Below are 55,355 nucleotides of genomic sequence, written 5' to 3'. Positions count from 1 at the left end.
GCGGCGGCGAGCGCCCGGCGGATGTCGGCGCGGATCATGTCCATCGCCGGGCAGCCGGTGTAGGTGGGGGTGATGGTCACGGCCACCCGGCCGGTGGCCGGGTCCTCGTCGACCGCCCGCAGGATGCCGAGTTCGTCGATGGTGATCACCCGGATCTCCGGGTCCAGCACCGCCGCCACGGCCTCCCTCGGACTCACCACGGCCGCCCGCCGTTCCTGCCTGCGGGGCTCCGCTTCGCCGCGCTCCTCGCGCTCACCACTTCGCCCCCGGGTGGGCGCGGTGCAGCACCTGCATCTCGGTGAGCAGGTACGACAGGTGCTCGGTGTGCAGGCCGTCCCGTCCGCCGGCCGGCGCCCAGCCGTCCGCCGGCCGGGACAGCGTGGCCTCGGCGAGCACCGGGTCCACGGCGGCGTCGAACGCCGCGCGCAGGGTGCTCGGGTCGACCGGCGCGCCCGGGAACGGCGCGAACAGCTCGTGGACGTACGGCCAGACCTGGTCGACGGCGGCCTGCATCCGGCGGTGCGACTCGGCGGTGCCGTCGCCGAGCCGCCGTACCCAGAGCGAGGCGTGGTCGAGGTGGTACGCGGACTCCTTGCGCGCCTTGGCCCCGATCGCGGCGAGCCGCTCGTCGGCGCAGCCGGCCAGCGCGGCGTACAGCGGGAGCTGGTACGCCGACAGGAAGAACAGCTTCGCCACGGTCACCGCGAAGTCGCCGTTGGGCAGCTCGACCAGCAGGCAGTTGCGGAACTCCCGGTCGTCGCGCAGGTACGCCAGCGCGTCCTCGTCCCGGCCGGCGCTCTCCAGCTCACCCGCGTACGTGAGCAGCAGCCGGGCCGCGCCGAGCTGGTCGAGGGCGACGTTGGCCAGCGCGATGTCCTCCTCCATCTCGGGGGCGTGGGTGGTCCACTCCCCGAGCCGCTGCGCGGCGACCAGCGCGTCGTCGCCGAGGGCGAGGGCGAAGTCGAAGGGGCCGTTCACAGGTGGGCCACCCCGTCCGGGACCTCGTAGAAGGTGGGGTGGCGGTAGACCTTGTCGGCCGCCGGGTCGAAGAAGGCATCCTTCTCGTCCGGGCTGGACGCGCTGATCGCGCCGGCCGGCACCACCCAGATGGAGACGCCCTCCTGGCGGCGGGTGTACAGGTCCCGGGCGTTGTGCAGGGCCAGTTCGGCGTCGGGGGCGTGCAGGCTGCCGACGTGGGTGTGCGCCAGCCCGCGCCGGGCCCGCACGAACACCTCCCAGAGCGGGGACTGCTCGGTCATGCGGCTACCTTCTCCTTCTTCTCCGCCTGTTTGGCGGCGTACGCCGTGGCAGCCTCGCGCACCCAGGCACCGTCGGCGTGGGCGCGCCGGCGGTGCTCCATCCGCTGCCGGTTGCACGGCCCCTGGCCCTTGATCACCCGCATCAGCTCGTCGTAGTCGGGCTGGGTGTAGTCGTACGCCTGCCGCTCGTCGTTCCAGCGCAGGGCGGGGTCGGGCAGGGTGAGGCCGAGGATCTCGGCCTGCTGCACACACATGTCGACGAAGCGCTGCCGCAGCTCGTCGTTGGAGAACCGCTTGATCTTCCACGCCATCGACTGGGCGGAGTGGGTGGAGTCGCCGTCCGGCGGGCCGAACATGGCCAGCGACGGGTACCACCAGCGGTCGACCGCGTCCTGCGCCATCGCCTTCTGGTCGGGGGTGCCGTGGGCCAGGATGTGCAGGATCTCGTAGCCCTGCCGCTGGTGGAACGACTCCTCCTTGCAGACCCGGATCATCGCGCGGGCGTACGGCCCGTAGGAGCAGCGACACAGCGGGACCTGGTTGACGATCGCCGCGCCGTCCACCAGCCAGCCGACCACGCCCACGTCCGCCCAGGTCAGGGTCGGGTAGTTGAAGATCGAGCTGTACTTCTGCCGGCCGTCGAGGAGGAGCCGCACCAGCTCGTCCCGGCTGATGCCGAGGGTCTCCGCGGCGGCGTACAGGTAGAGGCCGTGCCCGGCCTCGTCCTGCACCTTGGCCAGCAGGATCGCCTTGCGCTTGAGCGAGGGCGCCCGGCTGATCCAGTTTCCCTCCGGCTGCATCCCGATGATCTCGGAGTGCGCGTGCTGGGCGATCTGCCGGATCAGCGTCTTCCGGTACGCCTCGGGCATCCAGTCACGGGGCTCGATCTTCTGGTCGGCGTCGATCACGTCGGCGAAGTACGCCTCCAGGTCGGTGTCCGGGCCGGGGGCGCCACCGCGCCGCCGGGCCGCTGCCTCCCGCAGCGCCGCCTCCGCCGCCTCCACCTCGCCGAGCAGGCTGCCGCCGGGCGCGTCGTCCGGGGCGGGGAAGTCGTTGCCATACATGACAGCAAGTGTTACAGCTCGCAACTTCTGACACCAGAGGGTGTCATAGGTTTCCGAAGACACCTTCCGTCACGAACAGTCACTTTCGGTGTTGGCACAGGTCGAATCGAGGCTATGACATGGGTCACTAAACAAAGGTGAAAGCCACCAAGAACGGCAAAGCGGGCCATTATCCCGCCTTCATAGCAACCTGACCGGCGTCGGATCCTGGCGTCAGGGCCGTCCGGACGTAGACTTTGCCGGTCACACCGATCGGCTGCCGACGATTGCCAGCGCCAGACGGAGGCCGCTTCCCCCGGCCTCGGCGATCACGCCGACCCTTTCGTGAAAACGACCGGGCCCCCCGGCCCTGACATCTGGAGCTCATCCACTCATGCGACCTCGCGTGGCCATGGTGCTCGCCGTCGTGGCGGTCCTCCTCGGCAGCGCCATGCTGGTTCCCGCCGCTTACGCCCAGTTCTCCGACGACGACACCGGCGGATCAGGCGGGGGCGCGCAGAGCGTGGCGGCCCCCGAGCCGACCGCCCCACCGCCGCCGACCCTGGCCGCCGGCCCGGTCTCGATGAACTTCTCCGGCGAGTTCTTCTCCTGGGCCCTGATGGACCGGACCACCGGCACCATCTCCGGCTCGAAGAACCTGGCCTCGACCAACTCCACCGAGTCGATGATCAAGTCCTGGTTCGCCGCCGACTATCTGCGGCAACTCGGCGACAAGCCGCTGTCCGCCGAGCGAAGGAAGCAGATCACCACGGCGATCCGGGACAGCAACGACGACGCGGCCAACGCGCTGTACGCGGCAGTCGGCAAAGCCGCGACCGTCAAGCGGATGATCAGCACCTGTGGACTGACCGACACCAAGTCCGGCAACGTGCCCGGCTACGTCGGATGGTGGAGCTTCACCCGGATGTCACCCCGGGACGCGGTCCGGCTCGGCGACTGCGTCGCCGACGGCACGGCCGCCGGCCCCAAGTGGACGTCGTACCTGCTGGACGAGATGAGCAAGGTTCGCGGCAGCATCAAGGAGCAGCAGCTGAAGTCCGGCGGCGGCAAGTGGGGCATCGTCGACGGCCTGCCGGCCGAGATCAAGGCGCAGGGCCCGGTCAGTATCAAGAACGGCTGGACGCCGTTGAACTACGACGGGAACTGGCACGTCAACTGCCTTGCGGTAACCAAGAAGTGGAGCCTCGCCGTCATGCTGCGCTACCCACAGAAGAGCGGTCTGTCCTACGGCGCGAAGGTCTGCGCCAGCGTGGCGACCCAACTGGTCACCCCGCAGCCGGGCGCCGCGCTCAAGGTGCCGCAGCAGCCGGTCGGGAAGCTCTGATGGCGGGAAACCGCCGGGCCCACGGCGGGGATGCCTCACCGCTGCGGCTGATCGTGATCGCCGTCGTCCTGATCGGGCTGGTGCTGGTGTCGCTGCGGCTGATGCCCGGCTCCCCGCTGGCCTCGGCCGCCGCCGCCAAGTGGGGTGACCCGTCCGCCCCGGTCGACCGCGCGGCTACCGCCCCGCCGGACCGCAGCTCGCGTCCCAGCCCCACGGCCAGCCCGTCGCCGTCTCTGGAGCCGCTGCCGTTCGCCGACAAGCAGATCGACCTCGACATCGAGGGCTGGTACGCCTGGAGCGTGCTGGACACCCGGACCGGGAAGATCATCGGTTCGGCGAACATGGACGAGACCAACACCACCGCGTCGCTGATCAAGGCCTGGATCGTCGCCGACTACCTGCGCCTGGCCGACAAGTCCGGGCAGACGCCGAGCGACGCGAAGCTCGCCGACGCCACCAGGATCATCCGGGACAGCGACAACACCCGCGCCGAGCAGTTCTACAACTCCGTCGGCCGGTCCGCGTCGATCAAGCGGCTGATCTCCATCTGCAAGACCACCGACAGCAGCGTCGCCGCCGACGGGGGCTGGAGCCGGACCGCCCTCTCCCCCCGGGACACCGCGCGACTCGGCGCGTGCATCTCCGACGGTCGCGCGGCCGGCCCGGAGTGGACGAAGTGGCTGGTCAACGAGATGCGGCTCGTCCGGGGGGCCGGTGACTTCGGCATCCGCAAGGCGTTCCCGGAGGCGGAACGGAAGAAGATCGCCATCAAGAACGGCTGGATCGATCGGACCAAGGAGCAGGAGATGCACATCAACTGCCTGGCCATCGGCGACAACTGGACGATGGGCGTGATGGTCCGCTATCCGATCAACATGGGCTACGAGTACGGCATGAAGAACTGCCAGAAGATCACCGAGGCGGTACTGCGCTCGACCACCTGACGGCGGGCCCCCAAGGCCGGCCCGATCCGAGCCGGCCGCGCATGCGGGCCGCGCCGTCAGCCGGCGAAGAACTCCGGGCCGCCCTCAGGCAGGGGCGGGGCCTCGCCGATCTCGGCCGCCCGGCGGGCGAACTCCCGCAGCCCGGCCACCTGCCGCTCGCCGAGTGAGAAGTCCAGCGCCCGGAAGTACGTCGCCAGGGTGTCCGCGTCGAACGGCTCCCACCGGGCGGCGGCCTCGGCGACCTGGTCCAGCTCCGCCAGGCAGAGGTCACGCGAGCGCAGGAACGCCTCGTGCACCTCCTTCACCAGGCCGGGGTGGGCGGCGGCGAAGTCCCGGCGTACCGCCCAGACGGCGAAGACCATCGGCAGCCCGGTCCACTCCCGCCAGGCCTGGCCGAGGTCGGTGACCTCCAGGCCACGCCGGGGCGCCTCGTAGAGCGCCCGCAGCGCCACGTCGCCGATCAGCACCCCGGCGTCCGCCTCCAGCAACATCTGGGTCAGGTCGGGCGGGCAGCGGAAGTACTCGGGGTTCACCCCGTACCGCTCGCCGAGCAGCAGCCGGGCCAGCAGCACGCCCGTGCGGGAGGTCGAGCCGAGGGCCACCCGACCGCCGTCCAGCTCAGCCAGCGGCCGGGTCGACACCACGTTGACCGAGAGCACCGGGCCGTCGCTGCCCACCGCGAGGCCGGGCAGCAGCAGCAGCTCGTCGGCGTGGCGCAGGTACTCGACGTGCGAGATCGGCCCGATGTCCAGGTCTCCGGCGACGAGCGCGGCGCTGAGCCGGTCCGGCGAGTCCTTGTGCAGGTCGACGTCGATCAGGGCACCGGAGCGCATCAGACCCCAGTAGATCGGCAGGCAGTTCAGGAACTGGATGTGTCCGACGCGGGGGCGGGCGATGCGGTCAGCCATGCTGCGACCGTATCCCCGCGGCCCGTCCGGGGCTCAGCGGGCGGCTCTCGAAGTGGCCAATTCCGCATCCGGTCCCGGGACCGCCCCGCCCCGCCGGGCGGCGGCGACACGCTCCGCGCGAGCCGCCCGGGCGACCGGGACGGCGAACGCACCGACCGCCAGCGTCCCCGCGAGGCCGCACACCGCCACCAGCGGCCGGGGCTCGGCCAGCTCCAGCAGCAGGCCGCCCGCCGCGAACCCGACCATCGAGGCGCCCTGGGTGGCCGCACCGAACACGGCGTACGCCCGGCCCAGCGCCACCTGTGGCACCCGACGCGCCAGCAGCACGTGGTTCAGGACGTTGTCCCCGCCGTTGGCCATCCCGCCGAGCAGCCAGACCGGGACCAGCAGCCACGCGGACGGCACCGCGGCGGAGACCAGCACCGCGACGCAGCAGCCGCCGAGCAGGAGCAGGCCCGTGCCGAGCAGCCGGCCGTCGTCGGTGATCCGGCGGGCCAGCGGGGCGAGTGCCCAGGCACCCAGCACGACGCCGAGCGTCCAGGACCCGGTGACCAGTCCGTAGACCGTGGTGGAGCTGCCCAGGGTCTCCCGGATGAAGAACACCTCGATCACGTTGATCGCCCCCACCGCGCCGATCACCCCGGCGATCGAGGCCACCATCGCGACGAGCAGCCGGTCCCGGCGCAGCCGCCAGCCCCGCCCGTCCCCTGCGATCGGTCCGGCCCCGCCCGTCGCCGGGCCCGCACCGCGAGTCGGCGGCCCGGCCCCGGTCGTCGCCGGGGCCGCAGCCCGGGCACCGCCCCGGCGCGTCCGGATCAGCAGGCCGGCGGCGACCAGGACGAGGTAGCTGGCCGCGTCCACGAGCAGCGGCAGGCGGGTACCGAACCCGCCGACCAGCAGACCGGCCAGCGCGGGGCCGGCGAGCGCGCCGAGGGTGCCGGCGGTCTGGTTGAGGGCGCTGGCCCGGGGCAGGTCGGCCGGCCGCACCATGGCCGGCACCAGCGCGGAGAGCACCGGCTGGGTGACCGCGAGGCCGGCCGCGAGCAGCGCCACCAGGCCGATCACCAGGGCCGGGTGCCGCGCGTACGCCAGGGCCAGACAGATCGCGGCCTGGGCCAGGCCGGCCCCGACCAGCAGGGTGCGGGAGTCCACCCGGTCGGCGAGCCGCCCGGTCAGCGGGGCGAGCGCGACCAGCGGCAGGGTCGCCGCGATCAGTAGCCCCGACACGGCCGTCCCACCGGCCCCGGCGGACTGTAGGGCCAGGGTGAGAGCGCTCGCCGCGAGAAAGTCCCCGCAGCTGGAGACGCCACGGGCGACGGTGGCGAGCCAGACGTCGGACCAGCGCGACCGGTCAGATGCGAAAGACATACTTCGAAAATAATCCTTCACACTTGCCGCTGGCAATCCCTACCGCCCGCCGTGCCCCGCTCAGTCGATGGGCACCGACCGCCACTGCACCGCGACGGTGCGCGCCCCGGCCGGCGGATCCCGCCGAAGCCGGCGGCGGTACGGCGCCAGCAGGCCCTGGACCGCCTCGTTGAGCGCGTCCAGTTCCTCGGCGGTGAGCAGCAGCACGCTGTCGCTGAACGAGCCGGCGGCGTACCACTCCCCGGACTCCTCGGGCGCCCGGCGGAGCCAGTCCCGGGTCCGCTGCGTGTCCCGCGCGATGTGCGCCTCCACGAGGGCCAGCACGGCGGCCCGCGCCTCGGAGTCGGCCGCCTGGCCCGCCTCCACGTAGTAGGACGGGCTGAACGCCCGCCACACCCGCTCCCGGGCGTCCCCCCGGCTCGGCGCCTGCTCGACCAGGCCGAACTTCGCCAACGCGCGCAGGTGGTAGCTGGTCGCGCTCGGCGAGAGCCCGACCAGCTCCGCGCACTCGGTGGCGGTGGCCCCACCCGGAAGCGAGGCGAGATGTTCCATGATCGCGAGCCGGGCCGGGTGCGCCAACGCCCGCATCACCTGCGGATCGCTGATCGTCACCCGCTGCCGCTCGGGCCGTGCCTCGGTCATGGCCCCATGATCCCCGGCACCGGGGCGGCCCGGCCAACCGATGGCTCGTCCCGGTAAACCGCCTGCCGGGGCAGCCGGACGGGGCGTAGACTGTTCGCCCCCGCCGACGGCCGCGGTGTCGAACACCGCAGCGGACGTCCCCGCGCCGGCCTTTGCGCCGGAAACGCAAGCGGCAGCGTTTGTCCCCCGCGCCGAGGAGTACGTCGGATGACCCTGCACGCCCCCGTTTCACTCGACACCGAACTGGCCGCCGAACGGGCCCACCTGGACGCGTCCCGCGCCGCGCTGGCCCGCATGCGCGGACGGACCGAGGCCCTCTTCGCCACCGGCCACAACGTCGCCGGCGACGCGTACACGGCCGAGACGCTGGGGCGCACCCTGTCCCGCCGCGTCGCCGAACTGGCCGACCAGCCCGACACCCCGCTGTTCTTCGGCCGGCTCACGTTCGGCGACGAGGAACACCACATCGGCCGTCGCCACGTCACCGACGACCTCGGCGAACCCATGGTGCTGGACTGGCGGGCGCCGGTGTCCCGGGCGTTCTACCGGGCCAGCGCACGCGACCCGCAGGGCGTCACCGTGCGTCGCCGCTTCGGCTTCGACCGGGGCGCGCTGACCAGCTTCGAGGACGAGCGGCTGGACCGGGGCGAGGAGCTGGGCACGGCCAGCCGCATCCTCACCGCCGAGATCGAACGCCCCCGAGTCGGGCCGATGCGGGACATCGTCGCCACCATCCAGCCGGAGCAGGACGAACTGGTCCGCGCCGACCTGGCCGACTCGATCTGCGTGCAGGGGGCACCGGGCACCGGGAAGACGGCGGTCGGCCTGCACCGGGCGGCGTACCTGCTCTACCTGCACCGGGAACGGCTGCGTCGCTCCGGGGTGCTGATCGTGGGGCCGAACCGGGCGTTCCTGTCGTACATCGCGGCGGTGCTGCCGGCGCTCGGCGAGGTCGAGGTCGAGCAGGCGACCGTGGAGGACCTGATCGCCCGGGTGCCGGTGCGGGCGGTCGAGGAGCCGGCGGTGGCGACCCTCAAGCACGATCCCCGGATGGCCGAGGTGCTGCGTCGGGCCGTCGAGTCGCGGATCGCCGCGCCGACCGAGCCGATCATGGTCTCCGACGGGTCGTTCCGCTGGCGGATCGGCCTCGACCCGCTGCACCGGCTGGTCGAGGAGACCCGCCGGGAGGGGCTGCCGTACGCCACCGGGCGGGAGCGGGTCCGGGCCCGGGTGGTCAGCCTGCTGCAACGCCAGTCCGAGGCCCGCCGGGCGGAGTCGCCGGGCGACGCCTGGCTGCGCCGGATGGGCAAGTGCCGGCCGGTCACCGACTTCCTGGACACGGCCTGGCCGGCACTCACCCCGGAAGGGCTGGTGCACTCCCTCCTCGCCGACCCGGCGGCGCTCGCGAGGGCCGCCGACGGGGTGCTCACCGACGCCGAGCAGGCGCTGCTGACCTGGGCGAAGCCGGCCCGCACCCCGAAGGCTACGAAGTGGACGGCCGCCGACGCGGTGCTCGTCGACGAGGCCGCCGGGCTTTTGGAGCGCCCCGCCGGCTTCGGGCACGTGGTGGTCGACGAGGCGCAGGACCTGTCCCCCATGCAGTGCCGGGCCCTCGCCCGGCGCAGCGAGCACGGGTCGATCACCCTGCTCGGCGACCTGGCCCAGGGCACCGCCCCGTGGGCCGCCCGCGACTGGCGGGAGTCCCTGGCCCACCTGGGCAAGCCGGACGCGGTGGTGGTGCCGCTGAGCGTCGGCTTCCGGGTTCCCGCCGCCGTGGTGGCGTTCGCCAACCGGCTGCTGCCGGCGCTGGAGGTGGACGTGCCCCCGGCGGAGTCGCTGCGCCGCGACGGCGCGCTGGACGTGCGTACGGTGGACGACCTGCCTGCGGCGACGGTGGCCGAGGTGCGGGCGGCGCTGACGCACGACGGCTCGGTCGGCGTGATCGCCGCCGACGACGCGGTGGCCGGGCTGCGCGCGGCGCTCGCCGACGCGGGGATCGACACCGCGACCGCCGACGACGTGGAGACCGCGGCGCGGGTCACCGTCGTCCCCGCGACCCTGGTCAAGGGCCTGGAGTACGACCACGTGGTGGTCGTCGAGCCGGCCGCGATCGTGGCCGCCGAGCCGCGCGGCCTGCACCGGCTGTACGTGGTGCTCACCCGGGCGGTCTCCCGGCTCGCGGTGCTGCACACGGCCCCCCTCCCCGCCCCGCTGGGGTGAAAGGAAGGGCGAAGCGCACGGGTGGCGTCCGTCAGCGAGGATCGGTGATTGGATCGTCCACACGGGAGGCGACATGCACCTGTCACGCCGCACTTTCCTGGCCGGGGCCGGCATCACGCTGGCGACCGCGCCCCTGCTGACCGGCGCGCCGGCGCACGCCGCCCCGCCGTCGGGGCGGCTGCCGGAGGACGCGCTCACCACCGGCCTGGCGGCGATCACCGACGCCGGCATGGTGGGGACGTTCGCCGAGGTGCGCGACGGTCGGGACCGCTGGCGGGGCGCCAGCGGGGTGGCCGACGTCCGCACCGGACGACCGGTGCTGCCCGGCTTCCGGCACCGGGTCGGCAGCATCACCAAGACGTTCGTCGCCACCACGCTGCTGCAACTGGCCGGCGAGGGCCGGGTGGCGTTGGACGCACCGGTCGGCCGGTACCTGCCGGAGTACGCCATCCCCGGGGTCACCGTCGGGACGCTGCTCAACCACACCAGCGGGATCGGCGACTACGACACCGTGCTGTTCAGCACCGGTGAGGACGTCGAGCGGCACCGGTACACCACGTTCCGGCCGCAGCAGCTCGTCCGACTCGGGCTCGGCGAGCCGCGGACCGGCGCGCCCGGGGAGGCGTTCGCCTACTCGAACACCAACTACATCCTCGCGGGGCTGATCATCGAGCGGGTCACCCGCCGGTCCGCGACCGACGAGGTCCACCGGCGGGTCATCCGGCCGCTGGGGCTGAACGACACGTACTTCCCCGGCCGGCGGGTCCGGATCGCCGGGCCGCACAGCGCGGCGTACCTGCCCTGGTACGACGGCCAACTCCGCGACTTCAGCCTGGCCAACATGTCCTGGGCCTGGACGGCCGGCGCACTGGTCTCCACGGCGGCCGACCTGAACCGATTCTTCCGCGCGCTGCTCGGCGGCCGGCTGCTCCGACCCGCCGAGCTGGCCCGGATGCGGACCACCGTGCCGCTACGCCCCGACCTGCCGGAGGCCGGCGGGTACGGCCTCGGCCTGCTCTGGCTGGCCCTGCCGGGCGGCCGGTTCTGGGGGCACGACGGCCTGGTCTTCGGGCACAGCACCGTCTCGCTGCACGCCGCCGACGGGTCGCGGCAGGTCACCCTGGGCACGAACGTCACCCACTACCAGGTGCCCGGCCAGCCCGACCCGATCGGGGCCGCCACCGGCGCGTTCCTGGTCACGGCGCTCACCGGTGCCAATACCGGCGCGGCGCGTACGGCGGCCGCTGTCCGGATGCCCGCCGTGGCCCCGCCGCCCGGCGGGCCGGCGCTGGTCCGCCCCCTGCCGCGCTGACGACGCCGGGCCCGCTGCGCCGGGCCCGGCCGGGTCCGGTGGCACGCGGGCGGTACACCATAGGGCGGCGGCAACTGCCCGCCGGCCAACTCGAAGGAGCCGTCATGATCCTTGCCCGCGCCGACCAGGCCACCCGCCGGTACGGCGACGTGCTCGCCCTCGACCGGGTCAGCCTCGACGTGCACGCGGGCGAGTTGGTCGGACTGCTCGGCCCAAACGGCGCCGGCAAGAGCACCCTGCTGAACCTGCTGGTCGGGCTGCGGCGGCCCACCGCCGGCCGGGTCGAGCTGTTCGGCGGCGACCCACGCGACCCCGCCCACCGCCGGCAGATCGGGGTCACCCCGCAGGAGACCGGCCTGCCCGGCACGCTGCGGGTCGGCGAGGTGGTCGACTTCGTGGCCGCCCACTTTCCGGACCCGGTCCCTCGGGGCGAGCTGCTGGACAGGTTCGGCCTCACCGACCAGGTCCGGCGGCAGACCGGCGGGCTCTCCGGCGGTCAGCGCCGCCGGCTGGCCGTGGCACTCGCCTTCGTCGGTCGCCCCCGGCTGGTGGTCCTCGACGAGCCGACCACCGGGCTGGACGTCGAGGCCCGGCACAGCCTCTGGGAGGCGATTCGCAGCTTCCACGCCGACGGCGGCACCGTGCTGCTGAGCAGCCACTACCTGGAGGAGGTGGAGGCGTTGGCGCACCGGGTGGTGGTGATCGGGCAGGGCAGGGTGCTGGCCGACGACACCACCGAGGCGGTCCGCGGGGTGGTCGGCGTACGCCGGGTCAGCCTGGTCGCGGCCGACCTGCCGGCGCTGCCCGGGGTGGTCCGGGTCGAGCGCGTCGAGGACCGCACCCACCTGCTCACCACCGACGCCGACCGGCTGGTGCGGGCGCTGGTGGCCAGCGGCGCGCCGTTCCGCGACCTGGAGGTGCGCCCGACCTCGCTGGAGGAGGCGTTCCTCGCGATCACCGCGCCGGGCAGGCACGACGCCGTCCCCGGCGGGACGGGCGCCCCACCGACCGACGCCGACCACGCCGGCCAGCCCGCCACCGCCTGAGGAGACACCGGTTCCCGTGAGACTCGCCCTCGTGCACGCCCGCTACCAACTCCTGGAGACGATCCGCATCCCGGTGGCGGTCTTCGGCAGCGCCTTCTTCCCCGCCGTGTCGATGCTCTTCTTCGTGGTCCCGTTCGCCGGGGACGACCCGACCGGAGCCACCTACGCCACCGCTGCCATGGTCACCTTCGCGGTGATGAGCGCCAACATCTTCCAGTACGGCGTCGGCGTGGCCGAGGACCGCGCCCAGCCCTGGAACCCGTACACCCGCACGTTGCCGGCCGGGCCGGCGCCGCGCTTCGCCGGCCGGATTCTCGCCGGGCTGGCGCTGACCCTCCTGTCCCTGCTGCCGGTGGTGGTGATCGCGGCGCTGCTCACCGACGCCCGGATCAGCCCCGGGGCGTTCGGCCTCGCCGTCGCGGCAGTCGCGCTGATCTCGGTGCCGTTCACCCTGCTGGGCCTGGCCATCGGGTACGCGCTGCCGAGCAAGGCGGCGATCGTGGTGGCCCAGGTCGTCTTCTTCCCGCTGGCGTTCGGCGGCGGGCTGCTCTCCGCCCCGGGCAGCGCGCCCTCGTTCGTCGAGACGATCGCGCCGTACCTGCCGACCCGGGGCGCGGTCGAGCTGATGTGGGCGGCGGTCGGCCCCTGGCGTCCCGCGCCGCTCTCGGTGGCCATGCTCGGCGTCTGGATCGTGGTGCTGGCGGCGCTGGCCGGGTGGGCGTACCGACGCGACGAGGGACGCCGCTTCCACTGACCCGCCCCGACGGCACCACGCACAGGCCGGGCAGTCGACGCCGCTGGGGGCAGTTCGTCCCAATCCCGCCCGCCCGGCCCAGCTGCGGTGCCAGGATGCGGGCAGGGCGTCCGCCGGGGCCGCCCCCTGCGAGAGGGGCCAGCGTGAGCACCGTCCCGCCGGGCACGCCGTGCTGGGCCGACCTGGCCACCCCGGACCTGGCGGGCGCGCGACGCTTCTACCCGGAGCTGTTCGGCTGGACCGGTCGGATCGCCCCGCAGCCGGAGGCGGCCGGCTACACCACCTTCCTCAAGGACGGCCGGTCGGTGGCGGGCGCCGGGCCACCGGCCGCCCCGGACCAGGTGCCGATCTGGTCGACTTATGTGGCGACCGACGACGCGGACCTGGTCACCACCCGGGTGGAGGCGGCCGGCGGGCAGGTGCTGGTCACCCCGTTCGACGTGTTCGACCAGGGGCGGATGGCGGTCTTCGCCGACCCGGCCGGCGCGGTGTTCAGCGTCTGGCAGCCGATGGCCCATTCCGGGGCGGAGCTGTTCAACGCCCCGGGGGCGATGAGCTGGAATGAGCTGGTCACCCCGGACCCGGAGGGCGCGAAGGTCTTCTACGAGCTGGTCTTCGGCTGGCATCCGGAGGAGCAGCCGACGGAGCCGGTCACGTACACCGGGTGGCGGCTGGGCGGGCGGATCGTGGCCGGGATGATCCCGCCGCTGGGCGACGGCTTTCCGGCCGATCTGCCGGCGTACTGGACCGTCTACTTCGCCGTGGCGGACGCCGACGCCACCGCCGCCCGGGCCGCCGAGCTGGGCGGCACGATCCTGGTCCCGCCCCGCGACATCCCCCAGGGTCGGCTCGCCGCCCTCCGCGACCCGCAGGGCGCCCTCTTCTCCGTCATCGCCCGCTGAGCTGCGCCGCTACTGCGGACGCAGCCCCGCGACGAGGATGTCGACCAGCCGGCGCGGGTCGTAGCGCGGGTCGTGGCCCGCGCCGATGCAGAGGTTGCCGACGCCGCGCATCAGCTCGTAGGCCGCCACGTCGGGGCGGACTTCGCCTGCTGCGGCCGCAGCGTCGAGCAGCCGGGCGCAGACGGGCACGAGGCGGTCGAGGAAGTAGGCGTGCAGGGCCTCGAAGGCCGCGTCGTCGGAGCGCAGCGCCTCAGCGAGGCCGTGCTTGGTGACGAGGAATTCGACGAAGAGATCGATCCAGCGGGCCAGTGCGACGCACGGGGTGTCGCAGCCGGCCAGCAGGGTCGGGCCGGCCTCGGCGCAGGCCTCGACCTGGTGCCGGTAGACGGCGACGACGAGATCCGCCCGCGTCGGGAAGTGGCGGTAGATCGTGCCGACGCCGACGCCGGCGCGGGCGGCGATGTCGCGTACCGGCGCGTTGACGCCGCAGGCGAGGAAGGCCGCGGCGGCCGCGTCGAGCAGGGCCTGCTCGTTGCGCCGGGCGTCGGCCCGCCTCCGCGCGCCTGACACCCCCGATTCGTCGACGGCCACGGCGTCACACCCCCTTGTTAAACGGAACACGGTTCCGTATCGTCTAGACGGAACGCTGTTCCGCTTCTTCATGATGTCACCCCAAGGGAGAAAAATCATGCCTCACTCAGACCCGAGGGCCAGCGCGCCCGTTCCGGTCGTCTCGGTCGCTCCGGTGGCGCTGCCAGCACCGGGCCGCGGCGAGGACCTTCAGGTACGAGTCTCGGCGCCCGTGACCGGTCACGAACTGCCTGTCGTCGTCTTCTCGCACGGCTTCGGCTGGTCGATGAACGGCTACGCCCCGCTGGTCGACTTCTGGGCGGCCCACGGGTTCGTGGTAGTGCAGCCCACCCACCTCGACTCCCGGACGCTCGACGTCACCCCCGACGACCCCCGTCACCCCGAGATCTGGCGTTTCCGCGTCGCGGACCTCCGGCGCGTCCTCGACGAGTTCGATCGCGTCGAGGACGCCGTGCCCGGCCTCCGGGGGCGCGTCGACCGCAGCCGCGTCGCCGCCGCCGGACACTCCTGGGGCGGCCAGACCGTGAGCATGCTGCTGGGCGCACGCGTCCTCGGCGCCGACGGCACGCCCGGCGAGGACATGTCCGACCCCCGGGTCGGCGCGGGGGTGCTGCTGGCCACGCCCGGCACGGGCGGCACCGACCTGAGCCCGTTCGCGGCCGAGCACCTCCCCTTCATGAACCCGAGCTTCGCGCAGATGACCACGCCGGCCCTCGTGGTCGCCGGGGACCGGGACCAGTCCGCCCTGACCGTCCGGGGGCCGGACTGGTTCGCCGACCCGTACCACCTCAGCCCCGGCCCCAAGAGCCTGCTCACCCTGTACGGGGCGGAGCACTCCCTCGGCGGGATTCCCGGCTGGGCGGTCGCGGAGACGACCGACGAGAGCCCCGACCGTGTCGCCCTGCTTCAGCGGCTCACCTTGGCCTACCTGCGCAGCGCGCTGCAACCGGGGGACGGCAACTGGGCTGCGGCGAACGCCGAGCTGACGACGAGCACCCACCCCCTGGGCCGCGTCGAGTCCCGCTGACGCGCCGAGTCCCCGTGCCGCGCCGGGGCGCGGGCCGGGCCGCACGGTTGGGAAGGGGCCCTTCCCATACCCGAAAGCGTTAACAGGGTGCCCTTCCTTTCACCCGGGGGCGGACGGGGACCACGAGGGGGCCGTGCTCTCCGGGTAGGACGCGGACCGAGGCACGGTAGTGCCGGGCCAACAGCTCCTCGGTGAGCACATCGCGGGGCGGCCCGGCCGCGGCCACCCGGCCGGCGGCCAGCAGGACCATCCGGTCGGCGTACTCGCCGGCCAGGGAGAGGTCGTGCATGGTGGCGAGGACGGTGAGGCCGTGCTCGCGGCGGAGCTGGTCGACCAGCTCCAGCACCTCCTGCTGGTGGCCGATGTCCAGGGCGCTGGTCGGCTCGTCGAGCAGCAGCAGGGTGGCCCCCTGAGCGAGCGCCCGGGCCAGGAAGACCCGCTGCCGCTCCCCGCCGGAGAGGGTGGCCAGCTCCCGGTGCGCGAAGCCACCGAGGTCGAGGCGGTCCAGCACGTCCCGCACGGCGGCCAGGTCGGCGGCGGACTCCCGGCCCAGCGACGGGATGTACGGGGTCCGGCCGAGCAGCACGTAGTCGAAGACCGGCATGCCGGCCGGGACGACCGGGGACTGGGCTACGGTGGCCACCACCCGGGCCCGGTCGCGGCGGCGCAGCGCCTCGCTCGGCGTACCGAACAGGGAGATGGCGCCTGGCGCGGGCAGCAGGCCGCCGACGGCGCGCAGCAGGGTCGACTTGCCGGCGCCGTTCGGGCCGATCACGGTGACCCACCCGCCCGGCTCGACCCGCAGGTCGACGCCGCGCAGGACCGGCGTGCCGTCCAGGGACACGTGCAGGTCCCGCACCTCGACGGCGGGTGCGCCGGGCGGCCCGCCGGCGGGGGCCGGGGTGCTCACGTGAGCACCCGGCGGGAGCTGCGCAGGACCAGCACGAAGAACGGGCCGCCGAGCAGCGCGGTGACCACGCCGATCGGGATCTCGGCGGGGGCGGCGGCGGTCCGGGCGACCACGTCGGTCAGCGCCAGGAACGCCCCGCCGAAGAGCAGGGACAGCGGCAGGACGACCCGGTAGCTGGACCCGGCGAGCATCCGCACGGTGTGCGGGACGATGATCCCGACGAAGCCGATCAGCCCGGACGCGGAGACCGCTGCGGCGGTGCCGAGCGAGGCGGCGGCGATCAGCAGGTACCGGGAGCGCTGCGGGTGCAGGCCGAGGCCCCTGGCCTCGTCGTCGCCGACGGACAGCACGTCCAGCTCGCGGCGGTGCAGCAGCACCACGACGGTGGTGAGCAGGAAGTACGGCAGGACCAGCCGGACGTCGTGCCAGCCGGCGGTGGCCAGCCGGCCGAGTAGCCACGAGTAGACCTGCTGGATGGTGTCGGAGTTGCGCTGGAGCAGGTACGTCTGCCCGGCGGAGAGGAACGCGGACACGGCCACCCCGGCCAGGATCAGCGTCGCCGTCGAGCGTCCCCGCCCGCCGGCCGCCCCGAGCAGGTAGGTCATGGCGACCGCGCCGAGCGAGCCGACGAACGCGGCCAGCGGGATGGTGACCGGCAGCCCGGTCAGCGCGCCGCCCGCCCCGGCGCCGAGGGCGATCACGGCGGTGACCGCGAGCCCGGCCCCGGCCGCCACCCCGAGCAGGTACGGGTCGGCCAGTGGGTTGCGGAAGACACCCTGGTAGCAGCCGCCGGCCAGGGCGAGCAGACCGCCGACCAGCAGCCCGAGCACCACCCGGGGCAGCCGCAGCTCGGTGACGATGGCGATCTCGCGCTCGGTCAGGCCGCTGTCCAGGCGCACCCCGGGCAGCAGGTTGAGCAGCTCGGCCGCGACGCTGCCGGGGGGCAGGCTGACCGGGCCGAGGGAAACCCCGGCGACGAGCGCCACCAGCACGGCCACCACCCCTGCGGCCAGCCAGCCGGGCCGCAGCCCGGCCGGCCGGCTCACGGGGGTGGGGGTCGGTGCCTTCCGCACGGCGGTGGGCCCGGTCAACGCCCGCCGCCGAGGGTCACGCCGGCACCTTGGCCACGGCGTCGACGACGGACCGGAGCAGGTCGACGACCCGCGGGCCCCAACGCGAGGCGATGTCGTCGTCGAGCGCGACGACCTGGTTGTTCTTGACGGCGGTGACGCCGGCCCAGCCGCTGCGCGCCTTGACGGTCTCGGGGCTCTGCTTGCAGCACTTGGTGTCGGCCAGGAAGACGAAGTCGGGGTTCGCCTTGACGATGACCTCCTGGGAGAGCTGCGGGTAGCCGCCGTTGCGGCCGTCGGCGTCCGACGGGTCGGCGATGTTCTCCAGGCCGGCGAGGGCGTAGATCGAGCCGATGAAGGTCTTGCTGGTCGCGCTGTACAGCTCCGGGCCCAGCTCGTGGTAGTAGGTCAGCTTCGTCGACCGCTGCGGCAGGTCCTTGGTCAGCTTGGCGATGTCGTCCTTCATCCGCCGGACCACGTCGGCCGCCTCGGTGGGATGGCCGGTGAGCGTGCCGAGGTCGGTGAGCTGCCGGTAGGTGTCCTCCAGCGTGACGGCCGCCGGGGTGAGCAGCACCGGGATCTTCAGCGTGGTGAGCTGCTCGACGATCTTGTTCATGTTGTCGGAGAGCACCACCAGGTCGGGGGCCTTGCCGGCGATCGCCTCGGCGTTCGGCTGGAAGCTGGACAGGTCGCTCTTCGGCGCCTCCGGCGGGTGGTTCGACTGGTCGTCGACGGCGGTGACCTGCCCGCCGGCGCCGACGGCGAAGAGCATCTCGGTCGAGGTCGGCGAGAGCGAGACGATCTTCTCCGGACGTTTCTCCAGCGTCAGCTTGCCGACGGTGGCCGGGAACGCGGCGGTCGCCGGGCTGCCGCCGGAAGCGGGGGTGTCGTCGGAGCTCTTCTCGGCGCAGGCGCCGAGCGCGAGCGCGGCCACCGCGAGGGTCGCGGCGAAGATCCGGGGGGTACGTCGGAACACAGATCCTCCTGTCGGTCGAGGAGCGTGGTGCTTCGCCGACAGGAGCCGTGGTGCGGATGCCCGTCCGCGAGGCGCCCTTCCTCGAAGGCGCGTATCGCGACCGCGCCGCAGGCGACCTGGCTCGCCACACACGGCGGCGCCGGCCGACCGGCCGACGCCTGGAAAGGAGCCGGCCGTCGTGGCCGGCCCCACGCCCGCCCCGGAAGGGACGGAACGCCACGGGTGGGGCATCACAGTTGCGGGACAGCGCCGGATTCACACCGGTTTCGCTGCGGAATGGTCGGTGCCACGGTAGCGCACGCTCCGCGCGCACCTGGCTGAGCTAGGGGCTATCTCCCTGCGCGCACGCCCCGTCACGGGGGTGGGGCCCGGCCCGGACCCCACCCCGCAGGACGATCAGGCGCAGTACTGCGCCTGCTTGTTGATCACCCGATACGGGCAGTCGGCGTACTCGGAGAGCAGCAGCACCGCCTCCTTGTTCCGCGAGGTCTGGGCGGGGATGACCTCGTCGGGCGGGTAGAAGCCGCCGCCGATGCCGGACGAGCCGGGGTACATCTCGAAGGTGTACGCCCAGATGCCGTGCGTCGCCCACATCCAGTCGAGGCTGTCGCCGTCGGTGATGTAGAGGTCGCTCGACTGCTCCGGGGTGTAGCCGTTGGTGGCCGCCATCCGCTGGCCGAGGGTCGCGAAGGTGCTGTACTGGTCGGCGGTCATCCCGGTGGTGGTGTTCGCCGTGGTGTAGCCGAACGGCCAGAGCACGAGCTGCGAGTACGTGTGCCAGTCGATGTTGGCCTTGATCTGCTGCACTCCGCCGACGACCCGGCTGTTGACGAAGTCGCGCAGCGCCCGCGTCTCCGGGGCGGAGAAGGCCGACGGGCCGCGGTAGGTCAACGACGAGGCGGAGCCGGACGAGCCGCCGCAGCAGCCCCACTTGTAGCCCCAGTTCCGGTTCAGGTCGGTGCCGACCGCCGTCGAGCCGCTGTTGGGCTGCCGGTTCTTGCGCCAGGACCGGTACGACCCGGTGGCGATGTCGTACTCGCTGCCGTCGGGGTTGACGGTGGGGACGATCCAGATCTCCCGGGAGTTGACGATGCTGGTGACCCGGGAGTCGCTGCCGTAGCTGTCGGTGAACAGGTTGAGCAGGTAGATCGCCATCTCGACGGTCAGGTGCTCGCGGGCGTGCTGCTGGGAGTTGAACAGGATCTCCGGCTCGGCCTCGTCGGTGGCGACGTTGTCGGAGATCTTCACCGCCATCAGGTCCCGGCCCTCGTGCGACTGGCCGATGCTGGTCTTGCGCGCGATGGTCGGGTGGTCGGCGACCACCTTGTTGACCGCGGCGGTCAGCTCGGCGTAGTCGTGGTAGTTCGAGTCGGCGGACGGGAAGCCCAGGGTGCCGATCTCCCCTGCGGGGGCGGCCGGGACCACCTCCTTCTCGAGCCGGAAGCCGAGCTGCCGGATCGCCGCCGCCTCGTCCGTGGTGGCCGAGACGTGCAGGACGCCGTGCTCGCTGGAGTCGATGGCGGCACCGGTGCGGGCCACCGCGTTGCGGTCGGCCAGGGTGCGCGGGCCGAGCACCCGGTACTCGGCGGCGGCCGGCTCGGCGGTGCTCTCCGGGGCCGGTCGTGCGGAGACGGGGCCGGTAGCGACGGTGAGGGCCAGGCCGGCGGCGGTGGCGAGCACCAGCGCGCGACGCAGGCGGGCGGGAGTACGGAAGGCCATGGACAACCTCCTCAGGGCACGGGGTGATCCCGTTCTGTGTCGCACACTTCACCACCTGTCACATGGTCATATCAATATGTTTCGCTTCTTTCTCCATCCCGACCTGATCCTCACATCGGCAACGGTTTTCCATCCTTCAGCATCTGGCGAAACTTCCCTCCAAGCGGGATAGTGACCGGCAAGCATGCCCCCCGACCCGCCTCACTTCGCGGAGATCCCATGGTCAGCAGAGCCCTGCGCGCGGTCGCCCTTGCCGGCGTCGCCGCGCTCGCCCTCGGCGGCGCGGCCGTCCCCGCCCCCGCCAGCGCCCATCCCCCCACTGTCGCCCACGACGAGGAGATCACCTTCCAGGAGTGGTCCCGCTACCCCGACTGGCGCTCCGGCGACCACCGGGGCACCCGAGCCGTCCCCGGTCACCGCACCGGGATCACCATCGGCCGACCCGCCGGCACCACCGAGTTCACCGACGAGCACAGCGGCACCACCGCCACCTGGGAGTACGCCACCTGGACCTCGCCGCGCACCAGGATCGGCTTCGACGCCACCGAACTGGTCGCCTCGTGGAACGCCGAGACCCCGGCCGGCACCTGGATCCAGGTCGAACTCCAGGGCACGTACAACACCGGCGCCCAGACCCCGTGGTACGTCATGAGCCGCTGGGCCTCCGGCGACCAGGACATCAAACGGGCCACCCTGGACGGCCAGGGCGACCCGTGGTCGAGCGTGTGGACCGACACGTTCTCCATCGACGACGCCGAGGCCGGGGTCCTGCTGCGGTCGTACCAGCTGCGGGTCGGCCTCTACCGCAAGCCCGGCCAGGCGGCGTCGCCCCAGGTCCGGATGCTCGGCGCGATGAGCTCCAACGTCCCGGACCGGTTCACCGTCACCCCGAGCCGGGGCGGGATCGCCTGGGGTACCGAGCTGGCCGTCCCGGCCCGCTCCCAGATGATCCACCGGGGCAACTACCCCGAGTGGGGCGGCGGCGGCCAGGTCTGGTGCAGCCCGACGTCGACCACGATGGTGCTGGAGTACTACGGCAAGCTGCCGTCGGCGCAGGACCTGTCCTGGATCACCCCCGGCTACGTAGACCCGCAGGTGGCCCACGCAGCCCGGATGACCTGGGACTACGAGTACGAGGGCGCGGGCAACTGGCCGTTCAACACCGCGTACGCGGGTAGCTTCTCCGGCATCGACGCCCGGGTGACCCGGCTGCACTCCCTCGACGAGGTGGAGCGGTTCATCAAGGCCGGCATCCCGGTGATCACCTCGCAGTCCTTCCTCGACACCGAGCTGGACGGGTCGAACTACGGCACCGCCGGCCACCTCTTCGTGGTCGTCGGCTTCACCGCCGACGGCGACGTGATCGTCAACGACCCGGCGTCGTCGACGAACGCGGAGGTGCGCAACGTGTACAAGCGGGAGCAGTTCGAGCAGATCTGGCAGCGCACCAAGCGCTACCGGGCCAACGGCACGGTGGCCAGCGGCTCCGGCGGCATCGCGTACCTGGTCAAGCCGGCGAACCGGCCCTGGCCGGTAGTCCCGGGCTCGACCAACTGGTAGGAAAACGGCACCGGGCCCGGCCGTCCCCAGGGACGGCCGGGCCCGGCTCGCGTTCAGGCCCGGCTCGCGTTCAGGCCCGGCTCGCGTTCAGGCCCGGCTCGCGTTCAGGCCTGGCTCGCGTTCAGGCCCGGCTCGCGTTCAGGCCCGGCTCGCGTTCAGGGGCGCTGGTCGCCGGGGCCGCCCTCGGCGGGCTGGTCGTCGCCGGCCAGCGCGGAGCGCAGTCGCTCCTTCTCGGCCCGACGCCGCTCGGCGGCCTCCGCCATCTCCCCGGCCATCTCGTCCCGCCAGCCCCTGAGCAGGAAGAACGAGAGCGTGGCGGAGAATGCCAGCGCCAGCATCAGCTGCAGGAAGATGTTCATCCCGACCGGCCAGAGCGCCACGAAGACCACCACGAACAGCCCGATCCGGCCCAGCGTGTACTTGACCGCCGCGCTCACGTTCGCACTCCGTTCTCCGCCGGCTCGCCGGCGGGAGGATTCAGCCGCCGGCTCACCCGGGCGGGAGGTTGTTCAGCCCGTCCGCCGGGCCAGCCAGTGGACGCCAGGAAACCACACCACCGCGTACACCACGGTGAACGCCGTGGCCGCGAGCCCGCCGGACACCAGGGGCGGCAGCCCGTCGGTCAGGCCGGCCACCAGCAGGCCGCCGACCACGGCGAGCGCGGCCGCCGCCAGCGCGGCCACCACCCGGGCAGCGCCGAACTCCCAGGCCCGGAAGTCCTCCCAGTACAGCCAGGCGGGCAGGATGATCGCCAACCAGCCGTTGGACCGGCCGAAGTCGCCCGCGCCGACCGTGGCGAAGCCCCAGTCGAGCAGCAGCAGAGCGAGCAGGCCGATCACCATGCCGGCGAGGCTCACCCCGAGCAGGTCGCCGAGCGCGACGACGCGCCCCTGGGCATCGCGCCGGGGAAACCCGCCCTGGTCCGGCTGACTCGACTCGCTCATGGCATCCGAGGGTACGGGCCGGTCAGGCCCAGACCTGCTGCGGCTCGGACCGGCGCTCGGCCAGCGACGGGGCGGCGTCGTACTCGCGGACGACCTCGTAGCGGGTGTTGCGCTCGACCGGACGGAAGCCGGCGTCCCAGATCAGGTGCAGCAGGTCGTCCCGGTGCATCGTGTTCGGGGTGCCGTACGAGTCGGCGTCGTGGGTGATCTTGTATTCCACGACCGAGCCGTCCAAGTCGTCCACGCCGAAGTTGAGCGAGAGCTGGGCCACCGAGAGACCGTGCATCACCCAGAAGTTCTTCACGTGCGGGATGTTGTCGAACAGCAGCCGGGAGACCGCGAAGGTCTTCAGCGACTCGGCCGGGGAGGCCATCGTCGTGCGGGCCTGGATCCGGTTGCGGATCTTGCCGTCCGCCGAGTCCACGAAGTCGTGCTGGTAGCGCAGCGGGATGAAGACCGCGAAGCCGCCGGTCTCGTCCTGGAGCTCGCGCAGCCGCAGCACGTGGTCGACCCGGTGCCGGGGCTCCTCGATGTGGCCGTAGAGCATCGTCGCCGGGGTCTTCATGCCCTTCGAGTGGGCCAGCGCGTGGATCCGCGACCAGTCCTCCCAGTGGCAGGCGTGGTCGACGATGTGCTGCCGGACCTCCCAGTCGAAGATCTCCGCGCCGCCGCCGGTCAGCGACTCCAGGCCGGCGTCCATCAGCTCGTCGAGGATCTCGTCGGCACTCAGGCCGCTGATCTTCTCGAACCACTGCACCTCGGTCGCGGTGAAGCACTTGAGCTTGACGTTCGGCAGCGCCGCCTTCAGCTCGCGCAGCACCTTCGGGTAGTAACGCCAGGGCAGCGTCGGGTGCAGGCCGTTGACGATGTGCAGCTCGGTGAGCTGCTCGTCCTCCATCTCCTTGGCCTTGCGGACCGCCTCGTCGATGCGCATCGTGTACGCGTCCTTCTCGCCGGGCTTGCGCTGGAAGGAGCAGTACGCGCATGACGCCGAGCAGACGTTGGTGAGGTTGAGGTGCCGGTTGACGTTGAACATCACCCGGTCGCCGTTCAGCTCGGTGCGCCGGTGGTGGGCCAACCGGCCCAGCCAGGTCAGGTCGTCGCTGTCGTAGAGGGCGATCCCGTCCTCGCGGGTCAGCCGCTCCCCCGCGTACACCTTCGCTTCGAGCTCACGCTTGAGTCCGGCGTCCATCGAAAGCCACGTCCCTTCCACCTGCGGTCCGGTCGAGCCTACGTCGGGTCTCCGACGGGATGTCTGCCCGGTCGGGCACAGCGACGTACTTCACCGAACTCACAGCCGGTCGTTACCCGTTACCGCATCGACATCTTTGCTCCGGTGCGGTAAGACAGGGTGGGGCGCGCCACAGCCAGGGCGCGCCACCGTCGCCGCGCCGACCGCGCGCGGTCCACGCACGCCGGACGGGGAGCGGAATGGTGCAGAGCCAGCAGAGCCGACGACGGCAACGACGGAGGCCCCCGCTGTTCTCTCCGGTGCTCCGACCGACGCTCTGGTCCGCCCTGCTCAGCGTGGTCGTCACGGCCGCGCTCGCCACCCCCGCTTACGCCGAGCCGCCGCTGCCCAACGTCGTCCCCGACACCGGGTCCCGCCCGGTCCCCGCCGTCGGGTTCCAGTTGCCCGGCGTGAACGGCTCCGGCGGGTTCCCCGGCACGGGCAGCCCCACCACGCCGTTGGCGCCCCTCGGCAACGGTCCGCTCGCCGCCGTGATCGCCGCCGCCGAGGCCCAGGTGGGACTCCTCGGCGACCAACTGCTCGGGCTGCGCCAGACCCGCACCGAGGCCGAGGCCCAGCTCGCAACCGCCGACCAGGGCCTCAAGACGGCCCGCGACGGCCTGACCAAGGCCCAGGACGGCGCCGACACCGCCGCCGCGGGCGCGTTCAAGGCCGCAGCCGCGTTGCCCCCCGGCGAGTTCGCCCGGGACCTGCACGGCCTCAACATGCTCACGCAGATCACCCGGGGCGAGGAGGCCGACGGCGCCACCACCGCCGCCGCCGGCGAGCTGGCCCGGGCCCGCACCGCCGAACAGCTCGCCTACCAGGCGTGGATGGCCGCCGACACCCGGGTGCGCACCGTCCGGGAGCAGTACGCCGCCGTGGAGAAGTCGCTCCGCGACCAGGAGGCGAATCTGCTCAAGCTGCGCAAGGACAACGCCGCGCAGCTCATCGAGCTGGAGCGTCAGCAGGAGGCGGTCGAGCAGCAGCTCGGCGCGTCGTACGTCCAGGGGCAGAGCACCAACGGCCTCACCGCCAGCCCGGTCGCGCTGGCCGCGGTGCGTTACGCCCTGGCTCAGCTCGGCGACCCGTACGTCTGGTCCGAGGAGGGCCCGGACGCCTTCGACTGCTCCGGCCTGATGTGGGCCGCCTACCGGTCGGCGGGCTACCGCCAGCTCCCCCGGGTCTCCCGCGACCAGTACTACGCGACCCGGGGCCGGGCGGTGAGCCAGGGCGCCCTACTCCCCGGTGACCTGCTCTTCTTCGCCTCCGGCAGTAGCTGGACGACGATCCACCACGTCGGGATGTACATCGGCGGCGGCAAGATGGTCCAGGCCCCGACCACCGGTCAGACGGTGAAGATCTCCACAGTCGGTTGGTCCCGGCTCTACGCCGCGACCCGGGTGGTCGGTGCGGTGCCCGGCACGCCCGCGCCCACGCCCCCCACTCCGAAGCCCCCGAAGCCCACGAAGCCGCCGACCACGCCGAAGCCCACGCTTTCCCCCACGCCGACGAAGTCCCCCGCGCCGACGAAGTCCCCGACGCCCAAGCCGCCGACGCCCAAGCCGACGACCCCGTCCGCGCCACCGTCCAGCTCGTCGCCGAGCCCGTCGCGCTCGCCGTCGCCGAGCCCGTCGGACACCCCGCCGCCGGCGCCGACCACCCAGTCCAGCAGCCTGGCGCCGAGCAACAGCGCCTCGCCGACGGCGTCGACGACCGAGGCCGGCTGAGGCCAACCGTCCACTCCGGCTGTGCGGCCGGGCAGGAATGTGGCACCGTGACACCCAGACACTTCCGGCCCGGCGCCACGGGTGCGGGGGCGAGCGCGGGCACGGAGGACGACCATGGGCGAGCAAGAGGTTCCGCCGGAGACAGTCGGCCCCGGATCCACGCCCGGCCCCGCCGACCGCGCGGCCGGCACGGAGGACGCCCGGGCCCGTACGACATCGGGTGACGACCCGGCGGTGACACCGGGCCGCTCCCTCGACCCGTCCGGGCCGACCGGGCGGGCGGCCGTGTCGGCCGGGGCCGCGCGGGCCCGGGTGAGCGTCGCCAACGCCGCCGCCCCGCCGCAGGGGGTCACGCTGCCGGCCGCCGCATCGGGCGGCGGAACCACCTACCGCACGGGCACGTCGTCGTCCGGTGCCGCCCCTGTGCCGGCACCGACGCAGCCCTCGGCCACGCCTCCGGACCAGCACCGCCCCGCCGCGCCGGCGACACCGTCGTCCTGGTCGGGTGCCGCCACGGCCGAGCGGCGCACCACCGTGCCCGCTACGGGTGACGGCGTCCCTGCCCCGGAGCCCGCCGACGGGACCCCGGCAGCCCCGGCCGGCAACCTCGCCGTGGGCCACGGTGACGCCTCCGACGCCGCTACGGCCGGCCCGGCGACCGCCCGGCCAACACCCGCCGTGCCGGCCCAGCGCAGCGGCGACGCCGCGCCCGCGACCGCCCGGGCCAGCGCCTCGGTGCCTGGCCTGAACCGGATCTCCACGCGCGAGGTGGCCGGGGCTGCGAGGAACGCCGGTTCTTCCCAGGGCTCCGGCGGGACGACGCAGGGCAGCGCCACGGTGTACCGGTCGACCCCGGTGAGCCCTGCGCCTCCCGAGCCGGCGCGTCCACCGGAGCCGGCCGAGCCACCGGTGCCGCCCGTCCCGGAGCCGGAGCCCGCCCCGGTGCCCGTGCCGGCGCCGACCCCGCCGACGCCGGTCCCCGGGCCCACCCCGCCGTCGCCGAATCCCCCGGTTCCCGAGCCGACGCCGCCGGGCCCCGGCCCGCTCCCACCCACACCCGGCCCTGGCCCGCTCCCACCCACACCCGGCCCCGGCCCGCTCCCACCCGTACCCGGCCCTGGCCCGATCCCGCCCGTACCCGGGCCGCCGGTGCCACCGCCACCGCCCCCCGGCCCGATGCCGGCACCGCCGTTCCCGCCGCCGCCGCTGACCGCGTCGTCGACGGCGTCGTCCGTGCAGTTCCTCCCCGGCCGGCCGGCCTCCGCACCGCCGGCTCCGGACGCCGGCGCGGACTGGGCGGACTGGCCTGCGCCGACGGTAGGCACCCCGGGCCCGACCGCGGGCGGGCCGCCACCGGCCAGCCGACCGGCGTCCGCGCCACCGGCCAGCCGACCGGCGTCCGCGCCGCCCCCGGTGGTCCCGGCTCCCGCGCTGCCGGCCTGGCCGCCGCCCGAGCCGGCCTCCCACAGCGGCGGCCCCACAGGCCGTCCGGGCGCGCCGGAATCGTCGACGCCGGGCCGGCCGGTCTCCGGCGTGCCCGCTCCCACCGCCGGCCGACCGACCCCCGGCCTGTACGGCGCCGCCGCGACCACCGCCTGGCCGGCGCCGCCGCCGACCGGGGTGCCAGGCGGCAGGGCCCCCGCCGGGCCACCCGGCCTACCGGAGCCGGGGACCGCCGACCTGGCCAGCACCGCGTACGGCACCGAGGGGCCGGGGTTCGCCACGATCTCGCTGCCGACGGGGGCCGCGCTGGACAACTCGGGCTCCCTGACCGGGCACATCCTCGCCCAGGGCTGGACGGATGCCCCGACGCCCCGGTCGAGCACCACCAAGGTCGTGGCCGTCCTGGCGGTGTCGCTCGGCCTGCTCGTCGCGATCAGCGTGTTGGTCGTCCTGGTGGCCGGCGACGCCATGGACGGGCTGGTGGGGGGTTTCCTCAACAAGTGACGCCTGCGGGCGATGGTGAGCCCGACCACTACCCCTCGCGGCGCGGTGGCGGGTTTGCCGGGCCGCCGTACACTTGTGTCGATCACTGACCTTGGCGCGCACGAGGCGCGCCCATGGGCGATCTTGCGGGCGATTCGGCGGCGTACAGCTGCGGCAGGCCATCGCGAAGATGCGCCCCGCTCGAAAGGCATTTCTTGACCACCTTTGCTGACGCCAGCACGTTCCCGTCCGCCTTCGACGCCTCGGCCGGACAGACCTCTCCGGCCGGCACCGGTGACACCGCCGTCACCACCGCCCCCGAAGAGCCCACCCCGGCCGCCGCCGACCTCGACGCCGCCACCGACGCGGCGTCGGCCGCCGAGATCGACGCCACGCCGGAGCCCAAGGCCGACTTCGCCGCCCTCGGGCTGCCCCAGTCGCTGGTCCGGGCGCTCGACCGGCAGGGCATCACCACGCCGTTCCCGATCCAACGGGCCACCGTTCCCGACGCGCTCGCCGGCCGGGACGTCCTCGGTCGGGGCCAGACCGGTTCCGGCAAGACCCTCGCCTTCGGCCTGCCGCTGATCGCCCGGCTCGCCGAGCGCAACCGGGCCCGCCCGCTGCGCCCGCGGGCCCTGGTGCTGGTCCCCACCCGGGAGCTGGCCATGCAGGTCAACGACGCGCTCGTGCCGCTCGGCAAGGCGGTCGGGATCTTCCTCAAGACCGCTGTCGGCGGCGTGCCGTACGACCGGCAGATCGACGCGCTCCGCCGCGGGGTGGAGATCGTGGTGGCCACGCCCGGACGGCTGGGCGACCTGATCAACCGGGGCGTCTGCCAGCTGGACGACGTCGAGGTGACCGTGCTCGACGAGGCCGACCAGATGGCCGACATGGGCTTCCTGCCCGAGGTCACCGAACTGCTGGCGAAGACTCCGGCCGGCGCCCAGCGGCTGCTCTTCTCGGCCACCCTGGACGGTGACGTCGACTCGCTGGTCAGGCGGTTCATGACCGACCCGGTCACCCACTCAACCGCCCCGGCCACCGCTGCGGTGTCCACCATGGACCACCACCTGCTGCTGATCCCGCCGCACGAGAAGTTCGCCGTGACGGCCTCGATCGCCGCCCGGTCCGGCCGGACCATGCTCTTCGCCCGGACCCAGCTCGGCGTGGACCGGTTGGTCGAGCAGTTCGCCGCCGTCGGCGTGCGGGCCGGTGGGCTGCACGGCGGGAAGACCCAGAGCATGCGGACCCGCACCCTCGCCGAGTTCCGCGAGGGTCGGATGGACGTGCTGGTCGCCACCGACGTGGCGGCCCGGGGCATCCACGTCGACGGGGTGTCCCTGGTGCTGCACGTGGACCCGCCGAAGGACCCGAAGGACTACCTGCACCGCGCGGGGCGTACCGCCCGGGCCGGCGAGTCCGGCGCGGTGGCCACCCTGGTGCTGCCGAAGCAGCGCCGGACCACCCTGGCGATGTTGGAGAAGGCCGGGGTCGAGCCGACGGAGAGCCGGGTCCGGGCCGGCGACCCGGTGCTGGCCGAGCTGACCGGTGCCCGCGAGCCCAGCGGCGTGCCGGTCCGCGCCGAGCCGTCGGCGACCCGCCGGAACGGCGACCGCCCGTCCGGACCGCGCCGGTTCGAGGACCGGGGCGAGCGCCGCTACGGCGACCGCCCCACCGGCGAGCGCCGCTACGGGGACCGCCCCACCGGCGAGCGCCGCTACGGGGACCGCCCCACGGGCGAGCGCAGGTTCGGTGACCGCCCCACGGGCGAGCGCCGCTATGGCGACCGTCCCACCGGCGAGCGTAGGTTCGGCGACCGCCCCACCGGGGAGCGTAGCTACGGCGACCGTCCCACCGGCGAGCGTAGCTACGGCGACCGCCCCACCGGGGACCGTCCCACCGGCGACCGCCGGTTCGACGACCGGGGCGAGCGGCGGTTCGCCGACCGCCCGACCGGTGAGGGCTTCGGCGGCGAGCGACGGTTCGGGGACCGCCCGCACGGCGAGCGTCGCTTCCCGGAGCGGGGCGAGTCCGGCGGGGACCCGCGCACCGGCGACCGGCGGGGCGGTTTCCGGCCCGAGGGACGCGGACGGGACGACCGGCCGCGCGACGACCGGCGCGGGTTCGGCGGACGGCCGCCGGCGCGTACCCACTGATCTGACGAAGACCGGAACGCCGTCGCGGAGCCCATGCTCCGCGGCGGCGTTTCCGCATGCGCTGCCGGCGCTCGCGTCGTGGCGTAACGTCCGGTTCATGCCGACCATGCCGAAGTCGCTGTTCTGGGCCCGGACGGACACCGCCGGCGCCGAGCACGCCCTGCTGGACGACCGTAACGGGCTGACCGCGCGAGGTGTCGCGGTGGCCGTCGACCCGATCGCCTACACCTGCCGCTACCAACTGACCACCGGGCCGGACTGGACGGTCCGCCGGCTGGAGGTCGAGGCGGAAGGGGCGGGCTGGCAGCGGAGCGTACGGCTGGAACCGGCCGGTGACCGGTGGCGGGTGACCACTTCCGAGCAGGGCGACCTGGACGCCGCGCTGCGGGCCGCCGGGCGTCCCCCGGTCGGGCTGCCGGGCACCGACGAGCCGGACCGGCTGGCCGACGCGGTCGACGTCGACCTCGGCGGGTCGCCGCTGTTCAACACCCTCCCGGTACGCCGACTGCGGCTGGCCTCGGCGGCGGCGGACACCACGCACCGGATCACCGTGGCGTGGGTGCTGGTGCCCAGCCTGGCGGTGGTCCCCGCCGAACAGGTCTACTCGGCGCTCGGCGCGGGCCGGGTCCGGTTCGCCAGCGGCACCTTCACCGCCGACCTGGACCTCGACCCGGACGGCTGGGTGCTGCGCTACCCGGGCCTCGCGGAGCGGATCCCGGGGCGCTGACGCGCACGTCGGCGTCTCCCGCAGCCCCGGCCCGGCGGCCGGTCACCCGCCGGCCCCGCCGCCGGGGGCCGTTCTCCTACCGGGGCCAGGCGCCGGTGGCGAGAAACCGGTCGACGGTGGCCAGGTGCGGGGCGAGGTCGAGCCCCTGCCCGGCCACCCAGTCGTCGGCGTAGTACGTGTCGGCGTACCGGTCCCCGGGGTCGCAGATCAGGGTGACCACCGAGCCCGCGCGCCCCTCGGCAAGCATGCCGGCGATCAGCCCGAACGCGCCCCAGAGGTTGGTGCCGGTGGAGCCGCCCACCCGGCGGCCGAGTAGGGCCGAGCCGGCCCGCATGGCGGCCAGCGAGGCGGCGTCGGGCACCTGGACCATCCGGTCCACCACCGCGGGCAGGAACGACGCCTCGACGCTGGGCCGGCCGATGCCCTCGATCCGGGAGCCCCGGCCGGTACGCACCGACCAGTCGGCCGCCTGCCAGGCCGGGTAGAACGCCGAGTTCTCCGGGTCGACCACGCACAGCTTGGTGGGCAGCCGGCGGTACCGGGTGTACCGGCCGATGGTGGCGCTGGTGCCGCCGGTCCCAGCGCCGACCACGATCCAGGCCGGCACGGGGTGCCGCTCCAGCGTGAGCTGCGCGTAGATCGACTCGGCGATGTTGTTGTTGCCCCGCCAGTCGGTGGCCCGCTCGGCGTAGGTGAACTGGTCCATGAAGTGGCCGCCGGAGTCCTCGGCCAGCCAGCGCGCCTCGACCACCACCTTCGCCGGGTCGTCGACCAGGTGGCAGCGCCCGCCCTGGAACTCGATCTGGGCGATCTTCTCGGGTGAGGTGGACGCCGGCATCACCGCGATGAACGGCAGCCCCAGCATCCGGGCGAAGTACGCCTCGGAGACCGCCGTCGAACCGGAGGACGCCTCGATGACGGTCGTCCCGGGGCCGATCCAGCCGTTGCACAGCCCGTACAGGAACAGCGAGCGGGCGAGCCGGTGCTTGAGCGAGCCGGTCGGGTGCGACGACTCGTCCTTGAGGTAGAGGTCGATCCCCCACTCGCGGGGGAGCGGGAACGGCAGCAGGTGGGTGTCGGCGGACCGGTTGGCGTCCGCCTCGACCGTGGCGATCGCCCCGGTCACCCACGTCCGGCTGGCTTCGTCGCACCGGTCGAGATGAGTCACGTTCGAAAACGTAGCAAGACGGGTCAGGCCAGGCCGGAGCCGCCCCGGCGGCGCTGCCGCCGCTGCCCGGCCCGACCGGTGGCCCGGATCAGCGGGGTCAACCCCACGGCGAGCCCGGGGAGCGCGTCGAGCAGCCGGACCTGCGCGCCGCGCCAGCGGGGCAGCGCCACCACGGGGCGCGGCCGCCGGGCCAGCCGGACCGCCCGCGAGGCGACCCGCTCGGGGGTCAGCAGCGTCCCGGTGAAGGACGCCACGGCCCCCGGGTCGTCGAGCCGGTCGTGCAACATCGGCGTCCAGATCCCGTCCGGACACAGGCACGAGACGTGTACGTCCCGGTGCCCGGCCGCCCGCAGGTCGGCCAGGGTGCCCAGGCTGAACGCGAGCAGGGCGTGCTTGCTGGCGGAGTACATCGTCTCGCCGGGGGCGGCGACCAGGCCGGCCAGCGAGACGACGTTGAGCACGTGTCCGCGCCCCTGTGCCCGCATCACCGCCAGCGCGGCGAGGGTGCCGGCCATCGCGCCGAGGGCGTTGACCTCGATGATCCGGCGGCGGGTCCGCTCGTCCTGCTCCCAGGCGGGGCCGGTGGCCAGGATGCCGGCGTTGTTGACCCAGAGGCCGAGGCCGTCGGGCGACCGCCCGGCCGCCTCGGCGGCCACCGCCGCACAGGCCGTATCGTCGCGCACGTCCAGCGGCCGGGACCAGCCGCCGAGCGGCGCGGCCACGGCGGCGACGGCGTCGGCGTCCAGGTCGGTGAGCAGGACCGGCCAGCCGTCGGCGTGCAGGGCGGCGGCCAGCGCGCGGCCCAGGCCGCCGGCCGCGCCGGTCACCACGGCCGTTCCCCGCACTGGCGACGTCACCGGCGCAACCTACCGCCGTGGCACACCGCGCGCCAGGGCTGCCGCTCAGCCCGTGGGCGGTCCGATCGACTGGGGGCGGTTCTCCCACTTCGTCGACAGCGCGATCCCGGTACGGGTGGAGGCCACCCCGGGGGTCCGGTTCAGTCGGACGATGAGCTGCTCCAGTTCGGCGATGCTGCCGACCCGGGCCTTGAGCAGGAACGACTCGACCCCCGCCATGAAGTAGCAGGACTCGATCTCGGGCATCCGTCGGAACGCCTCCAGCACGTCGTCGGTGTCCCCGCCGGAGTCCTCGACGATGCTGATCAGCGCGGTCACCCCGAGGCCGATGGACTCGGGCTCCACCTCCGCCCGGTACGCCCGGATCACCCCGCCGGACTCCAGCTTCCCGACCCGTTCGTGCACGGCGGGTGCGGAGAGGCCGACCTGGCGGGCCAGTTCGGCGTACGAGAGTCGGGCATTGCCCTGCAACAGCGCGACGAGGCTCCGGTCGATGGCGTCCACGGACTGTGACCCTAGTCGTTCGGGCGTAACGTCCGACGCTCGACATACGTTGCACCTGACAGCAGGTGAGTGTTCGCAGACCTTCGGTCAAGGGAGAACCGCGCCGGTAGCATTTACTAACTTCCCACTCAGTGCTTTTTTCGCGTTTGGCGGACAGGCCAGGTCGCTGGTGCTGTAATTGCCATACGTCCCTCATGACGGCTCTGGGCTCGCACCGGCCGGGGGCAGTGTGTTCAGCCGGGGGCTTCGTCGACGCGAGGAGGGGGCTGTGGACACTGGAGATCGCCTGCTGACACCGGGTGAGGTTGCCGCACTGTTTCGGGTTGACCCGAAGACGGTGACGCGCTGGGCGGCGGCCGGCCGGATAGGCAGCATCCGGACTCCAGGCGGGCACCGCCGGTTTCGGGAATCCGAGGTGCGGGCCCTGCTGGAAGGGGAGGGCATGCTGGACGAGGCGGACGACATGGGAAAGACACATAACGTCGGCCCTGCGGCATCGACCGGCCCCGGCCCGGCCAACGCCGGGATGTACTGACCAGGTGCACTGACGGGGCACGCGGACCGGCCCGCCCGGTCCGCGTCCCGACGACACCGGCCCCGCTCAGCGGCGGCCGGCGGCCGGACCGCCGGTACGGCCGGTGCCCAGCTCGCCGGACCAGCGCCGGAACAACGTGTGCGGTACGCCGAGGGCGTCGAGCACCTTCCCCGCCACGAAGTCGACGAGTTGCTGCGCCGAGGCGGACGCGCCGGCGCCGTAGAAGCCCGGGCTGGCGGGCAGCACCACCGCCCCGGCGTCGTGCAGGGCGATCAGGTGCTCCAGGTGGCTCCGGGTCACCGGCGTCTCGCGGGGCACCACCACCAGCGGCCGGCGCTCCTTGAGGTTGACCTCCGCGGCCCGCTGCAACAGGTCCTTGGACAGCCCGATCGCGATGCCGGCGCAGGCAGCCGTGCTGGCCGGCACGACCGCCATGCCGCGTACCCGGTAGGAGCCGCTGCTGGGGCCGGCGGCGAGATCACCGGCGGGCCAGTGCCGCACGTCGGCGTCGCCCAGGTCCCGGCCGAGCCAGGCCGCGAGGTCCTCGGCCCAGTGCCCGTCGCGGAAGACCCGCCCGGTCTCGTCGAGGATGGTCAGCCGCGCGGCCCGGGACACGATCAGGTCCACCGGTTCGCCGGCGTCCACCAGCCCGCTCAGGACCGCGGCGGCGTACGGCGTGCCCGACGCACCGGAGACTCCCACCACCCATGGTTCACGCATACCGTCCAGCCTGCCTGGTTACGCCGGGCGGCCGTCGGCCGCCCTCTTGGGTCGGCCGGGCCGACCCCCCGCCCACGGTACTGACCTGCCATGCTGCCGTGGGCGCGATCCCACGCCCCTGGGAGGAATCGATGATGACCGGCGACATCCTCTGGTCGCTTCGCTCCCACTGCCCCATTCCGCCGAAGCTGTCCCCGCACGCCGAGCGGGTGCAGCGGTGGCTCGACGACCGGCTGCCCGGCCTCGGCCTGCCGCTGGACGGCCCGGCGCTGGACCGGCTGTCCCGCGCGGGTTTCGCCCGCTACGCCAGCCGGCTCTACCCGCAGGCCACCGAGGCCGACCTGCGGGTGGTGGCCGCCCTGTTCACCTGGTTCTTCCTGGTCGACGACGCCTGCGACGGCCCGCACCGGCTGAACCCACAGCAGATCCGGGCGCTGCGCGACGGGACGCTGTGGCTGCTGCGGGAGGGGCACCGGATCCGTCACCCGGGGCTCACCGGCCCGCTGCGCCGGCTGCTGGTGCGGGCCTGGCGGGAGCCGCGCCGCCGGATGCCGGCCCGCTGGCGGCTGCGGTTCGCCGACGCGGTCGGCCACCACCTGCACGGGACATGGCAGGAGGCGGTGGAGAAGGCCGCCGGTCGGCCGCCGAACGTGGCCCGGTACGTCGAGCTGCGCCGGGCCACCTCGGCGGCGTACGTGTCGTATCCGCTGATCGAGTTCGTCACCGACCGCCCGCTGCCCGACGCGGTGTACCACCATCCGCTGCTGCGCGAGATCGCCGACCTCGGCAACGACCTGCTCTCCTGGTACAACGACCTCGCCTCGCTGGAGCGGGACCGAGCCACCTCGGGCGGGCACAACCTGGTGCTCGCGCTGGCCGCCGAGCGGGGCGTCCCGCTCGCCGCCGCGATCGACCTGGCCGCCGAGCGCTGGCGGGCGGCGATGCGCCGCTTCGTCGAGCTCCGCGCGACCGTGCCGTCGTTCGGCCCGGCGCTGGACGAGGCCGTCACCGATTATCTCGACGGGGTCGCCGACGCCGTCCGGGGCACCATCGAGTGGACCCTGGAGAGCGCCCGCTACCCCACCCCGGCGGCCCGGGACTGACGGCTCCCGCCGGCCCGGCCAGCAGCCGGCTCAGGGGCGCAGTCGCTGGCTCAGGGGCGCAGGCCGAGCCGTACCACCAGGTCGAGCAGGGCGAGCACGAACAGCGCGATGCCGACGAACCCGTTCGCGGTGAAGAACGCCCGGTTGACCTTGCTCAGGTCGGTCGGCGACACCACCAGATGCTGGTAGCCGAACGCGACGGCGGTCAGCGCCAGCCCGATCCACCAGAGCCAGCCGAACCCGACCAACGCCCCGAACCAGATGAACAGCGCGAACGTCACCACGTGCGTGACGGTGGAGGCGTGCAGGGCGAAGCGCAGCCCGTACCGGGCGGGGACGCTGTGCACGCCGATCTTCCGGTCCACGTCGGCGTCCTGACATGCGTAGATCAGGTCGAAGCCGCCGATCCACAGGCCGACGGCCGCGCCGAGCAGCCAGGCCGGCCACGAGCCGGCGAAGGTGCCGGTGACCGCGAACCACGCGCCGACCGGGCCGACCGCCTGGGCGACCGCGAGGATCGCGTGCGGCCAGTTGGTGAACCGCTTGCCGTACGGATAGACGACCAGCGGCACCACGGCGAGCGGCGCGAGCGCCAGGCAGAGCGGGTTGAGCAGGGCGGCTGCGGCGAGGAAGACCACCAGCGCGACGGCCGCGCCGGTCCAGGCCGTCCGCACGCTCACCGCCCCGGTGACCAGTTCCCGGGAGGAGGTACGCGGGTTCCGCGCGTCGATCCGCCGGTCGAGGATGCGGTTGGCGGCCATCGCGAACGTCCGCGCCCCGACCATCGCCACGGTGATCAGCAGCAGGTCTCCCCAGCGCACCCGCCCGCCGTGGACCTGCATCGCGGTCAGCGCCGACAGGTACGCGAACGGCAGCGCGAAGACGGAGTGTTCGATCGCGACGAGCTTGAGGAAGGACTTGACCCGGCTGGGGCGCTCGACGGGCTCCGTGACGGCGGCGGTCATCGGATCCCGTACTCCTTCCAGCGCTTGTCGACCAGGGAGACGACCTCGGGGGCCATGGTCATCTCCTCCGGCCAGCCCCGGGTGTAGCCCTCGGTGGGCAGCTTCCGGGTGGCGTCGACGCCCGCCTTCCCGCCCCAGAACTGCTGGTACGAGGCGTGGTCGAGGTGGTCGACGGGTCCTTCGGTGAGCAGCAGGTCGCGGGCGTAGTCGACGTTGCCGAACGCCCGGAACGCGACCTCGTTGTAGTTGTGCACGTCGCAGTCCTCGTCGACGATCACGATCAGCTTGGTCAGCGACATCATGTGCGCGCCCCAGATGGCGTTCATCACCTTCTGCGCGTGCTTCGGGTAGCGCTTGCGGATCGACACGATCGCGCAGTTGTGGAAGACCCCGGCGGCGGGCAGGTCGTAGTCGACGATGTCCGGGATCAGGAAGCGCAGCAGCGGCGCGAAGATCCGCTCGGTGGCCTTGCCGAGGCCGTGGTCCTCCTGCGGTGGTTGCGACGTGACGATCGAGTGGTAGACCGGGTCGCGCTGCATGGTCATGCACTCGATGTGCATCACCGGGAAGGGCTCCACCGGCGTGTAGAAGCCGGTGTGGTCGCCGAACGGGCCCTCCGGCAGCCGCTCGCCCGGCTCGATGTAGCCCTCCAGGACGATCTGCGCGTGCGCCGGCACCTGCAACGGAACCGTCAGGCAGTCCACCATCTCGACCCGCTCGCCGCGCAGGAAACCCGCGAACAGATATTCGTCGATGTCGGCGGGAAGTGGCGCGCTGGCCGCGTAGGCGACCGCGGGCTCGGTGCCGATGGCGATCGCCACCGGCAGCCGCTGGCCGAGCCGCTCGGCGACCGCGTGGTGCGCCGTGGAGTTCTTGTGGATCTGCCAGTGCATGCCGACGGCGTTCCGCGAGTGCTGCTGCAACCGGTACAACCCCAGGTTGCGCTTGCCGGTCTCCGGGTGCTTGGTGTGGGTCAGACCGAAGTTGTGGAAGATCCCGCCGTCACCCGGCCATACCTGCAGCCCCGGCAGCCGGTTCAGGTCGACGTCGTCGCCGCGGTAGACCACCTGCTGGCAGGGGGCGGTCTTGACCTTCTTCGGCGGCATCGACTTGAGCTGCATGACCTTGCCGAGCCCGCCCATCATGCCCGAGAAGCCCTGCGGCAGCTCCGGCTTGAGCATCTCACCGATCCGCGCGCCGATCTCGTCGAGGTTCTCGACGCCGAGCGCCAGCGCCATCCGCTTCTCGCTGCCGAACAGGTTGAGCGCCACCGGCATCTCGCCCCGGGTGGGCCGCTCGAAGAGCAGCGCCGGCCCGCCGGCCCGCACGGTCCGGGTGACGATCTCGCTGATCTCCAGCGTGGGATCGACCGGCACACTCACGCGACGCAACTCCCCCGCCCGTTCCAGGGCCGCGAGGAAGTCCTTCAGATCGGTGTACGGAAAGCCACGTGCCGCCATGAGGCCAGTCTCCCGCACCACGGGAGGCACCGCCCACGCCGGGTCGGGCCGGGCGGTGTGCGTCTCCCCACCCGCCGGTGCTCGTTGGTACGGATGGCGGCGGGACGGTCGGTCGGGCCGCTGGCGTCGAGACGGGGGCAGCCATGGGCGACGGACGGGTTCCGGCGGGGTTCACCGAGCAGCGGGCCCAGGTCGGTGACGTGGCGATCAACTACGTCCGGGGCGGCCGGGGGCCGACCGTGGTGCTGCTGCACGGCTACCCGCAGTGCTGGCGGATGTGGCGGGGGCTGCTGCCGGAACTGGCCGCCTCGTACCAGGTGGTCGCCCCCGACCTGCGCGGCTTCGGCGACAGCGACGCCCCGCCCGGCGGGTACGACAAGAAGACCCTCGCCGCCGACCTGCACGGGCTACTGGCCGGCCTGGGCCTGACCGGTGACATCCGGCTGGTCGGCCACGACGTGGGGACCATGGTCGCGTACGCCTACGCGGCTGCCCACCCCGACGAGGTGTCGCGGCTGGTGCTGACCGAGGCGCCGATACCGGACGAGAGCATCTACGCGTTTCCCGCGCTCAGCACCGCCGGGCCGGCGGTGTGGAACTTCGGCTTCTTCAACGTCACCAACGGCCTGCCGGAGGAGCTGGTTGCCGGCCGGGAGTCGCTCTGGGTGGACCGCTTCACCGACTCGATCATGGTGAACAAGGGCAGCATCGGCGCGGACGACATCGAGGAGTACGCCCGGCACCTGAGCGACCCGGCGCACCTGCGGGCCAGCTTCGCCTACTTCCGGGCCTTCGGGCAGGACGTCGCGGACAACGCGGCGTACCGGGAGAGGCCGTTGCCGATGCCGGTGCTGGCCGTCGGCGCCGGGGCCAGCCTCGGCGGGAAGGTGGCCGACCAGGCGCGCCGGTACGCCCGCACGGTCGACGGCCGGGTGGTCGAGGACAGCGGTCACTGGCTCTTCGAGGAGCGCCCGGCCGAGCTGGCCAGCCTGCTGCTGCCCTTCCTGCGCTGCTGACGCCGCACCCCGCCGCACCCCCGCCGGCCGCCCGGCGACCGGATCAGGCCCCCGGGCGGGGCGGGGGCGGGGCGGGAACGTCGACGACGTCGTCGCCGACCGGCGGGCGACACCGCAGCGCCCCCTTTGCTCTGCTGCCCCCGGTGCAACGCTCGCGGAGTGTGACGGTTCTGCCGGCTCTCGTCTTCCTGGCGTGGTGCCGCTCCGCAGTAGGTACGCGGCAGGTACCCCTCCCGGCGCCTATGAAGCTGAGTCGGATACGACATCAGCCACGCTCGCCGTGCTCGGCGACCGCAAGCGACGACCCGACGGGGCGGTGGGTAGCGCGACGGCGGCGGGTAACGCGACAGCAGTGGCCCGACCGGCGGTGATGACGTGGACGACTCAGCTCCATAGGCCCCCCACGGCATCGACCGCCCCGCCCACAGCTCCGCCCCGGCCATGGTCCCCGGGCCGACCTGGGACCGCACCCGCGACAACGCAATGGCCCTGGGCCCCCTGCGACGGCCGGTTCAGTCACCGGCGGCCACCGGGGTAGGCGTCCAGGCATGGTCGGCGAGCTGGGGGTCGAGCGGGGCATCGGTGAGCCGGTTGGCGAAGGTGGAGATGGTGTACGTGCCGACGCCGAGGACCACGTCGAGGGCGTTGCCGGGGTGGTAGCCGGCGGTGAGGAAGGCGCGCAGCACGTCGTCCGGGACCGCGCCCCGGTGGTCCAGCACGGCCAGGGTGAACAGCCGCAGCGCCTCCAGCCGCGCCTCGGACAGCGGCGTGCCGGAACGCAGCGCGCCGATCAGCGCCGGGTCGGCACCCTGCCCGGCCAGCGTGCCGGTGTGCATCGCCACGCAGACGTGGCACTCGTTGCGGGTGGCGACCGTCAGCACGACGACCTCCCGCTCCACCGGGTCGAGACTGCACTGCTCGAAGATCCCGTTGACGGTGAGGAAGCCCTTCAGCAGGTGCGGCGACTCGGCCATCAGGGCGACCGGCACCGGGAGGTAGCCGAACTTCCGCCGTACCCCCTCGGTGATCGGCCGGGCGGCGGCGGGCGCGGTGTCGGGGGTGTGGGCGGTGAAGGCGGGACTGGGCATGGGGAACCTGCTCTCCGGTAGGCGCATGACGCCGGCCGTGACGTACGATCGTCAACGTGGTTGTCCAAACAGTAAACATGGTTGTCGAACATGGCAACCGCTGATCCCGCCCGTCCCGGCTTCGCGCTGCCCCTGCTGCTGCTGGCCGGCTTCCGCACGCTCATCGACGACCTGCACACGGAGCTGGCCCGGCAGGGCCACCCCGGGCTGCGCCCGCTGCACGGCTTCGTCCTCCAGGCCGTCGGCCCCCACGGCACCACCGCCACCGAGCTGGGCCAACGCCTCGGCGTCTCCAAGCAGGCCGCCGGCAAGACGGTCGACCGGCTGGTCGCCCTCGGTTACCTGGAACGCGCCGACGACCCGCGCGACGCCCGCCGCAAGCTGGTCCGGATGACCTCGCGGGGCCACGACGGGCTGGCCCGCTCGGCGGTGACCTTCGACGCGCTGCGCGACCGCTGGGCGGCCACCCTGGGCCCGGAGCGGGTCGCCGCAATCGAGGACGACCTGCGCACAGTCGCCGCCGCCGACCTCTTCCGCCTCGACGTCCCGGGCTGGTTCGGCACCTGACCCGATCCCGACTCCGTCGGCTGCCACCGCATTTCGCACAACTGGCGGACTTAGACCTGTGGTCATACAGATCGCAGCGCCGGGCACGGCGGGCCGATGAACCGCTCAAGGGTGCACGATGAGGGTATGAGCGACGCGTACGTGTCCGGGGACCCGGACGGCCTCTCCCCCCTGCTGGTCCGGATCCGCGACGCGGTGGCCCGGGAACTGCACGCCCAGCTCACCATGCGCGCCGAGCGGATCGAGCTGCCCGACGTGCCGGAGGTGGCCTACCAGGTCACCCGGCAGGTGGACCGGATCCTCACCGCGACCAGGGCCGCCCGGCCCTGACCGACGGGCCGTAACTGTCACCCCCGGTCCCTAGGATCAGGACGCCGATCCGGCCGGCGGGGTGGCCGCCGGTTTCTCCGGGTCGGTTTCCCTGACGAAGGAGATCGATGGGATCTGTGCGCGTTCCACGCGGTCGGGTGACCGTAATCCCGTCCGGCAGCGGCTCCCTGGCGGCCCGCCTCGGCGTGATGGGGCTGGTCGCGGCGACCGCCGTGGGCAGCGTCGCCGCCCCGGCGGCGGCCGAGAGCGACCCGGGCTGGGTCAGCGCCTGGCTCGGTGACACCACCATCGGCGCGGCCGGCGCACCCGGCCGGACCGCCGCGTTGAGCATGACCAACGTCGGAGCGGTCAACCCCCGGGTCAGCTTCGACCTGACCGCGCTGGCCGGCGTCGCCACCGCCACCTTCCCGGACTGGTGCGTCAGCTCGGCCACGGCGGTGACCTGCCCGATGCCCCCGACGGCCACTCCCGACGAGTTCGGCACCGTCAACGGCACGGTGCCGGTGGTGCTGCGGGCCGTGCCGGGGGCCGCCGACGGCGCGACCGGCACGATCGGCTACACGGTCGCCGCCGACCAGGTCGACCCGGAGACACAGCAGGGAACCGTCACGGTGGCCGCCGGCCCGGCCGCGGTCGACCTGGTCGACGCATACGTGCCGGGGCCGGCTGTGGGCGACCGGATCGGCGTGCCCGTGGCGGTGGCCAACGGCGGCCACCAGCCGATCGAGGACCTGCGGGTGACCCTGCGCTTCCCGGTCGGGCTCGCCCCGAAGGCGTACCGCAACTGCCGCTACGGCACCGATCCGATCGTGCTTGCCACCGTGATGGTCTGCACCGTGCGCGGCAGCTTCGCCCCAGGCCAGCGCTACGAGGCGCGCGGGGGTATCCCCACCCGGGTCACCCCGGCCGCACTCGGGAACAAGGGGATCACCCAGTTCGTCGAGCCGCTGGCCATGGCTGGCCCGCTGCCCGCCGGGGTGAAGCTCACCCGCCGGGAGGCGGACCGACCGCTGCGGCTGCGGGCGGTCGGCGAACCGGTGGACGTCCTCACGGCCGAGCAGGACAACGCCTGGGGGCTGTACTACCTGCGCGACATCCGGGGCGCGTTCGACGTGGTGGCGCTCGGGGCCACTGCCACCGGAGCGGTCGGCGACACCGTCCAGGTCCAGGTCGGCATCCGCAACGACGGCCCCGGGGTGCCCGACGACACCGTCTCCGGCGGCGGCTCGGCCAGCTTCCGGTTCGTCCCGCCGGCAGGGACGACCGTGACGAACCACCCGGCCCGGTGCTCCCCGAGCGACGGCGAGGAGGGCGCGCCCGGCTACTGGTACTGCGGGAAGCCGGGGCTGGTCTTCCCCGCCGGCGAGACCTTCACCGTGGCGTTCGACCTGCGGATCGACGGCCCGGCCGGCGCTGCGGGCGGGGTGCGGGTCGACCCGTATCCGCGCACCGACGACGACCCGGCCAACGACGTGGCCGCGGTGACGCTGGGCTGACCGCCCCGGACACGGTGACCGCCGGGGGCCAGTTGCCCCCGGCGGTCACCGGATCGGTTCGACGGTGCCGGGTCAGTCGACGCCGGCGTAGGAGTGCAGGCCGGTGAAGAAGAAGTTGACCCCGAACAGGTTCATCAGCATGGTGAGGAAGCCGAGGATGGCGAGCCAGGTGGCCACGTTCCGCCGCACACTCGGGGTGGCCCGGGCGTGCAGGTAGCCCGCATACACCACCCAGGAGATGAACGCCCAGGTCTCCTTCGGGTCCCAGCCCCACGGCCGGCCCCACGCGGCCTCCGCCCAGATCGCGCCGGCGATCACCGCGAAGGTGAAGATGGGGAACGCGAAGGCGTGCAGCACGAAGGTCAGCCGCTCCAGGCCGGCCGCCGTCGGCAGCCGCTGCGCCAGGGTGTACGGGAAGCTGCGTTTGCCCTGCTCGTACCCGTTGCGTATGAGGAACGCGACCGCCGGCACCGCGCCGAGCAGGAAGATGCCGGACGAGAAGCTGATCGTCGACACGTGCACGATGAACCAGTACGACTGGAGCGCCGGCATCAGCGGCACCACCTCGACGAACAGCTTCAGCTCGGCGAACGCGAGCAGCAGCACCATCACCAGGGTGAGGAACAGCCCCAGGCGGCGCAGCGAGGGGCGCTTCCACAGCACGCCGAGCCAGGCCGCCGTCCCGATGAACGAGATCGTCAGCACGAACTCGTACATGTTGCCCCAGGGCATCCGGTCGGCGGCGATGCCGCGCGTGACCGTGGCCGCGAGATGCAGCGCGGCGGCGAGGACGGTGATCCCGACCGCGACGAGGCCGAACAGCCGGGCACGCTCCGCCGAGCGGTCAACCCGGGCCGGAGGTGCGACCGGGGCGGCGGGCGTGTCGACCAGGCCGCCGGCCCCGCCGACTCCCACGCCGACCAGTTCGCGCGCGGCCGGGGCGACGGCCCTGGCGTTGCCCAGGGCGTACTCGACGGCGTGGCAGATCATCGCGACCAGGTACGCCAGGATCGCGAACGTGACCAGTTGGTCGGAGAGTGCGGACATCACTCGGCTCCTTCTCGCGTCCCGGCCGGACCGCGTGCGTCGCGGCCCCCACCGGTCCGCTCGCCCGGCTCACCGTCGCCACCGACGGCGGCGACGAGCTGCGCGAACTCGTCGGCGAACCCCGGATATTCGGTGCGCGGCAGGCCACCGGCCTCCATCAAGCTACTACCGCCCGTCGGAGATCCATCGGCGGGGTCGGCCGCCTCACCCGATCCGGCCGGCGTAACCCGGAACCAGACGCGGCGGCGCTTGCCGAACAGGGAGCCCATCAGGCCGACCAGCAGCACCGTCGAGCTGCCGAGCAGCAGCATCGAGCCGGGGTCGTAGCGCACCGACAGGGTGATGTACGGCTTGGTGCCGACGAACTCCAGCACGCTGCCGTCGTCCAGCGTCCACTTCTCGCCGACGGCCAGCTTCTTGTCGCCGACCTGCTTGAGCTTGCCGTTGTTGACCTGGCGCTGGTCGAGCTTGTACACCGAGCCGGGGATGCCGGCGTCCATGCCCAGGTTCCCCCGGTACGCGACGAGCACCACCGCCGGGTTGTCCTCGGTCGGGAACTCCGACCGGGTGAACGGGGCCTGCCGCGGGGCGGTGGGCAGGTACAACCCCTCGAAGGCGACCTGGAGATTCGAGTCCCGCTTGCCGGTCTTCGGGTCGACGTTCACGTCCGGGAACGCGGCCACGCCCTCGCTGGTGAGGGTGGCGTCCCCGCTGGTCACGAAGGGGAAGTTGCTGGTCTGGGTCTTGCCGTACCGGTCGGTGTAGCGCAGCACCGGGGCATAGCCGTGGCCGAGCAGGTAGACGTTGGCGTCGCCGAGGCGCAGCGGGGAGTTGACCGAGAAGGTCTCGGTGCGGGTGGCCCGGCCGGCCTCCTCCACGTCGACCGTGGCCCGGTAGAACTCGGGCTGGGCCGACTCCAGGAACCGCGCGTCGAAGTGGTTCAGGGTCAGGCAGAACGGCGGTAGGTCGGCGCTGTCCACCTGGGGGCCGAGCTTGGCCTCGGCGTACTGCTGCCGGGTGTTGCAGAAGGCGTTCTCCTCGCCGGCCACCAGCAGCCTGTTGCCGTGCCAGCCGAACCAGGAGCCGAGGGCGACCCCGATCAGCACGGCGATCAGCGAGGTGTGGAACAGCAGGTTACCGGTCTCCTTGAGGTACCCCTTCTCGGCGGAGACCTCGTTTCCGCGCACCACCACCCGCCAGCGTCGCCGGCGCAGCTCGGCGGCGACGGCCTCGGCGTCGGTGGCGACACCGGTGCGCACGGCGTGCTGGGGCAGCCGGTCCAGGCGCTTGGGCGCGGACGGCGGCTTCGTGCGCAGGGCGCGGACGTGGTCGCGCAGCCGGGGCAGGATGCAGCCGATCAGCGAGGTGAACAACAGCAGGTAGATGGCGGAGAACCAGACCGACCCGAACACCTCGAACGCGCCGATCCGGTCCAGCCTGGGGGCCAGCTCGGGGTGGTCGACGAAGTACTGGTTGACCTTCTCCAGGTTCACCCCGCGCTGCGGCAGCACCGAGCCCGGGATGGCCGCGACGGCGAGCAGGAAGAGCAGGATCAGCGCCGTACGCATGCTGGTGAGCTGCCGCCACGAGTTGCGCAGCAGGGCCAGCGCCCGGTTGGGCCGGCGGCGCGGCGCCTTGGCCGGGGGAACCGGCCGGTCCGTCACGATTGTCATCAGATGCTCACCTCGCCCACGCCGAACGTCGTCTGCAACCAGATGACGAAGTTGGTCCACCCGCCGGTGACCAGCGCGAGGCCGATCAGCACCAGCAGTACGCCGCCGACCCGGGTGACCCAGCGGCTGTTGCGCCGGACGGCGCGGAACACCCCGAGCAGGCGGTGGAAGGCCAGCCCGAAGACGACGAACGGTATCCCCAGCCCGAGGCAGTACGCCACGGCGAGCACCACGGCCCGGTCGGTCTGCCCGCCGGGGGTGGCCATGCCGAGCACCGCCGCGAGTGTGGGGCCGGTGCAGGGCATCCAGCTCAGGGCGAAGACCGCGCCGAAGACGGGGGCCCCGAGCAGGCCGGCGGAGGGCAGCCGGTGGATCCGGAACTCCCGCTGAAGGCCGGGCAGCACCCCGACGAAGGCCAGCCCGAGCACGATGACCAGCGCACCGGCGCCGATCTCCAGCGCCCGCTCGTACTGGATGAAGACCCGGCCCACGCTGGCGAAGAGGATCGCGGTGGCGGTGAAGACGGCGGTGAACCCGGCGATGAAGAGCAGCGTCCCGGCGAGCACCCGGCCCTTGACCGCCGCCGCCGTCCGGCCCCGTTCCCGGGTCCGCTCCCGCACCGCCACGCCGCCGCCGTCGGGGCCCTGCCCGGGGCCCGGGGTGCCGGCGGGGGGCGTCGCCGGCGCGTCCCGGCCCTCCAGGTCGGCGCCGGCCAGGCCGGTGACGTAGGAGAGGTAGCCGGGGACCAGCGGAAGGATGCACGGGGACAGGAAGCTGACCAGCCCGGCGAGTGCCGCCGCACCGATGGCCAGTAGCAGCGGCCCGCTCTGGGCGATGTCGTGGAAGGTCCCGCCCATCAGCGGGAGCCGTTGGGCGGGGGCTGCTCGGCGGCGATCCGCGCGACGATCGGTTGCAGCCGTTCCTGGGTCACCGCCGACCGGATGACCACGGCCACCCTGCCGTCCCGGTCCAGCACGACGGTGGCCGGGATGGTGGTGGGCGAGATGTCGAAGGCGAGGGCGAGTCGGCTCGGGGGGTCGAAGAGGCTGGGGTAGGTGACCCGGCCCTCCTCGAACGCGAGCGCCTTGTCCCGGTTGTCCTGCACGTTGATGCCGAGGAAGGTCACCCCGGAAGCCTTGGTGGCCTGGTAGGTGGCCTCCAGGTCGTCGGCCTCGGCCCGGCAGGGCGGACACCAGGAACCCCAGAAGTTGACCACGATCACCTGGCCGCGGTCCGTCGCGACGTCGTAGCTGCCGCCGGTGAGCAGCTCACCGGACAGCTTCGGCGCGGTGGACCGTTGGTCGGGGGCGCACTCGATGGCGCCGTCGGTGGTGGTGCAGCGCTGCTCCTGGCTGTCGGAGGAGCAGCCGGCCAGCGCCGCCGTGGTGGCCACGGCCGCGAGGAGTCCCGCGATCCACCTCCGGGCTGGCATCAGGCCCCCTTGGCCGTCCGGGCGGTCGGCGATGTGGCGACGAGGTGGGCGGCCGGCTCGCTGTAGCCGATCCCGACGATCTTCGCGCCGTCGAAGTGGAACGAGGTGAGGCTGGCCAGGCCGCACTGCCGCCGGCGCGGGTCGTGCCAGAGCCGTTTGCGCTCGACGTGGCGGCGCAGCGTCCAGATCGGGAGTTGGTGGGAGACCAGCACGGCCTCGCGCCCCTCGGCGGCGACCCGGGCCGCGTGCAGGGCGGCGAACATCCGCTCCGCGATGGCCCGGTACGCCTCGCCCCAGGACGGGGTGACCGGGTCGCGCAGCACCCACCAGTTACGCGGGTCGCGGAACGAGCCGTCGCCCGGGGAGACCTTCTTGCCCTCGAACCAGTTGGCGCTCTCGATCAGCCGCTCGTCCACCCCGACGGGCAGGCCGAACTGCCCGGCGATCGGCTCGGCGGTCTGCTGGGCACGTTCGAGGGGGCTGGCAACCACGTGCACCACGTCCCGCTCGGCGAGCCCCTGGGCCGCCGCCTTGGCCATCTGCACGCCCAGCTCCGACAGGCGGAAGCCGGGCAGCCGGCCGTAGAGGATCTGATCCGGGTTGTGCACCTCACCGTGCCGCAGCACGTGGACCACCGTCTTGCTCACCGCAGCGCTCCCTTCGTTCGCGACTGCGGGGCTCGCAAAACCGGCTCACTCCTCGCGCTCACCACGCCACCTTCGTTCGCGACTGCGGGGCTCGCAAAACCGGCTCACTCCTCGCGCTCACCACTACCCCCCGTTGCCCGCCGCTGCCGCCGCGTTCGCCGCCGCGGGCAGGGCCGCGGCGATCTGCTCACACGCGGCGTCGTCGATCGCCGCCGAGACGAACCATGCCTCGAACGCGCTCGGCGGCAGGTAGACCCCGTCGGCGAGCATCGAGTGGAAGAACGCCTTGAACGCCGGGACCTGCTGGGTCCGGGCGCTGTCGTAGTCGATCACGTCGGCGTCCGTGAAGAAGATCGAGAACATGCTGCCCGCGTACGACAGCCGGTGCGGGACCCCGGCGGCGGTCAACGCGTCGGCGGCGAGCTTGCCCACCAGGGCGGCCGTCTCGTCGAGCCTGCGGTAGACGGCGTCGTCGGCCAGCCGCAGCGTGGCCAGGCCGGCGGCGCAGGCGAGCGGGTTACCGGAGAGGGTGCCGGCCTGGTAGACCGGGCCGGCCGGGGCGAGTCGCGCCATGATCTCCGTGCGCCCGCCGAAGGCCGCGGCCGGCAGGCCACCGCCCATGACCTTCCCGTACGTCCACAGGTCGGCGTCGGAGGGGTCGAGCCCGTGCCACCCGGAGCGGGAGACCCGGAACCCGGTCATCACCTCGTCGACGACCAGCAGCGCGCCGTGCGCGTGGGCGATCCGGGCCAACTGCTGGTTGAACCCGTCGCGGGGGGCCACCACGCCCATGTTGCCGGCCGCCGCCTCGGTGATGATCGCGGCGATGTGCGGGCCCTCGGCGGCGAACGCGGCCTCCACGGCGGCGACGTCGTTGTACGGCAGCACGATGGTGTCGCCGGCCGCCGCGCCGGTGACGCCGGGCGAGTCGGGCAGGCCGAGGGTGGCCACGCCGGAGCCGGCGGCGGCGAGCAGGGCGTCGACGTGCCCGTGGTAGCAGCCGGCGAACTTGATGATCTTCGAGCGGCCGGTGAAGCCCCGGGCCAGCCGGATCGCCGACATGGTGGCCTCGGTGCCCGAGTTGACCAGCCGGACCTGCTCGACCGGGGTGCGGTCGACGATCTCGGCGGCCAGCTCGACCTCGCCGGGGGTCGGGGCACCGAAGCTGGTGCCCCGGGCGGCGGCGGCCTGGACGGCCTCGACCACCTCCGGGTGGGCGTGCCCGAGGAGCAGCGGCCCCCACGAGCAGACCAGGTCGACGTAGCGCCGGCCGTCCGCGTCGTGGAGCCAGGGACCTTCCCCCCGGACCATGAAGCGCGGGGTGCCGCCGACGGCGCGGAACGCGCGCACGGGGGAGTTCACCCCGCCCGGCACGATGGCGCGGGCGCGGTCGAACAGGGCCTCGGAGGCCGGCGCGTCGGCAGGGTAACGGCCGGATCCGGCGAAAAAGGTATCGGTCACGATGCCGCCATTGTGTCAGCGCCGGACGGCGAATCGGCAGCCACCCCTGGGTCGGGGTTACCGGGCTCACGCGGAACGGCTGGCCGGGCGGGCTGCGAGCGCCTCGGCGGGCCAGAGGACCCGGTTCACGCTAGGCTGATCGGGTGGATCGTGCCGAACTGTCCATCACGCTACACCGGACGGGCGATGAAGTGGTGCTTCGCCTCGCCGGTGAGATCGACATGCTCACGGCCGCCCAACTCTCGACCGTCGTCAACGAGGTGCTCGCCGATCCGCCCCCGCGGATCGTCCTCGATCTGGGCGGGGTCACCTTCTGCGATTCCCAGGGTCTGGGCACCCTGGTCGTGCTCAGCCGCAAGACCAGCCACGCGCAGAGCCTGCTCATCCTGACCGGCGTCGGCGACTTCCTGCTCCGGGTCCTGGACATCACCGGCCTCCGCTCGGCCCTGATGATCCGCAACGGCGCCCCCACCGACTGACCGCTCCGCCCGCCCCGTCGCCGCCTAGCCGGACAGGTCGCGGCGGCGGAAGGTGAGCAGGCCCGCCGTGGTCAGCGCAGCTGCCGTGCCGGCCAGGGCCAGCAGTGGCGTGGCGGGAACCGAACCGCCCAGGACCTGCGGGGTGTGGGTGAACGGGGACAGGTCCAGCAGCCACTGACTCAGCTCCAGCACCGCGCCGAGCTGGCCGAGGAGCAGGCAGCCGGCGAGCGCCGCCCAGGCCGCGCCGACGCTGATCCGGGGCAGCAGGCCGAACAACAGCACCGCCAGGGCGACCAGCACCCAGACCGCCGGCACGTGGGCCAGCGCCGCCCCGGCCAGCCGGGGCACCTTTCCGGTCACGTCGGAGCTGCTGAGGCCGTAGGCGAGCCCGGTGACCGCGCCGGTCACCGCCAGCATCACCGCCGGGCCGAGCAGGGCGAAGGCCAGGTGGCCGAGCAACCAGCGGGACCGGCTCGTCCCGGTGGCGAGCACCGGCTCGGCGCGCTGGGCGGTCTCCTCCGTCCGCATCCGCAGCACGGCCTGGATGCCGTAACCGGCGGCGGCGAGCGCGACGATGCTCAGGGTCGTCCCGAGGTACGCCTCGGCGATCGACGTCGAGCCGCCGAGCCGCTCCATCAGCCGGGCGACGGTCTCGTTGCCGTCCACCGCGTCCCCGGCCGCCTCGGCGGCGCCGCCGAGCACCGCGCCGAGGGCCGCCGAGCCGACCGTCCAGCCGAGCAGCGCGACCCGGTTCAGCCGCCAGGCCAGCCCCCACGGGCCGGCGAGGGCGGGGCCTGCGGCGGCCGGGCCGAGCCGCGGAGGCAGCACGCCCGCGCCGAGGTCGCGCCGCACCGAGAGCCGGAACGCCACCGCGCCGACCAGCGCGGCCAGCCCGGCGAGCAGCGCCAGCGGCCACCAGCGCTCGCCGACGTACGGGTGGGTGCGCTGGGCCCAGCCCAGCGGGGAGAGCCGGCTCAGCCACTCTGTTCCGGCCGCGTCCCCGGCGAGCCGGACCAGGTACGCCGCCCCGAGGGCCGCGACGCCCAGCCCTCGGGCGCCACCCGCGCTCTCGGTGAGCTGCGCGGCGAGGGCGCCCACGGTGGCGAAGACCGCCCCGGCGAGGGCGACCGAGAGCCCGAACGCCAGGGAGCCGGCCGCCGGCAGGCCGGTGGCGACCAGCCCGCCGGCCACGAACAGCCCGAGCAGCAGGTCCGCCGCGTACGTGACGAGCAGCGCGGCGGCCAGCCCGGCGTACCGGCCGAGGACGGTCGCGCCGAGCAGCTCCCGCCGGCCCGCCTCCTCCTCGGTACGGGTGTGCCGGACGACGACGAGCAGGCTGATCAGGCCGACGATCAGGTGCAGCAGCCCGGACCGCTGGGCGGCGAGCGCGCCGACGCTGTCGCCGTACGCCGGGCCGAGCAGGGCCTCGACCGACGGGTTGCCGGCGGTGCTGGCCGCGTACTCGGCGCGCTGGGCGGCGGTCGGGTACAGCCCGGCGTACGTTTCGGCGTAGCTGGCCGGCAGCACCGCGATGAGCAGCACCCAGATCGGCAGCAGCACCCGGTCCCGGCGCAGGATCAGCCGGACCAGGTGCCGGGTGCCGGTCATCGGGCCACCCCGGCGGGTGCGCCGACGGTGCTCGCCGATCCGTAGTGCCGCAGGAACAGCTCCTCAAGCGTGGGCGGCCGGCTGACCAGGCTCCGTACGCCGATCTCGGTGAGCTGGCGCAGCGCGGCGTCGAGCGCCGGGGTGTCCACGTCGAAGCGGACCCGGTCGCCGTCGACCCGTAGGTCGTGCACGCCGGCCAGCTCGGCCAGCCCGTGCGGCGGCCCGGCCAGCTCGGCGTCGACGGCCGTGCGCTGGAGGTGACGCAGCTCGGCCAGCGTGCCGGTCTCCACGGCGCGGCCGTTGCGGATGATCGTCACCCGGTCGCAGAGCGCCTCGACCTCGCCGAGGATGTGGCTGGAAAGCAGAACGGTGCGGCCGTCGGCGCGGGCCCGGTCCACCCAGTGCTGGAAGACCTCCTCCATCAGCGGGTCGAGGCCGGAGGTCGGCTCGTCGAGGATCAGCAACTCCGCGTCGGAGGCGAGGGCGGCGACCAGTCCGACCTTCTGCCGGTTGCCCTTCGAGTACGCCCGGCCCTTCTTGCGCGGATCCAGCTCGAACGCGGCGAGCAGTTCGTCGCGGCGGGCGCGGTCGATCCCGCCGCGCATCCGGCCGAGCAGGTCGATCACCTCGCCCCCGGTGAGGTTGGGCCAGAGGGTCACGTCGCCCGGCACGTACGCCAGGCGACGGTGCAGGGCGACGGCGTCCCGCCACGGGTCGCCGCCGAGCAGGCGGGCGGCCCCCGTGTCTGCCCGCAGCAGGCCGAGCAGCACCCGGATGGCGGTGGACTTGCCGGCGCCGTTGGGCCCCAGGAAGCCGTGCACCTCACCGGCACGGACGGTCAGGTCCAGCCCGTCGAGCGCCCGGGTCCGGCCGAAGGTCTTCACCAGGCCCGTCACCGTTATCGCAGTTTCCATGCATCAGAAGCTACAGTCATTTCACGATGTTGTGAAGACTGTGGAGGCTGAGGCACGATCAGATACCCGACCTACGCCGAGGAGAGCCGGATGAGCATTGCCGACCCGCCCAGCCGCAACGACGAGGCGGCCCACCTCTTCGTCGAGCGGATGGCCATGGCCTTCGCGGAGGTCGGCATCCCCCGGATGGCCGCCCGGGTGCTGTTCACGGTGATGAGCGCGGACGAGACGCTGACCGCCGCCGAGATCGGCGAGCGGCTCGATGTCAGCGCGGCGGCGGTCTCCGGCGCGGTCCGCTACCTGACCCAGTTCGGAATGCTGGTCCGCGAGCCGGTGAAGGGCTCCCGCCGGGACCGCTACGGGCTCCCGGACAACCCCTGGTACGAGGCGACGATCACGAAGACCGGCCTCTACAAGAACTTCATCGACATCGCGGACGGCGGTGTCGACGCCCTCGCCGGCCGGAGCACCCCGGCCGGCGAGCGGGTCGCGGAGATGCGCGACTTCTTCGTCTTCATCCAGGGGGAGATCGACTCACTCGGCGAACGCTGGCGGGCCCGCCGCGCCGCCACGGGCCACGGCGGTTCGCCCCCCGCCTAGGTCAGCGGGTGTTGCCCCAGCGGGCCTGTTCCAGCAGGTCGACGGCCCGGGGTCGGGCCTCCGGGCCGTCCGCCCGGAGCAGGGCGGTGGCCTCGTCGACGGCGTCGGTGAGCGTGCGCCACTGCGTCTCGCGCTCCCGGACCAGGTCCGACTGGGCGGCGAGCTGCCGGGTCTTGACCCACAGCTCGACGAAGACCGACACCTTGGCCCGCAGCACCCACGGGTCGAAGGGCTTGGTCAGGTAGTCGACCGCACCGACCGCGTACCCGCGTAGGGCGAGCTGGGCGTCCTTGTCGGCCGCCGTGAGGAAGATGATCGGCACGTGCCGGGTGCGTTCCCGCCGCTTGATGTGGCTGGCGGTCTCGAAGCCGTCCATGTCGGGCATCTGCGCGTCCAGCAGGATCACCGCGAAGTCGTCCACCAACAACTGCTTGAGCGCCGCCTCGCCGCTCTCCACAGCGACCGACTGCACCGGCAGCCCCTGGAGAATCGCCTCCAGGGCCATCAGATTCTCCCGTCGGTCGTCGACCAACAGCGCCTTGGCCGTCTGGGTCACGCTCTCTCCTCGCCTCGGCTGCCGCCCACCCAGGACGCCATCAGCTCGATCAGGTCGTCCAGGTCAACAGGTTTGGTGATGTAGTCGCTGCCGCCCGCCGCGAGCGCGGACTCGCGGTCGCCCGGCATCGCCTTCGCGGTAAGGAAGACAATAGGCAGGTCGGCGAAGCGGTGGTTACGGCGGATCTGCCGGGTGGTCTCGTAGCCATCCTGGTCGGGCATCATCGCGTCCATCAGCACGATGTCCACCTCCGGATGCTCGGCCAGCCGGCGGACGCCGTCCGCCCCGTTGTCCGAGTACAACACGGTCATACCGTGCAACTCCAATGCGCTGGTCAGCGCGAAGACGTTCCGCACGTCGTCGTCGATGATCAGCACGGTGACGCCCTCCAGCCTGCGGGTGGCCGGCGTCTCAGCCACCCCCGACAACTCTGGCGGGGGCATCAGCAGCGACGCGGGCAGGCCCGCGCGGGCCGGCGACGGTGGCGCGGGCGCGACCACCGCGTCCGGAGCCAGCACGTCCGGTACGTACAAGGTGAAGGTGGAGCCCTCCCCGGGCGCCGAGGCCACGGCGATCGAGCCGCCGAGCAGGCGGGCCAGATCCCGGCTGATCGACAGCCCCAGCCCGGTGCCGCCGTACCGCCGGCTGGTCGTGCCGTCCGCCTGCTGGAACGCCTCGAAGATCAGCGACAGCTTGTCGTCCGAGATGCCGACCCCGGTGTCGATCACCGTGAAGGCGATCACCTGTCGGGCGTTGGTCAGCGCCGGCACGTCGAAGACGACGTTCTCGGACGCCGGGGCGATCCGCAGCGTCACCGTGCCGTTGTCGGTGAACTTCACCGCGTTGGAGAGCAGGTTGCGCAGGATCTGCTGCAACCGCCCGGTGTCGGTGACCAGCGCCGGGGGCAGATCCTCGGCCACCCGGACCCGGAAGTCGAGGCCCTTGTCCTCGGCCTGCGGGGTGAACGCCTGCTCCACGAACCCGCGGATCTCGTCGAACCGGACCTCGGTCGGCTCGACGTCCATCCGGCCCGCCTCGATCTTGGACAGGTCGAGGATGTCGTCGATCAGCCGCAGCAGGTCCGAGCCGGAGCCGTGGATGGTCCGGGCGAACTCGATCTGCTTCGGGGTGAGGTTCTGCTCCGAGTTCTCCACCAGCAGCCGGGCCAGCAGCAGCAGCGAGTTCAGGGGCGTACGCAGCTCGTGGCTCATGTTGGCCAGGAACTCCGACTTGTACGCCGAGGCCCGGGTGAGCTGCTGGGCCTTGTCCTCCAGGCCGAGCCGGGCCAGTTCGATCTCCCGGTTCTGGGTCTCGATGTTCGCCTTCTGCTCGGACAGCAGCTGGGCCTTGTCCTCCAACTCGGCGTTGGTGCGCTGCAACTCGGCCGACTGCTCCTGGAGCTCGTGGGCCAGCCGCTGCGACTGGGCCAGCAGCTCCTCGGTGCGCCGGTTGGCCTGGATCGTGTTGACGGCGACGCCGATGGTCAGCACCAGCCGCTCCAGGAACGACAGGTGCAGTTCGGAGAAGGCGGCCACGCTGGCGAACTCGATCACACCGAGCAGCTCGCCCTCGAACAGCACGGGCAGCACCACCAGGTCGGCCGGCGGGGTGTCCGCCAGCCCCGAGCGCAGGGTGAGCCGGCCGTCCGGGGAGGCGCTCACCCGGATCGTCCGGCGGGACAGCGCGGCCTGCCCGACCAGTCCCTCGCCGGGGCCGAAGGTGACGTCGTGCCCCCGAGCCACGTAGCCGTACGAGGCGGTCAGCCGCAGCCGCATGCTGCCGTCGGAGGTGTCGACCAGGAAGAACGCGCCGAGCTGCGCGTCGACCAGCGGGGTCACCTCCATCATGATCATCCGGCAGACCTCGCCGAGGTCCCGCTGCCCCTGGAGCAGGCCGCCGATGCGGGCCAGGTTGGAGTCCAGCCAGCCCTGCTCGGCGTTCTTCTTCGTCGTCTCCCGAAGGGTGACGATCATCTGGTTGATGTTGTCCTTCAGCTCGGCGACCTCGCCCTGGGCCTCGACCGCGATCCGCTGGGTCAGGTCGCCCCGGGTCACCGAGGTCGACACCTGGGCGATGGCCCGGAGCTGGGTGGTGAGCGTGGAGGCGAGCTGGTTGACGTTCTCGGTGAGGTCCCGCCAGGTGCCGGAGACGCCCTTCACCTGCGCCTGGCCGCCGAGCTTGCCCTCGATGCCGACCTCGCGGGCCACCCGGGTCACCTCGTCCGCGAACGACGACAGCTGGTCCACCATCGTGTTCACCGTGTTCTTCAACTCCAGGATCTCGCCCTGCGCGTCCACGGTGATCTTCTGCGACAGGTCGCCCTTCGCGACCGCCGTGGTCACCGACGCGATGTTGCGCACCTGCGACGTCAGGTTCGACGCCATCGAGTTCACGTTGTCCGTCAGATCCCGCCACGTGCCCGAGACGCCCTTCACCTGCGCCTGACCGCCCAGCTTGCCCTCCGTGCCCACCTCACGGGCCACCCGGGTCACCTCGTCCGCGAACGACGACAGCTGGTCCACCATCGTGTTCACCGTCGACTTCAACTCCAGGATCTCGCCCCGGGCGTCCACGGTGATCTTCTGCGACAGGTCACCCTTCGCCACCGCCGTGGACACCTGGGCGATGTTGCGCACCTGGGCGGTCAGGTTCGACGCCATCGAGTTCACGTTGTCGGTCAGGTCCCGCCAGGTGCCGGCGACGCCACGCACCTGGGCCTGGCCGCCCAGCTTGCCCTCCGTGCCCACCTCACGGGCCACCCGGGTCACCTCGTCCGCGAACGACGACAGCTGGTCCACCATCGTGTTCACCGTCGACTT

General features: G+C 73.2%; 53 protein-coding genes and 1 pseudogene (1 of these 54 running past the window's edge). 21 read left to right on the top strand and 33 right to left on the bottom strand.

The window, feature by feature from the left end; translation table 11 throughout:
• The 4 genes in view from paaD to paaA are tightly spaced (at most 52 nt apart) and all read right to left on the bottom strand, a layout consistent with a single transcriptional unit that may run on beyond the window.
• Positions 1-200, bottom strand: partial view of a 1,2-phenylacetyl-CoA epoxidase subunit PaaD gene (gene paaD, locus ACFYZF_RS15920; RefSeq protein WP_387020747.1) — the 5' portion only. Its footprint begins 277 nt before the window's first position; only the first 200 of its 477 coding nucleotides appear in the window; it begins with the start codon at positions 198-200; its stop codon lies off the left edge, out of view.
• Between the two features lie 52 nt (positions 201-252).
• Positions 253-978: a 1,2-phenylacetyl-CoA epoxidase subunit PaaC gene (gene paaC / locus ACFYZF_RS15915; protein WP_387020744.1), complete on the bottom strand. Its 726-nt coding sequence runs from the start codon at positions 976-978 to the stop codon at positions 253-255.
• Entirely contained in the window at positions 975-1,259 is a 285-nt protein-coding gene (gene paaB / locus ACFYZF_RS15910) for a 1,2-phenylacetyl-CoA epoxidase subunit PaaB (protein ID WP_387020741.1), read from the bottom strand. Before paaB ends, paaC begins: the two co-directional genes overlap by 4 nt.
• Entirely contained in the window at positions 1,256-2,323 is a 1,068-nt protein-coding gene (gene paaA / locus ACFYZF_RS15905) for a 1,2-phenylacetyl-CoA epoxidase subunit PaaA (protein ID WP_387020738.1), read from the bottom strand. The genes paaB and paaA overlap by 4 nt, the downstream gene beginning before the upstream one ends.
• Positions 2,324-2,696: 373 nt before the next feature.
• On the opposite strand from paaA, the gene ACFYZF_RS15900 reads away from it, so the two are divergent.
• Both ACFYZF_RS15900 and ACFYZF_RS15895 read left to right on the top strand, forming a co-directional pair.
• Positions 2,697-3,647: a serine hydrolase gene (locus ACFYZF_RS15900; protein ID WP_387020735.1), complete on the top strand. Its 951-nt coding sequence runs from the start codon at positions 2,697-2,699 to the stop codon at positions 3,645-3,647.
• Complete coding sequence (locus ACFYZF_RS15895) at positions 3,647-4,591, top strand: hypothetical protein (protein ID WP_387020732.1); 945 nt, start codon at positions 3,647-3,649, stop codon at positions 4,589-4,591. Before ACFYZF_RS15900 ends, ACFYZF_RS15895 begins: the two co-directional genes overlap by 1 nt.
• A gap of 56 nt (positions 4,592-4,647) precedes the next feature.
• On the opposite strand, the gene ACFYZF_RS15890 is transcribed toward ACFYZF_RS15895, so the two are convergent.
• From ACFYZF_RS15890 to ACFYZF_RS15880, 3 genes are read right to left on the bottom strand one after another with little or no spacing between them, the layout of a single operon-like run.
• Positions 4,648-5,499 (bottom strand): menaquinone biosynthetic enzyme MqnA/MqnD family protein, encoded by an 852-nt coding sequence (locus ACFYZF_RS15890; protein ID WP_387020731.1) that lies wholly within the window; start codon positions 5,497-5,499, stop codon positions 4,648-4,650.
• 33 nt (positions 5,500-5,532) lie between these two features.
• On the bottom strand, positions 5,533-6,867 hold the full coding sequence (locus tag ACFYZF_RS15885; RefSeq protein WP_387020728.1) for an MFS transporter: 1,335 nt from the start codon (positions 6,865-6,867) through the stop codon (positions 5,533-5,535).
• Between the two features lie 60 nt (positions 6,868-6,927).
• Complete coding sequence (locus tag ACFYZF_RS15880) at positions 6,928-7,509, bottom strand: ArsR/SmtB family transcription factor (RefSeq protein ID WP_387020726.1); 582 nt, start codon at positions 7,507-7,509, stop codon at positions 6,928-6,930.
• A 207-nt stretch (positions 7,510-7,716) separates the two neighbouring features.
• Between ACFYZF_RS15880 and ACFYZF_RS15875 the strand changes: the two genes are divergently transcribed.
• The 5 genes from ACFYZF_RS15875 (at position 7,717) to ACFYZF_RS15855 (ending at position 13,743) form a co-directional block, all read left to right on the top strand.
• Positions 7,717-9,729, top strand: coding sequence for a HelD family protein (locus ACFYZF_RS15875; RefSeq protein WP_387020723.1), 2,013 nt, complete (start codon positions 7,717-7,719; stop codon positions 9,727-9,729).
• Positions 9,730-9,958: 229 nt separating this feature from the next.
• Positions 9,959-11,041: a serine hydrolase domain-containing protein gene (locus tag ACFYZF_RS15870; protein ID WP_387021540.1), complete on the top strand. Its 1,083-nt coding sequence runs from the start codon at positions 9,959-9,961 to the stop codon at positions 11,039-11,041.
• 104 nt (positions 11,042-11,145) lie between these two features.
• The gene (locus ACFYZF_RS15865; RefSeq protein WP_387020720.1) at positions 11,146-12,087 is read left to right on the top strand and encodes an ABC transporter ATP-binding protein; all 942 of its coding nucleotides are present in this window, start codon (positions 11,146-11,148) and stop codon (positions 12,085-12,087) included.
• A 16-nt stretch (positions 12,088-12,103) separates the two neighbouring features.
• Positions 12,104-12,841, top strand: a complete 738-nt coding sequence (locus ACFYZF_RS15860; RefSeq protein WP_387020717.1) for an ABC transporter permease — start codon at positions 12,104-12,106, stop codon at positions 12,839-12,841.
• A 143-nt stretch (positions 12,842-12,984) separates the two neighbouring features.
• Positions 12,985-13,743, top strand: a complete 759-nt coding sequence (locus ACFYZF_RS15855) for a VOC family protein (RefSeq protein ID WP_387020715.1) — start codon at positions 12,985-12,987, stop codon at positions 13,741-13,743.
• Positions 13,744-13,752: 9 nt separating this feature from the next.
• Here the strand turns inward: ACFYZF_RS15855 and ACFYZF_RS15850 are convergent, their stop codons facing one another.
• Complete coding sequence (locus tag ACFYZF_RS15850) at positions 13,753-14,334, bottom strand: TetR/AcrR family transcriptional regulator (protein ID WP_387020712.1); 582 nt, start codon at positions 14,332-14,334, stop codon at positions 13,753-13,755.
• Positions 14,335-14,431: 97 nt separating this feature from the next.
• Between ACFYZF_RS15850 and ACFYZF_RS15845 the strand changes: the two genes are divergently transcribed.
• Complete coding sequence (locus ACFYZF_RS15845) at positions 14,432-15,361, top strand: alpha/beta hydrolase family protein (protein ID WP_387020710.1); 930 nt, start codon at positions 14,432-14,434, stop codon at positions 15,359-15,361.
• Between the two features lie 79 nt (positions 15,362-15,440).
• Here the strand turns inward: ACFYZF_RS15845 and ACFYZF_RS15840 are convergent, their stop codons facing one another.
• From ACFYZF_RS15840 to ACFYZF_RS15825, 4 genes and pseudogenes are all read right to left on the bottom strand, one after another.
• Entirely contained in the window at positions 15,441-16,271 is an 831-nt protein-coding gene (locus ACFYZF_RS15840; RefSeq protein WP_387020707.1) for an ABC transporter ATP-binding protein, read from the bottom strand.
• Positions 16,268-17,344 (bottom strand): FecCD family ABC transporter permease, encoded by a 1,077-nt coding sequence (locus ACFYZF_RS15835; RefSeq protein ID WP_387020705.1) that lies wholly within the window; start codon positions 17,342-17,344, stop codon positions 16,268-16,270. The genes ACFYZF_RS15840 and ACFYZF_RS15835 overlap by 4 nt, the downstream gene beginning before the upstream one ends.
• Positions 17,345-17,378: 34 nt before the next feature.
• The gene (locus ACFYZF_RS15830; protein ID WP_387020702.1) at positions 17,379-18,317 is read right to left on the bottom strand and encodes an ABC transporter substrate-binding protein; all 939 of its coding nucleotides are present in this window, start codon (positions 18,315-18,317) and stop codon (positions 17,379-17,381) included.
• Positions 18,318-18,719: 402 nt separating this feature from the next.
• Positions 18,720-20,036, bottom strand: a pseudogene (locus tag ACFYZF_RS15825) (M14 family metallopeptidase); the annotation flags it as partial.
• A 219-nt stretch (positions 20,037-20,255) separates the two neighbouring features.
• Between ACFYZF_RS15825 and ACFYZF_RS15820 the strand changes: the two are divergent.
• Positions 20,256-21,596, top strand: a complete 1,341-nt coding sequence (locus ACFYZF_RS15820; protein ID WP_387020699.1) for a peptidase C39 family protein — start codon at positions 20,256-20,258, stop codon at positions 21,594-21,596.
• A gap of 155 nt (positions 21,597-21,751) precedes the next feature.
• Here ACFYZF_RS15820 and ACFYZF_RS15815 read toward each other — a convergent pair whose 3' ends face one another.
• From ACFYZF_RS15815 to mqnE, 3 genes are all read right to left on the bottom strand, one after another.
• On the bottom strand, positions 21,752-22,033 hold the full coding sequence (locus tag ACFYZF_RS15815) for a DUF4229 domain-containing protein (RefSeq protein WP_387020696.1): 282 nt from the start codon (positions 22,031-22,033) through the stop codon (positions 21,752-21,754).
• A 72-nt stretch (positions 22,034-22,105) separates the two neighbouring features.
• Complete coding sequence (locus tag ACFYZF_RS15810; RefSeq protein WP_387020694.1) at positions 22,106-22,540, bottom strand: hypothetical protein; 435 nt, start codon at positions 22,538-22,540, stop codon at positions 22,106-22,108.
• A gap of 22 nt (positions 22,541-22,562) precedes the next feature.
• On the bottom strand, positions 22,563-23,732 hold the full coding sequence (mqnE, locus tag ACFYZF_RS15805; protein ID WP_387020691.1) for an aminofutalosine synthase MqnE: 1,170 nt from the start codon (positions 23,730-23,732) through the stop codon (positions 22,563-22,565).
• Between the two features lie 239 nt (positions 23,733-23,971).
• Between mqnE and ACFYZF_RS15800 the strand changes: the two genes are divergently transcribed.
• On the top strand, positions 23,972-25,501 hold the full coding sequence (locus ACFYZF_RS15800) for a C40 family peptidase (RefSeq protein ID WP_387020688.1): 1,530 nt from the start codon (positions 23,972-23,974) through the stop codon (positions 25,499-25,501).
• A gap of 386 nt (positions 25,502-25,887) precedes the next feature.
• Here the strand turns inward: ACFYZF_RS15800 and ACFYZF_RS15795 are convergent, their stop codons facing one another.
• Positions 25,888-26,490, bottom strand: coding sequence for a hypothetical protein (locus ACFYZF_RS15795; protein WP_387020685.1), 603 nt, complete (start codon positions 26,488-26,490; stop codon positions 25,888-25,890).
• A gap of 544 nt (positions 26,491-27,034) precedes the next feature.
• Here ACFYZF_RS15795 and ACFYZF_RS15790 point away from each other — a divergent pair.
• The 3 genes from ACFYZF_RS15790 (at position 27,035) to ACFYZF_RS15780 (ending at position 30,310) form a co-directional block, all read left to right on the top strand.
• Complete coding sequence (locus tag ACFYZF_RS15790; RefSeq protein WP_387020683.1) at positions 27,035-27,448, top strand: hypothetical protein; 414 nt, start codon at positions 27,035-27,037, stop codon at positions 27,446-27,448.
• A gap of 194 nt (positions 27,449-27,642) precedes the next feature.
• Positions 27,643-29,583 carry a DEAD/DEAH box helicase gene (locus tag ACFYZF_RS15785; protein WP_387020680.1) on the top strand — a complete coding sequence of 647 codons (1,941 nt, stop codon included), beginning with the start codon at positions 27,643-27,645 and terminating at the stop codon, positions 29,581-29,583.
• 97 nt (positions 29,584-29,680) lie between these two features.
• Complete coding sequence (locus ACFYZF_RS15780) at positions 29,681-30,310, top strand: putative glycolipid-binding domain-containing protein (RefSeq protein WP_387020677.1); 630 nt, start codon at positions 29,681-29,683, stop codon at positions 30,308-30,310.
• 76 nt (positions 30,311-30,386) lie between these two features.
• On the opposite strand, the gene ACFYZF_RS15775 is transcribed toward ACFYZF_RS15780, so the two are convergent.
• Genes ACFYZF_RS15775 through ACFYZF_RS15765 form a run of 3 tightly spaced genes read right to left on the bottom strand, consistent with a single transcriptional unit; the run spans position 30,387 to position 32,839 of the window.
• Positions 30,387-31,478 carry a PLP-dependent cysteine synthase family protein gene (locus ACFYZF_RS15775; protein ID WP_387020675.1) on the bottom strand — a complete coding sequence of 364 codons (1,092 nt, stop codon included), beginning with the start codon at positions 31,476-31,478 and terminating at the stop codon, positions 30,387-30,389.
• A gap of 23 nt (positions 31,479-31,501) precedes the next feature.
• Positions 31,502-32,335, bottom strand: coding sequence for an SDR family NAD(P)-dependent oxidoreductase (locus tag ACFYZF_RS15770; RefSeq protein WP_387020673.1), 834 nt, complete (start codon positions 32,333-32,335; stop codon positions 31,502-31,504).
• Between the two features lie 45 nt (positions 32,336-32,380).
• Positions 32,381-32,839 carry an Lrp/AsnC family transcriptional regulator gene (locus tag ACFYZF_RS15765; RefSeq protein ID WP_387020670.1) on the bottom strand — a complete coding sequence of 153 codons (459 nt, stop codon included), beginning with the start codon at positions 32,837-32,839 and terminating at the stop codon, positions 32,381-32,383.
• A 268-nt stretch (positions 32,840-33,107) separates the two neighbouring features.
• Between ACFYZF_RS15765 and ACFYZF_RS15760 the strand changes: the two genes are divergently transcribed.
• Positions 33,108-33,374, top strand: a complete 267-nt coding sequence (locus ACFYZF_RS15760) for a BldC family transcriptional regulator (protein WP_387020667.1) — start codon at positions 33,108-33,110, stop codon at positions 33,372-33,374.
• Between the two features lie 66 nt (positions 33,375-33,440).
• Here ACFYZF_RS15760 and ACFYZF_RS15755 read toward each other — a convergent pair whose 3' ends face one another.
• Positions 33,441-34,094 (bottom strand): UbiX family flavin prenyltransferase, encoded by a 654-nt coding sequence (locus tag ACFYZF_RS15755; protein WP_387020664.1) that lies wholly within the window; start codon positions 34,092-34,094, stop codon positions 33,441-33,443.
• Positions 34,095-34,228: 134 nt separating this feature from the next.
• On the opposite strand from ACFYZF_RS15755, the gene ACFYZF_RS15750 reads away from it, so the two are divergent.
• Positions 34,229-35,197: a terpene synthase gene (locus tag ACFYZF_RS15750; RefSeq protein ID WP_387020661.1), complete on the top strand. Its 969-nt coding sequence runs from the start codon at positions 34,229-34,231 to the stop codon at positions 35,195-35,197.
• A gap of 50 nt (positions 35,198-35,247) precedes the next feature.
• On the opposite strand, the gene mqnP is transcribed toward ACFYZF_RS15750, so the two are convergent.
• Both mqnP and ACFYZF_RS15740 read right to left on the bottom strand, forming a co-directional pair.
• A complete protein-coding gene (mqnP, locus tag ACFYZF_RS15745; protein ID WP_387020658.1) occupies positions 35,248-36,162 on the bottom strand; it encodes a menaquinone biosynthesis prenyltransferase MqnP in 915 nt (304 codons plus the stop codon).
• Positions 36,159-37,622, bottom strand: a complete 1,464-nt coding sequence (locus ACFYZF_RS15740; protein WP_387020656.1) for a menaquinone biosynthesis decarboxylase — start codon at positions 37,620-37,622, stop codon at positions 36,159-36,161. Before ACFYZF_RS15740 ends, mqnP begins: the two co-directional genes overlap by 4 nt.
• A 143-nt stretch (positions 37,623-37,765) precedes the next feature.
• On the opposite strand from ACFYZF_RS15740, the gene ACFYZF_RS15735 reads away from it, so the two are divergent.
• Positions 37,766-38,638: an alpha/beta fold hydrolase gene (locus ACFYZF_RS15735; RefSeq protein WP_387020654.1), complete on the top strand. Its 873-nt coding sequence runs from the start codon at positions 37,766-37,768 to the stop codon at positions 38,636-38,638.
• Between the two features lie 512 nt (positions 38,639-39,150).
• Here the strand turns inward: ACFYZF_RS15735 and ACFYZF_RS15730 are convergent.
• Positions 39,151-39,726, bottom strand: a complete 576-nt coding sequence (locus tag ACFYZF_RS15730; RefSeq protein ID WP_387020651.1) for a carboxymuconolactone decarboxylase family protein — start codon at positions 39,724-39,726, stop codon at positions 39,151-39,153.
• Positions 39,727-39,816: 90 nt separating this feature from the next.
• On the opposite strand from ACFYZF_RS15730, the gene ACFYZF_RS15725 reads away from it, so the two are divergent.
• The 3 genes from ACFYZF_RS15725 (at position 39,817) to ACFYZF_RS15715 (ending at position 42,119) form a co-directional block, all read left to right on the top strand.
• On the top strand, positions 39,817-40,293 hold the full coding sequence (locus tag ACFYZF_RS15725) for a MarR family winged helix-turn-helix transcriptional regulator (protein WP_387020649.1): 477 nt from the start codon (positions 39,817-39,819) through the stop codon (positions 40,291-40,293).
• A 126-nt stretch (positions 40,294-40,419) separates the two neighbouring features.
• Complete coding sequence (locus tag ACFYZF_RS15720; RefSeq protein WP_350883477.1) at positions 40,420-40,623, top strand: hypothetical protein; 204 nt, start codon at positions 40,420-40,422, stop codon at positions 40,621-40,623.
• 137 nt (positions 40,624-40,760) lie between these two features.
• On the top strand, positions 40,761-42,119 hold the full coding sequence (locus ACFYZF_RS15715; RefSeq protein WP_387020646.1) for a hypothetical protein: 1,359 nt from the start codon (positions 40,761-40,763) through the stop codon (positions 42,117-42,119).
• A gap of 72 nt (positions 42,120-42,191) precedes the next feature.
• Here the strand turns inward: ACFYZF_RS15715 and ccsB are convergent, their stop codons facing one another.
• The 6 genes from ccsB to hemL all read right to left on the bottom strand — a co-directional run bounded on the left by ccsB (position 42,192) and on the right by hemL (position 48,379).
• Positions 42,192-43,166: a c-type cytochrome biogenesis protein CcsB gene (ccsB, locus tag ACFYZF_RS15710; RefSeq protein WP_387020644.1), complete on the bottom strand. Its 975-nt coding sequence runs from the start codon at positions 43,164-43,166 to the stop codon at positions 42,192-42,194.
• Positions 43,166-44,839, bottom strand: coding sequence for a cytochrome c biogenesis protein ResB (locus ACFYZF_RS15705; RefSeq protein ID WP_387020641.1), 1,674 nt, complete (start codon positions 44,837-44,839; stop codon positions 43,166-43,168). The genes ccsB and ACFYZF_RS15705 overlap by 1 nt, the downstream gene beginning before the upstream one ends.
• Positions 44,839-45,696 (bottom strand): cytochrome c biogenesis CcdA family protein, encoded by an 858-nt coding sequence (locus tag ACFYZF_RS15700; RefSeq protein ID WP_387020638.1) that lies wholly within the window; start codon positions 45,694-45,696, stop codon positions 44,839-44,841. The genes ACFYZF_RS15705 and ACFYZF_RS15700 overlap by 1 nt, the downstream gene beginning before the upstream one ends.
• Positions 45,696-46,271, bottom strand: a complete 576-nt coding sequence (locus tag ACFYZF_RS15695; protein WP_387020636.1) for a TlpA family protein disulfide reductase — start codon at positions 46,269-46,271, stop codon at positions 45,696-45,698. Before ACFYZF_RS15695 ends, ACFYZF_RS15700 begins: the two co-directional genes overlap by 1 nt.
• Positions 46,271-46,918: a histidine phosphatase family protein gene (locus ACFYZF_RS15690; protein ID WP_387020633.1), complete on the bottom strand. Its 648-nt coding sequence runs from the start codon at positions 46,916-46,918 to the stop codon at positions 46,271-46,273. Before ACFYZF_RS15690 ends, ACFYZF_RS15695 begins: the two co-directional genes overlap by 1 nt.
• Positions 46,919-47,041: 123 nt before the next feature.
• Positions 47,042-48,379: a glutamate-1-semialdehyde 2,1-aminomutase gene (gene hemL / locus ACFYZF_RS15685; RefSeq protein ID WP_387020631.1), complete on the bottom strand. Its 1,338-nt coding sequence runs from the start codon at positions 48,377-48,379 to the stop codon at positions 47,042-47,044.
• Positions 48,380-48,522: 143 nt separating this feature from the next.
• Here hemL and ACFYZF_RS15680 point away from each other — a divergent pair, with 143 nt between their 5' ends.
• Positions 48,523-48,858 carry an STAS domain-containing protein gene (locus ACFYZF_RS15680; protein WP_350883491.1) on the top strand — a complete coding sequence of 112 codons (336 nt, stop codon included), beginning with the start codon at positions 48,523-48,525 and terminating at the stop codon, positions 48,856-48,858.
• A gap of 24 nt (positions 48,859-48,882) precedes the next feature.
• Here ACFYZF_RS15680 and ACFYZF_RS15675 read toward each other — a convergent pair whose 3' ends face one another.
• Entirely contained in the window at positions 48,883-50,466 is a 1,584-nt protein-coding gene (locus ACFYZF_RS15675; protein ID WP_387020628.1) for an ABC transporter permease, read from the bottom strand.
• The gene (locus ACFYZF_RS15670; RefSeq protein WP_387020626.1) at positions 50,463-51,380 is read right to left on the bottom strand and encodes an ATP-binding cassette domain-containing protein; all 918 of its coding nucleotides are present in this window, start codon (positions 51,378-51,380) and stop codon (positions 50,463-50,465) included. The genes ACFYZF_RS15675 and ACFYZF_RS15670 overlap by 4 nt, the downstream gene beginning before the upstream one ends.
• Before the next feature lie 90 nt (positions 51,381-51,470).
• Here ACFYZF_RS15670 and ACFYZF_RS15665 point away from each other — a divergent pair, with 90 nt between their 5' ends.
• Entirely contained in the window at positions 51,471-51,980 is a 510-nt protein-coding gene (locus ACFYZF_RS15665; RefSeq protein WP_387020623.1) for a GbsR/MarR family transcriptional regulator, read from the top strand.
• Between the two features lies 1 nt (position 51,981).
• On the opposite strand, the gene ACFYZF_RS15660 is transcribed toward ACFYZF_RS15665, so the two are convergent.
• Both ACFYZF_RS15660 and ACFYZF_RS15655 read right to left on the bottom strand, forming a co-directional pair.
• Positions 51,982-52,536 (bottom strand): two-component system response regulator, encoded by a 555-nt coding sequence (locus ACFYZF_RS15660; RefSeq protein ID WP_387020620.1) that lies wholly within the window; start codon positions 52,534-52,536, stop codon positions 51,982-51,984.
• On the bottom strand, positions 52,533-55,355 hold a 2,823-nt coding region (locus tag ACFYZF_RS15655; protein WP_387020617.1), incomplete at its 5' end, for a HAMP domain-containing protein. The genes ACFYZF_RS15660 and ACFYZF_RS15655, both read right to left, overlap by 4 nt.

Source organism: Micromonospora sp. NPDC001898, assembly GCF_042891255.1.
Classification (GTDB): domain Bacteria; phylum Actinomycetota; class Actinomycetes; order Mycobacteriales; family Micromonosporaceae; genus Micromonospora.
Note: the sequence above shows the minus strand (reverse complement) of the source record. Positions and strands in the feature narration are given on the sequence as shown.

Excerpts from the sequence above, each read along its gene's own strand:
- paaB (WP_387020741.1), bottom strand. The coding sequence starts at position 1,259 with ATGACCGAGCAGTCCCCGCTCTGGGAGGTGTTCGTGCGGGCCCGGCGC.
- ACFYZF_RS15670 (WP_387020626.1), bottom strand. The coding sequence starts at position 51,380 with ATGGAAACTGCGATAACGGTGACGGGCCTGGTGAAGACCTTCGGCCGG.
- ACFYZF_RS15695 (WP_387020636.1), bottom strand. The coding sequence starts at position 46,271 with ATGCCAGCCCGGAGGTGGATCGCGGGACTCCTCGCGGCCGTGGCCACC.
- ACFYZF_RS15705 (WP_387020641.1), bottom strand. The coding sequence starts at position 44,839 with ATGACAATCGTGACGGACCGGCCGGTTCCCCCGGCCAAGGCGCCGCGC.
- paaA (WP_387020738.1), bottom strand. The coding sequence starts at position 2,323 with ATGTATGGCAACGACTTCCCCGCCCCGGACGACGCGCCCGGCGGCAGC.
- ACFYZF_RS15845 (WP_387020710.1), top strand. The coding sequence starts at position 14,432 with ATGCCTCACTCAGACCCGAGGGCCAGCGCGCCCGTTCCGGTCGTCTCG.
- ACFYZF_RS15865 (WP_387020720.1), top strand. The coding sequence starts at position 11,146 with ATGATCCTTGCCCGCGCCGACCAGGCCACCCGCCGGTACGGCGACGTG.
- ACFYZF_RS15700 (WP_387020638.1), bottom strand. The coding sequence starts at position 45,696 with ATGGGCGGGACCTTCCACGACATCGCCCAGAGCGGGCCGCTGCTACTG.
- ACFYZF_RS15820 (WP_387020699.1), top strand. The coding sequence starts at position 20,256 with ATGGTCAGCAGAGCCCTGCGCGCGGTCGCCCTTGCCGGCGTCGCCGCG.
- ACFYZF_RS15880 (WP_387020726.1), bottom strand. The coding sequence starts at position 7,509 with ATGACCGAGGCACGGCCCGAGCGGCAGCGGGTGACGATCAGCGATCCG.
- ACFYZF_RS15725 (WP_387020649.1), top strand. The coding sequence starts at position 39,817 with ATGGCAACCGCTGATCCCGCCCGTCCCGGCTTCGCGCTGCCCCTGCTG.
- ccsB (WP_387020644.1), bottom strand. The coding sequence starts at position 43,166 with ATGTCCGCACTCTCCGACCAACTGGTCACGTTCGCGATCCTGGCGTAC.
- ACFYZF_RS15810 (WP_387020694.1), bottom strand. The coding sequence starts at position 22,540 with ATGAGCGAGTCGAGTCAGCCGGACCAGGGCGGGTTTCCCCGGCGCGAT.
- ACFYZF_RS15875 (WP_387020723.1), top strand. The coding sequence starts at position 7,717 with ATGACCCTGCACGCCCCCGTTTCACTCGACACCGAACTGGCCGCCGAA.
- ACFYZF_RS15895 (WP_387020732.1), top strand. The coding sequence starts at position 3,647 with ATGGCGGGAAACCGCCGGGCCCACGGCGGGGATGCCTCACCGCTGCGG.
- ACFYZF_RS15885 (WP_387020728.1), bottom strand. The coding sequence starts at position 6,867 with ATGTCTTTCGCATCTGACCGGTCGCGCTGGTCCGACGTCTGGCTCGCC.
- ACFYZF_RS15675 (WP_387020628.1), bottom strand. The coding sequence starts at position 50,466 with ATGACCGGCACCCGGCACCTGGTCCGGCTGATCCTGCGCCGGGACCGG.
- ACFYZF_RS15750 (WP_387020661.1), top strand. The coding sequence starts at position 34,229 with ATGACCGGCGACATCCTCTGGTCGCTTCGCTCCCACTGCCCCATTCCG.
- ACFYZF_RS15730 (WP_387020651.1), bottom strand. The coding sequence starts at position 39,726 with ATGCCCAGTCCCGCCTTCACCGCCCACACCCCCGACACCGCGCCCGCC.
- mqnP (WP_387020658.1), bottom strand. The coding sequence starts at position 36,162 with ATGACCGCCGCCGTCACGGAGCCCGTCGAGCGCCCCAGCCGGGTCAAG.
- ACFYZF_RS15755 (WP_387020664.1), bottom strand. The coding sequence starts at position 34,094 with ATGCGTGAACCATGGGTGGTGGGAGTCTCCGGTGCGTCGGGCACGCCG.
- ACFYZF_RS15665 (WP_387020623.1), top strand. The coding sequence starts at position 51,471 with ATGAGCATTGCCGACCCGCCCAGCCGCAACGACGAGGCGGCCCACCTC.
- ACFYZF_RS15800 (WP_387020688.1), top strand. The coding sequence starts at position 23,972 with ATGGTGCAGAGCCAGCAGAGCCGACGACGGCAACGACGGAGGCCCCCG.
- ACFYZF_RS15740 (WP_387020656.1), bottom strand. The coding sequence starts at position 37,622 with ATGGCGGCACGTGGCTTTCCGTACACCGATCTGAAGGACTTCCTCGCG.
- mqnE (WP_387020691.1), bottom strand. The coding sequence starts at position 23,732 with ATGGACGCCGGACTCAAGCGTGAGCTCGAAGCGAAGGTGTACGCGGGG.
- ACFYZF_RS15735 (WP_387020654.1), top strand. The coding sequence starts at position 37,766 with ATGGGCGACGGACGGGTTCCGGCGGGGTTCACCGAGCAGCGGGCCCAG.
- ACFYZF_RS15720 (WP_350883477.1), top strand. The coding sequence starts at position 40,420 with ATGAGCGACGCGTACGTGTCCGGGGACCCGGACGGCCTCTCCCCCCTG.
- ACFYZF_RS15870 (WP_387021540.1), top strand. The coding sequence starts at position 9,959 with ATGGTGGGGACGTTCGCCGAGGTGCGCGACGGTCGGGACCGCTGGCGG.
- ACFYZF_RS15780 (WP_387020677.1), top strand. The coding sequence starts at position 29,681 with ATGCCGACCATGCCGAAGTCGCTGTTCTGGGCCCGGACGGACACCGCC.
- ACFYZF_RS15890 (WP_387020731.1), bottom strand. The coding sequence starts at position 5,499 with ATGGCTGACCGCATCGCCCGCCCCCGCGTCGGACACATCCAGTTCCTG.
- ACFYZF_RS15900 (WP_387020735.1), top strand. The coding sequence starts at position 2,697 with ATGCGACCTCGCGTGGCCATGGTGCTCGCCGTCGTGGCGGTCCTCCTC.